Raw genomic sequence first — 51,660 nt, forward strand, 5'->3', positions numbered from 1 at the left:
ACACCGACCCTGCGATGGCAAAAGAAGGCATGAAAGGTTTCCAAGAGTTTATGGTTCACCCTGAACGAATCGATAAAATATTGAAAAAACTCGATAAAGTGAGCAAGCGTACCTTTAAGTAACATTTCAATAGCCGCAGCTGTTCTGGCTGCGGCTTTTTTTCTTCTCTTAAGGGATTATTGCAAGAGCTGTTTAGTTGGCGTTCGTAATGTTTGAACGCAATGAGGCGCTGAGCATCACTTGCAATGGTTCACGTTAAACGGCTTTTGGTAAGGAACACGTCATGAGAACTTTCTCTCAAATCATCTCTGCCCGTGAGTGGGAAAATCAACACATCACCCATCATAATGTTGTTGAGGCTCATGCTCCTTTAAATAGTTACACCTCGTTGGTTGAGGCTATGACGAAGAACTCGTCGAGCACTATGTCTCTCAATGGGACTTGGAAGTTTCAGCTGTTCGATTCACCAGAGTTGGTTTGCGAAGAGGTAGTATCGGAACATTTTGATGATTCTTCATGGAAGTCGATTTCAGTGCCAAGCAACTGGCAGATGCAAGGCTTTGATAAACCGATCTATACCAATGTGAAATATCCTTTCGCTGATAACCCTCCCTTCGTCCCTAGCGATAATCCGACAGGGCTCTACCGAACGCGTTTTAACTGCACGGAACCGGAGTTATTATATACCCATAGGCTGACCTTCGACGGCGTGAATTCTGCATTTCATTTGTGGTGCAACGGCAAGTGGGTTGGCTATTCGCAAGACAGTCGATTACCGGCTGAATTTGACGTGTCTGAATACTTGCAAGCGGGCGAGAACACGCTGGTAGTGATGGTGCTGCGTTGGTCTGATGGTTCTTATCTTGAAGACCAAGACATGTGGTGGCTCAGCGGCATATTCCGTGATGTGACTTTATTGAGAAAGCCCAAGGTCGCAATCGAGGATGTTGGTATTGATACTCAGCTAGATGCTTGCTATCGCGATGCGGTTTTAAATATTTCTACGCAAATAACCAAGCACAGCAATGATGTAGAAAGCTGCTATAAGCTGAAAGCTGAACTTTATGATGCTCAAGGACAGTTGGTTTTCGAACCTCAAATCGTGGGTTTTGGTGAGCGTTATGTCGATGAAAAAGGGCCGTGGTCTGAAGTCGCAGAACACCGCATTTCAGTGGTGAACCCGAACAAGTGGAGTGCCGAGTCACCCTACTTATATCGCTGTGTGGTGTCATTGCTCGATGAACATGACGAGCTAATCGATTGTGAGGCTTACGATGTCGGCTTTCGAAGTGTTGAAATTACCGATAGTTTGCTAAAAGTTAACGGAAAACCGTTGCTGATTCGTGGCGTCAATCGTCATGAACATCACCCTGAATTGGGGCACACCATGACTCGAGAGGGGATGATTCAAGACATCAAACTGCTCAAACAAAATAACTTCAATGCCGTTAGAACCGCTCATTATCCGAATCATCCATTGTGGTATGAACTATGTGATGAGTATGGTCTGTATCTGGTTGATGAAGCGAATGTGGAAACTCATGGTCAATTTCCGATGTGCCGTTTATCCGATGATACGTCATGGTTGAATGCGTACATGAGACGAATGACAAGGCTGGTGGAGCGCGATAAAAACCACGCCAGCGTGATCATTTGGTCGCTGGGTAATGAATCGGGTATTGGTCGCAATCACCATGCGATGTATCAATGGGTGAAACAAACTGATCCAACACGTCCCGTTCAGTATGAAGGTGGCGGGGCAGATACAGCAGCGACAGACATTTTATGTCCTATGTATGCGCGGGTTGATTGGGATTTACCTGTGGTTGAGAGTCAACCTGAGGTGACACCTCGCGTGGGTATTCGTAAAGCTATCGCTCTACCAAACGAGCATCGTCCTCTTATTCTCTGTGAGTACGCCCATGCAATGGGGAACAGTCTCGGTAGCTTTGATAAATACTGGCAGGCGTTTAGAGACAACCCAAGATTACAGGGCGGATTTATCTGGGATTGGGTCGATCAAGGGATCACCAAAACCGATTCGAGCGGCAAACAATATTGGGGCTATGGTGGTGATTTCGGCGACGAGATTAATGATCGCCAGTTCTGCATTAATGGTTTGGTATTCCCAGACAGGACGGTGCACCCAACGCTACATGAAGTGAAAAAAGCACAGCAGTTTTATCAATTCAAGCTGGTTTCTGCATCACCACTGGTGATTGAGATTGCTAGTGAGTATTTATTTGATTCAGAGTCTGTCGAAACGCTTAATTGGAATATAACTCAAGATGGAATTGTTCAATGTCATGGCAGTATTGAACTGTTTGTTGAAGCTCAATCCAGTGTGCAGATTGAGCTTGATGGTGTAACTATTCCGAAGACGGCCAACGTACTTAATTACCTTAATCTCGAAGTGGTATTAAACACCAATACTGCATGGGCGGATAAAGGTCATGTGACGGCGATTGAACAGCTTAGCTTACCGACTCAACCGCAATTGATGTTGGATGCTAACCTTTCACAATACCCACCGAAAGTGACTGAAACCGATATGCTGCTGACGGTGATTGGTGATGCTTATCAAGTAGAGTTCGACAGATTGTCTGGGACATTAGAAAGCTGGAAAATCAAAGGGGTGGAACAACTTGCTAGTGGCCTTCGAGATAACTTTTATCGTGCACCATTAGACAACGATATCGGTGTCAGTGAAGCAAACCGTGTAGACCCCAATTCATGGATCGCACGCTGGCAGGCGATGAGGTTAGATAGGCTCACTCCAGAGTGCATCGAATTTTCATCCATCACTCAGAAAAATAGGGTGTCGGTGACTGCAAGAATTGCCCACACGGTGGAAGATCAGGTTCGTTTGTTGTCGACTTGGCAATACCAATTATTTGCCGATGGTGAGGTCAAATTAGATGTGGATGTTCAAGCGGCGAAAGGTTTGCCGTCTCTGCCACGAGTCGGATTTGAGTTTGCTTTGAAGCATGTGCCTGATGGGGTGGAATGGTTTGGTCGTGGGCCACACGAAAACTACCCAGATCGAAAGATGTCCGCACATATGGGGCTATATCAGCAAAGTATTGAACAAATGCATACCCCGTATATTTTCCCTTCTGATTGCGGCTTACGTTGTGATGTTCGTGAGGCAAAAGTGGGTGCATTCGAATTGCAAGGAGACTTCCATTTCTCAGTCAGTCGTTTTGGGTTACAGCAGCTACAGAAGGCAAAACATACTTGTGACTTAACCGAACAAGAACAGCTGTTTGTTTATGTCGATGGCTTCCATATGGGGGTTGGCGGTGATGACTCGTGGACGCCAAGTGTCCATGATGAATTCAAATTATTGAAAGAGCATTACCATTATCAGGTGCGCTTCCATTGTGGTGATAAAGGCTAACGTGCAGCGAATTGAGTAAAAGGATCATAGTAGGCCAAATGATCTAAATGCTTGTTTTTTTTAGCTCATTTGGCTTCAAGTATAAAAAAGGCACTCAGCGAGATACTGAGTGCCAAAGCTGGAAATTTATGAGGTTATCTTTTCATTGAATTCCAGAAGACAGGTATAGGTTTGATTTACTCTGCGTCAGTAAAGAAATCGTTGTATAACATGTATAGGTGGGCAGCACTCCAAGAGAAGTTTGGAGCACCTTGTTGTTCACCGTTTAGCGGGTTGTAGTTCTCACGGATAGGACCGTCTTGTACCAAGCCATCGGCGTGGTCGAAGAATGCGCCTGCCATTTCAATCGCATCGTCACGGTAGCCGTAGCTGTCCATACCTTTTAGGCCGAAGTAGAACTGGTCTACCCATACACGTCCACGCCAGTAAATATCTGGGCCAAATGCTGGGCTAGAAAGCGCTGCTGTGCCCAGTGGAACGTAGGTGTTGAACTCTGAGGTATCTTTCATCACAGAGACCACGGCATCAGCGTGAGCTTGTGTTGCTGCACCGTTGAACAGTGGTGACCAACCCTCAGGGCCTTTACCACGCTCGACAATCGGTTTGCCTGCGCAGCCATTGGCTAAAGGCTTGTCTTCAATACGAATGTCATAGAAGAAGTTAGTGCCTTCGTCGAACATACAGGTGTTGATGTAGTTCGATAGGTGCTCTGCTTTTTCACGGAACTCTTTCGCTTCTGCGTCTTTACCTAGAATGTCAGCCATTTCTGCTAGGTACTTGTTATCGCTGTACATGTAGCTTGCTTGGTCAACGGACTCTTGCAGCAATGAATAGCCAAGCAAAGTGCCGTCTTCAGCGCGGTTTTGAGCGAATTCAACATCCCAATCACTGCGCTTGCCACCGTTAGCAACGTACGCGTCTAGCTGGTCTTTATCGATGAAACCGAAGGCTGCTGCATCATCACGACCTGATTCCCAAGACGCAGCGGTTTGAGCTGGGCTCTCGATGTAATCGTAGTTGCCTTCTGCTACCACTTTATCCAGTGCTGCTTGTCCTACGACTGTTTCGTGCTTATCGCCACGAACCACGGTGAAGTACATTTCACCTTCAGGTGTGTTGTGTGCTTTGTCACGAGCAGCGCCATACTCTGGAACGCCATTGCCGTTGTTGTCACGGTTGCGTAGCCACCAATCATGGTATGCCACTAGTTTTGGATACATCTCTTGTAGCCAAGCTTCGTCGCTGGTGGTTTTGTAGACTTCCATTACTGCCCATGCTGCTAGGCTTGGTTTGGTATTACGTTCATTCCAGTTACCGCCATCGCCGCCACGTTCTGGACTTAGGTTGTAAGCGAGTAGATCGGGCACGTAACCTTCATCCCAAGGACGAACGGCATCGTCAGCCTGAATTTGGTAAGCGAACATCGCGCGGATGTTATCTTTCGCTACATCTGGGTTGAAGTGAGCCATTGCGTAGGCTTGCTTCCATGTGTCCCAAGGCCAAGTTTGGTTGCCCGAGAACCAACGTGCCGTCACGGATGGTGTCACAGAGTCAAACTCCATCGCACCTGCAGCGCCACGCCAGTTACCGTTTAGGGTTTCCATCGCTTTAACCGCAACACGCTCTTGCTCTGGTGTCGCGTTCGGGTTGGTTAAACCCATCTCAAGATAGCCTTCCCAACGTTCTGCTGATGCGGCTAAGAAGTCGGTAGGGGTTGCCATGATCTTTTTGATTTCAGGCTGTTCCGCTTGCGCTTCTTCTGCCGTTAGAACATGCGAGTATGTGGTGTAGATAGTCGTCGATGCTTCAATGTTTGCCGTTGAAGTAAACGCTAAACCATCAACCGTGGTTTTCGTTGGAATCGACTTGTGAACTTGGTATTCAGACTCACCAGAAGTCAGTAGATCCCATGTCGAACGAACCTTACCGAAGGTCACCTTTAGGCCATCGTCGGTTGCGACGATTTGACGGTCATACTCAGGGTAAGTTTCAGCGATTGTTTTGTCGGTTTGTGCCACGCCTTCTTTGGCGTGCGTCTTTTCTAGCAGTTCACCATCCCACACTAATTCAACCGGTGAGTCGGTAGTGATTTTTGTTTCTAGCAGAGAGGTACGGTTTGAAGCAAAACGCATCGTCATTTCTACGGTCACATCGTCAGATTTTAGCGTCTGAACCAATGCGCCCGGTAGGCTATAAGCTTCCATAGTGAAAGCCACTTTTTTGCCGTCTTTGAACACGCTTAGGCGGTCGAAGTTATCAGCCATGAAGTTGATGTATTCTTCGGTAAGCAGTGCTGTACCTGGGAATCCGCCCATGCCTTCTGCACTGTCTGGCAGCAGATGACCGTGCCATGCACCTAGGTCGAAGAATGGGTTAAAGCGTTGGTGGTCATCGAAGTCGTAGTCACGCATGTATTCAGGTGAGCCAGTACGGTCGATAACGTTCTTAAATTCGTTGGCTTGCAGTTGCTCTGTGTCAGAGCCTGAGCCTGAGCCTGAGCCTGAGCCAGAGATTGAGTTTGAAGCACAACCAGTAACGACAAGGGCTGCACCGATAGCGAGAGCTGCGAATGATTTATTCAGTTTCATGATCAATTCCTGTTATTACCAGTAGAAGTATTGCATTGCGAACACCTGAGCGTCGCCGATTTCAGTGTCGCTGCCTACGCCAAAGCGGCTATCGAAAGCAGTCGCAAACGCGCCGTTGCCGTATTCATACCAAACGCCAGCATTGATGTAAGAGGTGATTTCTTTGTCGCCATTGTCACCGTCAAAGTTTGCGTAGTTGTAGGCTGCAGATAGGTAAACGCCTTGTGCCGCTTCGTACCATGCACTGGTTTGAATACCAGACTCGCTACCGAAAGACTCTTGGTTGCCTTTATCTGTATCGTGCCAAACACGAGTGGCGAAGTTTTTGTACTCAGCACCCAATAGCAATAGTTCACCACCATCGTTGTTACGAACTTCACCACCACCCATTAGGGTTAAGTCGTCGGTCAGATCGTATTGAAGGTAACCATTGACCATGGCGTTCTTATCTTTCCATTGGTCTGCGAAGCTGTCGTATTTACCGAAGTGAACAAGAGCATCGTCTTCCGAGAAGTCAGACTCTGGCGCGAAAGAAACGCTGTAGCGAAGCTTGCCTTCTAGGTTTTGAATCTTCACACCAAGGTGCACGTCTCGCGTGTTTGAGATCGCGTAGCCGTATTCAACCGTAGGGTCACCCCACCATTGAACGTCATCTAATGAAGAGTCCATACGACCAATCATGAATTCTGTTTTGTTATCTGTGCGGTAGCCAGCGTAAAAGCGGTTGAAACCACCTTCAAAACCGCCCCAGCCGTGGCCCGTTGCCCAAGCATTGCCTTCGTCATCGGCTTGTACTGTCCAGCCCTCCATATAAGCAAGACCAAACCAATTACCGTGCTCGATAGCCAAGCCAGCTTCAATGTAAGTACCGTCTGCGTAGCGGCCTTTATCATCACCTTCGAGTGCCACGTGACCACCAAGGCCAAGCTCACCATAAAAGTTAAATAGGGTTTCAGTTTCTGTCTGAGGAGGCTGAGTATCACTGTGGTTTGCTGCGGACTCTTCCGCGTGGGCAGTGGTACTTAAGGCAGCAAGAATACAGCTTGTAATAAGAGTGTTTTTAGTAAAACTACTTTTCATTTTAATCACTTCTGTGTCGGGGTTATAAATGAAGGTTCGCAAGCAGTTCTGACTTCTAATATGGGGTGCTCTTCAAGGCGTATTGGTCAGGTTACTTACGATCGCAAAACCAATATTAATGATAATTTTGATGTTTAAAATTAATTAAGTTTAAAAGTGTGATCTATTTTTAGTAAATATTTACCTTGTTTTTATTTTGACTTTCAGTTGAATTTGCAGAGGTATGGCTAGGGTTGTAAGTATTCGGGAGGTGAATTGTTTGATGGGTGGTTAGATTGTTGGTTCGAATGTTTTGATTCTTGAATGGCTTTGATTTAATCGAGATGGTTAGTGGAAATGTACCGACAAATAAAAAGGCACTCACCAAATGTGAGTGCCTGAAGTTTAAGTCAGAGTGCCCGAAGTTTAAATCAGAGTGCAGGGTAAACTAAGCGTTCGCCGGTTCAGGTTTTGCTTCTAGTTTTTTCTCTTCTGGAGATAAGCTTTTTTCATATTTTCCGTACTTCCACCACGCGTAGCCAAGGAAGATAACAATCCCGCCCACGTTGTAGAAGATGATGGTCATGATGTCAGCACCTGTTGGGAAGGTTGACGCAAAGAAGCCAACAGTGAAAATGCCGATCAGAATCGAGACCACGGTAATGCCTGTCATACGTGAGCCCATTCTGAAATCACGAGGTAAGTGATCCAACTTCAAACGTAAATTAAGGTACGCGATCATGATGAATAGCGGTGGCAACATCGATGCTGCAGCTGTCATGTTGATAATGGTACTCATCAGATCTTGAACCGTATCGGACGCCAGTGTCGGAATGAACATCAGTGGAATCACAATCAAGAACTGAATCCAAGCCGCACGCTCTGGAACGCCTTGTTTGTTTAGAGCGACCGTTTTCTCACCGAAGATACCTTTAGGGATTTCAGAGAAGAAAATCTTAACCGGTGTTGCTGTCCACATCAGCAGAGAGCCCAGCATCGCCGTGAATGAAACCACACCAACGAAACGGTTCATCAAGATTTCAGACAGGCCAAAGTGTCTTGCTAGCCCTTCAAATACCTGAACTGAGCCGCCTGTGAATTTAAGCTCTTCACGCGAAACAAACACGTTTGCTAACACAGATCCTACCGAGTAAAGCGCACCGATGAAGATACCGGCAATGATGATGACTTTAACGAAAGACTTGTGACCGCCTTTGATGTCGTTAACGTAAACCGCGACCGATTCTGCACCGCCTGCCGCCATGAAGATCCAAGTGATTACGCCAAGGAATGCCCAGTTGAAGCTTGGTGTCATGGCTTCAATGGTGATTGGGTCAGCTGGCTCGATACCGCCTACCAAAGCACCGCCAGATAGCAAGATGTAAGACATCGTTAGCAGCAGCATCAGTGATGATGTTAGTGAGGTGATAGGGCCCAGTAATTTCGCACCGTTATTCGAGATATGAGTCGCGACCGCAAACAAAATAGTACTTAGAATTGCGGTGGTCATTGGCGTGAATATGTACTCAAAACCTAAGAACGCATACGACGCGTAAGCGATGATTCTAGGGAGCAGAGAGGTGAAGAAGAACAGGTTAACAAACCAGTAGGTGTAAGCTGAAATAAACGCCCAGCGGCCGCCTAGAGAGCTTTTAACCCAAGAGTAAACACCCGCTTCAGAGTCTTTATTCAGTGACACAAACTCTGCAACGATCAAACAAAATGGCACAAAGTAAAAGATGGTTGCTAGAAAGAACATCGGAGCTGAGGAAAGGCCGATCTCGATGTTGTTATTAATGATGTTATTGAAGCTGTATACCGCCGCGAAGGTCATAGACAGTAGGGCAAATTTGCCTATCGTACTGCGTTTATTTTCGGACATGATGTTCTCCGGTGAATCACGTTGATGATCGTTATAACTTGGTCCTAGAGAGGGAAGCTCTAGGCCGCACTTTTATTGTTATGTTGGTTTGGCAAACACCCGCTTTGTTTTGTCAGGGTTGGCTCATTGTTGTTTTTATAGATTTACGATCGGACTTCTTTGGGATTTTTTTCTTTGGTATTTCAGTAAACTTATTACCAAAACAAAGAGTTAAAGATTAAGAAGTTCATTGAAGAGATTGCTTGTTTCATGAGCGACGATTTATAAGGCGTGTAGGGGCTTTTTGTCGCTTTCTCTATATGAATCAGTTTGTCTCTTCAGCAAGAAGATTAAAGATTAAGCGGCGGGAAGTTAATCGAAATTGATCAAATATGTGACCTTGAGTAAATAGATTTAGTTAATGTTTTACCTTGGTTTTTATTTGAGTTTTATTACCTATTAATTGGTGTTTTTCGTGAACTGAAACCTTGACGGAACGCCGTTTTTATTTTTGGGTTTTTTATTTTAATTATCTGATTTAAAACAAAAAAAGCGCCAATTAAGGCGCTTTTAACTAGATGTATAGATTCTGGATTACGACTGCTTAGCCGTTTCTAGCTTTGCTTCTTTACCTGCTTGCTTCTTTTCAAAGCGAGAGATCCACCACCATGCGATACCAGAGAATACCGCTGTCATGAAGACGTTGATGAAGAAGGCTTGAACAAGGTCAACACCTGTCGGGAATGCCGATGCTGTCATGCTCACAATGAAGATACCAATCAGTACCGATACTACTGCCATACCTTGAACTCGAGTACCCATGCGGAAATCACGCGGTGTGTCGTCGTGTTTCAAGCGGAATACAAAGTAGGCCACCATGATGAAGATTGGCGGTAGCATTGCGGTACCTGCTGTTAGATTGATTGCTGTATTCATCATGTCTTGTACAGATTCAGAGCCGAAGCCGTTCACCACAAGCATCACGAATACAAACGCGAACTGCCACCAAGCTGCACGTACTGGCACGCCGTGTTCGTTAAGCTCTGTTGTCTTCTCGCCGTAAACACCTTTAGGGATTTCAGAGAAGTGAATTTTTACTGGAGCTGCTGTCCACATCATCATCGAACCGAACATAGCAACGAATAGGATAATACCGACGAAGCGACCCGTTAGAGATTGTGAAATGTCGAAGTAGTTCGCCATACCTGTGAAGATTTCAACCATGCCGCCAGCGTAGGTCAGTTCATCACGAGCAACGAATACGTTTACTAGAAGAGAGCCCACTGCGTACATTGCGCCGATTGCGATACCTGCACCAATGATAACCTTGATGAAAGACTTGTGACCGCCCTTAACATCGTTTAGGTAAGCGGCTGCGGTTTCTGCACCACCGGCTGCTTGGAAGATCCAACACATGATACCTAGCGTTGCCCAGTTGATGGTCGGTGTCATTGCTTCAAGCGTGATTGGTTCTACTGGCTCATGGTTGCCGCCCAGTGCCATTAGTGCACCGATAACGTAGATTGCAAACAGAGCGAATACACCGTAGGCCACGATCTCGGCAATCTTACCTAGCCAGCTCGCGCCTTTGGTTGAGATGTGAGTTGCTGCAGCAAACAGAGCAATCGAGATAGCCGATGTGACGACTGGCGAGAAGGCGTATTCATAGCCCAACATCGCGTAAGACGCATAGGCGATTACGTTTGGTAGCAGGGATACAAACCAGAAAAGGTTTACGAACCAGTATAGGAAGGAACCTAGGTAGGCTGCTTTTGAGCCTAGTGGTTTTTTTAGCCAGTCATACATGCCTGACTCAGAATTTTTATTTGCTGATACGAATTCAGCAATGATGAACACGAACGGAATGAAGTAAATAAGGGTCGCGAGCAAAAAGATAGGGGCTGAACTCAATCCCAATTCGATGTTGTTGTTTACAATGTTGCGAACGTTAAATACCGCTGCAAATGTCATGGAGAGTAGGGCAAATTTGCCTAACTTACCGCGTACAGATTCAGACATAGTGTCCTCCGAGGAATCACGTAATTATAGTCGTTATTTCTCAATGCTTCCTTGTAGGGAGGAAGCATTGAGGCTTTGTTCAGCATGTTGGAGCCTTGAACGGCAAGGCTCGATACATACTGTGAATAGATAGCGTTATTGTTTATTTATTGAGGAAGTAACCGTCTTCAATGGTCACTTTCAGTACCACTTTTCGAACTCGGTTATCACCGTGGAAACGGTAAGCCTGATTGTTGTCAAAGATCGCCACTTGGCCTTCAGCTAGCTCACGAGTTTCACCGTTCCCCATTAGGTGTTCGCGGTCGGTTTCATCGCTATAAGCTTGGATCTGCTCTAGCTCTGATTTCGCTGCGAATTCAACCGTTTCACGGCCTTCTAGGTAGTAGTGCACGTCGAAGTAACGACGATTACCGGTGAAGTTTTCTGTGTTACGAGCCACACCGTCTTCAATCATGTAAGCCAGTGAATCACCAATTGAATACATCACGCCATCTTTGATGTTTCCGATGTTTTCAATCGCTTCTACACAGCGTTGCCATTTACGACCATCGCGGTAGACGACTTTAAATTGTTCTAAGTTTTCTAAAACGATCATCGCTTATGCCTCGTTCAGTTGTGGTTGAGCTTTTGGTGCATTCACCGTAAAAAACTCATCGCCAAAGTTGTGATTGATTAGGTGCTGCGCATCGCAATCGCCTGCTTGGAATGGAATCAGAGTTAGACCGTAGCGGAACTCGTCCATGTAAACGCGGTAAGAATCGAGCACTTCGCTGCCCCAAGAGTTAGAGCCTAAGCCCATCACTTGGTGATCTAGGTTTAACGTGATGTAACCGCTTTTCTCTAGCTCAATGGTGTGTTGTGCTTGGTGCAGGTTTTGGTTGGTGTAGAACCATGCGCTGAAGTTGATTTCTTGCTGTGGTTTTACTGCAATACCATTACCCGCGCGGCTTGAAAGCGCAGCCCAACGAACGTGTTGGCGGTTGCCGTTGTTCTGTGGGAACGGGTAGTTCTCGAACATGTCTGCAACGGTTGATTGGTAAACATCAATCATGTTGGCTTGCTTGCTGTCTTGGTAGTTCTCTTCAGGGCCGCGTCCGTAATATTGGACTTGGTCGAAGTCGCCGTTGATGCCCATATCAAAACCAATCACAGGAATTACATGAGGGTACTCACCGTAACGTTCGCCGCTTAGCTCAACGTTCAATTGGCCTTCAGCATTAACTTGGTAGCGATATTCACAACGCATGCCGAAATCGAATACTGGTGGAGCAATGATGCTGGTGGTGGTGATCTCGACCTTGCCATTTACCTGTTCAACGTTAACGCATTCAAGGTCAATGCTACGGAAGTGCTCCTGCATAATTTGCAAGTGTGCAGGCTCCCAGTAACCATCGTGCTCTTGTTTATGGTTATCGATCATTGGCTTGAAGAAGTTGATTCGTGGTTCTGACTTAATCATCTCTTCGCCATTGACCAACCATGACGTCAGCTTGCCGTTCACTTTCGAGAAGTTCAGTGCGAAGTTGTGGCCTTTGATTAGGTAAGCTAAACGAGACTCTTCCACATTCAGTGCTGTCGCATTGTTGTTAGTGAAGGCTTCTAGCTGTGCTGTGTTCTCTTTCACTTGGAATTGATACACCGCGATGTCGTGGTTCGCTTCGCTGTAAGGCGTACGAGAATCCTTGCGCACGGTAAAGTTCACAAACACTTCGCGCTCATCAAGTTGTGGCAAGTTAAGTGTCAGTTCACGGCTCGAGTTTTCTGCCAGTTCTTCAATCTTGATGTGTTGCACAGCAATGGTTTCACCTTCAGCACGGATTTCCGCAGTGATGGTGTAGTCATCGATGTTTGAGAACCAAAGTTTGTTGTCTACTGTGAAGGTGCCGTCTTCAGCATTGAAGTCACGGATCTTCACTGGTGCGATAACCTGCTTGTACTCTTTTAAGCCTGGCCCCGGTGTTTGGTCTGGGTAGATCAAACCGTCCATGCAGAAGTTGTAGTTGTTCGGGTAGTCACCGTAGTCACCGCCGTACTTATAGAACTCAGTACCCGCTTCATCACGCGCTAGAATGCCGTGGTCACACCATTCCCAAACGTAGTGACCTTGAATTGCATCGTGCTTGTAGAACACGTTTTGGTATTCGGTTAAGCCACCTGGGCCATTACCCATTGCGTGTGCGTATTCACAGATAATGCGTGGTTTTTCGTGTGGGAATTCACCGAAGGCATTCATCAGTTGAGCACGTGAGTACATGGTTGAAATGATGTCGACCACTTCAGCATCGCGGTCTTCTTCATAGTGAACCAAGCGGGTGTCATCAATCGCTTTTGCCGCATCGTACATAGAGCGGATATTGCAGCCGTAGCCTGATTCGTTACCTAAAGACCACATGATGATAGAAGGGTGGTTCTTTTGAGCGTGGATATGACGTTCGATACGTTCAACAAACACCGCTTCCCATGCTGCATCGTTAGTGATGCGGCTTAGGTCGCCAACGTTAGCAAAGCCGTGAGTTTCGACATCGGTTTCACCCATCACGAACAGGCCGTAGATGTCACACAGTTCGTAGAAACGTGGGTCATTCGGGTAGTGCGCAGTACGTACTGAGTTGATGTTGTGTTGCTTCATCAACACCAAGTCTTTCTCAACGCGATCCATGCCCACAGCACGACCTTTCAGGTGGTCGTTGTCGTGACGGTTTACACCATGCAGCATCACGTATTTGTTGTTGATGTAGAACAGACCATCGCGAACTTTAATGTCTCGGAAACCAACGCGCTGTGGAATCACTTCTAGCACTTCGCCGTCTGTGTCTTTTAGCGTCAGCAACAGTTGGTAAAGGTATGGGTTTTCAGCATTCCATTGAACAGGGTTCACGACATCGATAGAGAATTGAGTGTTCGCATTGCCGCCAGTCTGTTGGTTAGGAACAGTTAAGTTATCTACTGAGCCTTGGGAGATAACTTGGCTGCCATCAAGCAATGCGTACTCAAGAGTTGCGTTAGTCGCTGCTGCTAGGTTTTCTAGAGCAACGTTGCACGAAAGGGTCGCGCTTTGGTAAGCGTCGTCAAAATCAGTACGAACCATTAGGTCTTGAACGTGAAGTTGTTCTTTACCAACAAGGTAAACATCACGGAAGATGCCGCCTGTCCACCACATGTCTTGGTCTTCAATGTAGGTGGAGTCTGCCCACTGCATCACGCGAATAGAAAGTAGGTTGTTGCCCGCTTTTACGTGGCTAGAGATATCGAATTCAGCGGTTAGGCGGCTGCCCTTGCTGAAACCAACGTACTCACCATTTACGTAAACTTCGAAGTAAGTTTCAACGCCATCAAATTTGATGATGGTTTGTTTTTCGTCCCAGCTTTCGCCAAGGAAGAAAGAGCGTTGGTATGCGCCGGTTGGGTTGTCTGATGGTACGAAAGGCACGTCAATTGGGAATGGGAAACCTTCATCTGTGTATTGAAGATCGCCGTGGCCTTCCATTTGCCACATGTTTGGAACCGTGATGTTGCCCCAGTCGCTCATTTCCTGAGAATAAAACTCTTCAGGAACCAATAGCGGATTGGTGAAGTAGCTGAAATTCCATTGGCCACTCAATAGTTGGAAGTGGCTGCTCAGTTCACGCTGAAACGTTTTTGCATTTTTTTCTGATGCGTATGAGAAGAAGTATGCACGCGGTGCCATACGGTTCTCATGTAAGTTCAGGAAGTTTTCCCAGTTGTTCACGTTGCCTCTCTCTCGGTCTAAATGCAGTTTGCTGACCGACGTTCTTATGCGTAATTGGGTCGTAGTGAATACGAGTATTTTTGGACTGAGGTAATTATTAGTAAAAGTTTTACTAAATGAAATTAGTGAAAACGTTTTACTTTAACTTCATCACGTTTTTTATGGTCTTTTTACGGTGCTGTGTGATCCACTTAAAAGAATGCTATTGGCTGTTTTATGCAGCAGGTTAAAGAGGGGGACATGTGTCGATTGATGTATGTGACGGGCACAAAAAAGGCCACCTTCAACAAAGGTAGCCTTAATTTATCTATTTGATATATTTAATTATTTTGTTGTATCGCGTAGCTTGAGTTTGCTTGGTACATAGACGCGTAATGGGATGGTTCGGCCGTCGCGTACTTTCTCAATCAGCAGGTTAACGCCTTGAATTCCCATCAGTTCAGAGTGAATACGAACAGTCGATAAAGATGGGAAGGTAAATTTAGCTGTTGGGATGTCGTTTACACTGATCAGCGCAATATCTTCAGGAATGTTTAATCCGTGCTCATGAACTGCTCGTAAAACGCCAATTGCGATGGAATCTGACGCAATAAACATGGCTTTAGGGTAGTCACCCGTCGCGAGCATCTGTTTTGCAAGCTTGTAACCTGATGAGCTAGAGAAGTCACCACGGTAGATGTCTTGTTCACTGACAACGTTCTTGAGGCCACCATATTCAGCAAAAGCGACTTCACGAATATCAGGGGTGTTGACGTCGTCTTGGCCACCAATAAAGCCGATACGCTCATAGCCTTGGTTGATAAAGAAGTTGGTGATCTCTTTGCTGATCAAAGCCAGGTCGATATCGACAGAGTCATATGGTTCTGAGTGATCGGTAAAATCGACATAACAGATATTATCGCTCAGCTTTTTAGCTTGCTCTATAACCTCTGGTGTCATTCTTCCCACCAACAAAACACCTGTGATCGGTGCTGAATTGATCTGTATTTTACTTTCATAACAGTTGGTTAGCTTAACTTCCATCTTTTCACATTGGGTTTCAATCCCGTGGCGAATCGATAGATAGTAAGGGTCGTTAACCTCAGCTTCTTGCTTGTAGTTATACAGTGCTAGAAAGTGATGGTTTTGTTTTTTACTGCTAACGGTTTTTCGTGAGCTGCTGGTTTTGTATTCCAACTTCTCTGCAATTTCAAAGATACGCCTTTTGGTCTCTTCCTTGACGCTTAATGTTGGATCTTCATTGAGAACCCTTGAAACTGTAGCCAATGATACATTCGCTTCAGTCGCGATATCTTTTAACGTTGCCATACTCACTTCCTGTTATTGGAACATTGCGCTGCTTTGAAATTGGTATTTAGTAAAAAAGCAATGCACCTCTTTATTCTACTGACCTATTGTAATCAAACTGGACGTCATTGCATTAACTTTTAGTAAAATAAATGTCCAACTCATCTGTGATGTCTCAAATCTAACTATCTATAATTATCTTATTAAAATTCAATGAATTAGAGGTTAATAGCTATACATTTCCTCTATGTCATGAACAGTACCAATGATGAAAGTTAGTGTAAACGTTTACACTTCGTGGTTTTGATCACAGAATTATAGTCAAAATGGCTGCTACTATTTCTGACATACGGTGCTACTGAGCTGAATGTCAGTTCGAGTTAGCCCACGAATGACGACAAAGAGAGGTTGATTGTGAAAGTACTGGTTACGGGCGGCATGGGTTACATCGGAAGTCATACATGCATTCAAATGATACAGGCAGGTATGGAGCCGATCATTGTTGATAACCTTTGCAACAGCAAAGAGCTAGTGCTGGAACGAATCGAGTCGTTAACTGGCAAGCGACCAACGTTTTATCTTGGCGACATTCGTGACCAATCTTTTCTAGATAGCGTGTTTTCAGAAAATGATATCCAAGCCGTGATTCACTTTGCTGGCCTGAAAGCGGTAGGGGAGTCGGTGGCTAAGCCTTTGGAGTACTACGATAACAACGTCAATGGTTCATTGGTGTTAGCTCGCAGTATGAAAAAAGCGGGCGTGAAAAGCATCGTATTTAGTTCTTCGGCTACCGTTTACGGCGACCCGGAAGTAGTGCCGATTACTGAAACTTCACCAACTGGCGCGACAACCAACCCTTATGGTCGCAGCAAATATATGGTGGAAGAGTGCTTGAGCGATCTGTTCAACGCGGAGAACGATTGGAGCGTCACTTTACTGCGTTACTTCAATCCAGTCGGTGCACATCCATCGGGCACTATGGGTGAAGACCCACAAGGTATCCCAAATAATTTAATGCCGTTTATTGCTCAAGTAGCCGTAGGGCGCCGTGAAAAACTGGCTGTTTTTGGAAACGATTACCCAACAGTCGATGGCACAGGCGTTCGTGACTATATTCATGTAATGGATTTAGCGGACGGTCACGTCGCAGCACTAAAAGTGGTTGGTGAGAAAGCGGGCTTACACATTTACAACCTAGGTACGGGCAAAGGCTCAAGTGTACTCGAGATGGTTGAAGCCTTCGCACAAGCATCGGGCAAACCGGTTCCTTATGAACTTTGCCCACGCCGCGCAGGTGACATTGCCGAATGTTGGGCAAGTACTGAAAAAGCAGAGCGCGAGCTTGGCTGGAAGGCGACGCGTAGCGTGATGGAGATGACGGCGGATACATGGAATTGGCAGTCGAATAACCCACAAGGTTACTAAAGAACTTTTAAGCTATTGAAAAAATAGAGATTCCAGATATCTCGTGCCTTTATTCTGGAATGACGGATGAGCATAAGGCTATGAAGTGGTGGCCTTTGCACAAATAGCACAACGAGATTACACGTCATTCCCTACAGCGAGGCACGAGCGTGATAGGGAATCTCCTTGTAGAAGAATTATTCATCTTGGTGAATTGACCAAGACACAAAATTTGAGAGCAATCTAAACATGTCAAAAGTTGAATTTAACCCAGTAGACCACCCGCATCGTCGTTATAACCCATTAACGGGTCAGTGGATCTTAGTATCACCGCACCGAGCAAAACGTCCTTGGAGTGGCCAAGATGAAAAACCATCGACTGCGCAGCTTCCTGCGTATGAGAAAGAGTGTTTCTTGTGTCCAACTAACACACGTATCTCGGGTGACGAAAACCCAGATTACGACGGTACTTACGTATTCAGTAACGATTTCGCGGCGTTGATGCCTGATTCACCTGACGCTCCAGAGTCTGAAAACCCTCTATTCAAGACTCAAGGTGTTCGCGGGTTGAGCCGCGTGATCTGTTTTTCTCCGGACCACAGCAAAACGCTGCCAGAGTTACCAGTAAACAAGATTCGCGGTGTTATCGACACATGGAATGAACAGATTGAAGAGCTAGGTAAAGACTACCTATGGGTTCAAGCGTTTGAAAACAAAGGCGAGACCATGGGCTGTTCTCAGCCACACCCACACGGTCAAATCTGGGCAAACAGCTTTTTACCCAACGAGATTGAACGCAAAGAAAAACTGCTAAAAGAGTACTTTGAACAGCAGGGCACAAACCTATTAGTGGATTACGTTGAAGCTGAAATGAAAGACGGCTCTCGCACTGTGGTTGAAACTGAACATTGGATTGCTGTGGTTCCTTACTGGGCAGCGTGGCCATTTGAAACCATGTTGCTACCAAAAACACACATCCGCCGTATGAGCGAACTGACTGACGAACAACGTGATGATCTAGCGCTTGCGATTAAGAAGCTGACCAGTCGTTACGACAACTTGTTCCAATGCTCATTCCCGTACTCAATGGGTTGGCACTATGCGCCGTTCTTTGAAGAAGGCACGGACATCGATCACTGGCAACTGCATGCGTTGTTCTACCCGCCATTGCTACGTAGTGCTTCGGTTCGCAAGTTCATGGTCGGCTACGAAATGTTGGCTGAGTCTCAGCGTGATTTAACCGCAGAACAAGCAGCGCAGCGTCTGCGTGATTTGAGTGACGTTCACTATAAAGAGCAGTAATACGTTGCTTCGTAGATAACAAGCGAGATTCCTGATATCTCGTCCCTCGATTCTGGAATGACGGCAGATGAAAAGCCCATAAGTTTAAGAGCTTAGAAGCTTAAAAGTTTAGTCGCTGATGTTGTCATTCCCTACCGTGAGAGACGAACGATATAGGGAATCTAAAAGAATTAAAGTGGTGCCGTGAAGGGCCATAACCAATTGAACAAAGAGTTTAACCAGAGAGTTTACTTATGTCTGACCTAATCCAAAACGTGAAAGCATCTTTTGAGCAAGTCCTTGGTTACCAAGCGACCCATATTATCCAAGCGCCAGGTCGTGTGAACCTGATCGGCGAGCACACCGACTACAACGATGGTTTTGTTCTACCGTGTGCCATTAACTATCAAACGGTAGTCGCAGCGGCTAAACGTGACGACAACATTGTACGCGTAGTATCAGTGGACTACGGTAATGCAGTCGATGAGTTCGATTTAACTCAAGAGATCACATTCCAACAAGACAAGATGTGGGCTAACTACATTCGTGGTGTGGTGAAGTGCTTAAAAGGTCGCGGCTTTGAATTTACAGGTGCAGACATCTCTGTAACGGGTAACGTGCCTCAAGGTGCAGGTTTAAGTTCTTCTGCGGCACTGGAAGTGGTGATTGGTCAAACATTCAAGGTGCTTTATAACCTAGAGATCAGCCAAGCCGAAGTGGCGCTAAATGGTCAGCAGGCCGAAAACGAATTTGTGGGCTGTAACTGCGGCATCATGGACCAAATGATCTCTGCAGAAGGTCGTGCAAACCACGCGATGCTTTTGGATTGTCGTAGCTTAGAAACTCAAGCGGTTTCAATGCCAGAAGATATGGCTGTGGTTATCATCAACTCAAACAAGAAACGCGGCTTAGTCGACAGCGAATACAACACACGTCGTGAACAGTGTGAAGAAGCGGCGCGCATCTTTGGTGTTCCGGCACTTCGTGATGTGACCATTGAGCAGTTCAAAGCGAAAGAGTCTGAGTTAGATGAAATGGTCGCGAAACGTGCTCGTCACGTGATTACTGAAAATGACCGTACTGTTGAAGCGGCTCAAGCTCTGCGCACTCATGATATGAAACGCATGGGTGAGTTGATGGCTGAATCGCATGCATCAATGCGTGATGATTTTGAAATCACGGTGAAAGAAATCGATACGCTGGTTGATATGGTCAAAGAAGTGATCGGTGAGCAAGGTGGCGTGCGTATGACTGGCGGTGGTTTCGGTGGTTGTATTGTGGCATTGGTTCCACCTGCATTGGTTGATGAAATCAAAACAACCGTTGAACAGAAATATCAAGCGGCGACGGGGCTAAAAGAATCTATTTATGTGTGCCAAGCGAAAGACGGAGCAGGCTTAGTTGAAGTAATCTAACGGCTTCGAGACTTAATATAGAGCTTACCAAGTAAAAAGATCATGGTAGGCCAAATGCTAAAGCCTTTATTTCAGGTAGAGGCTTTTTACTGGCACTAGAAGGAATTTAGAATGACACAAGAGCAAAACCTGCATCAATCCATGGCGCAGACTCCAGCCTATGATGGCCAACCCGCTCAGTTAGTGACGCTATCAAATACGCATGGCATTCAAGTGACATTCATGGATATTGGTGCAACATGGTTGAGCTGTATCCTGCCAGTAAAGGGAAACAAAAGAGAAGTTTTGTTGGGTGTTAACTCAATGGAGAACTTCGATAAACAAGCCAGCTATATGGGCACAACCGTTGGCCGTTATGCTAACCGCATTGCTAATGGTCGTTTCAAAATTGATGGTCAGAATTACAAGCTGGAAACCAACCAAGCGGGCAATACCTTACATGGTGGCCCGAACGGATTTGATAAACGCCGTTGGAATATTGCCGAGCAAAGCGAAACGTCAGTGGTGTATACTCTCGAGTCTGCTGATGGCGACCAAGGATTCCCGGGGAATTTGAATGTGTCGGTGCGTTATGACATCACCGAAGGCAATCGAATTTCCATTAATTACTCTGCAACCACAGACAAGCCGACTTTGGTTAACCTAACGAATCATGCTTACTTCAATCTACTTGGCGCAGAAGCTGGACACGATTGTTTGTCACACATTGTCAGCATCAACGCCAATCAATTCTTGCCGACCAACTCGGTGGGAATTCCATTAGGTAACCTTAAATCGGTGAAATCGACCAGCTTCGATTTCAATCAGCCTATGATGATCTCAGAGCGTTTGTTGGGCGATGAACAGCAGAAAGCAGCAAAGGGTTACGACCATTCTTTCTTATTGGCTGATGGCTGCAAACGCACTCAATGTGCCGCGACCGTAACCTCACCAGATGCGCTCGTCACACTAAAAGTATTTTCAACCAAACCTGCAATGCAGCTATACACCGGAAACTGGCTTGGTGGTACACCAAACCGAAGTGGTGGCAGCTATGAAGACTACGCTGGTTTGGCACTAGAAACCCAGTTCTTACCTGACTCTCCTAACCACCCAGAGTGGAAGCAGGATAGTTGTATTCTCAAGCCTGAACAAGAATATAACTACAGTACCTGTTACCAGTTTGAATTTTCGGGGGATTCTTCAAACTAGTACGCTCTAGCTCAAAGCGGTTACGCCAATATCTTTTGCTTGTGAATAGGACGATGTGAATTATTGCGTTGTTCTTGGGGGATGAGCAAAAGTGGCGCTCAACAAGAGTGCGGTTTATTAAGTGCGATTGTTGAGTATCTGAGTAAGGTAGGAAAGCCCTAACAGAAGCGATTCTGTTAGGGCTTTTTTTTGATTATTGCTTGATGAGTCGACCAGAACTTAGACTTTCTCTACCGAATTACGGCGTACCAGAGTTGGAGAGAACATCATTGGTTCAGTAGAGGTGTTTTCACCTTTGGCTAAGTGCAGCGCGAGTCGTGTCGCTTTCTCTGCCATCATCTGAATCGGGTAGCGGATAGTGGTGAGCTTTGGATGAACATAGCGGGCAATCAAGCCATCATCGAAGCCGATGATCGACATTTTGTCTGGCGCTTGAATACCGTTTTCATCAAGGACAGACAAAGCACCTGCTGCCATGTAATCGTTGTACGCCACAATGCCTGTGATTGGCAGTGATTTAGTCAGAAGGTTAGTCATGGCGTATTCGCCACCGTCACTGGTGGGCGCTGAGTATTCAATATAGCTGTCAGAGAGCGCTATTTTGTAATCTGAGAGTGCCGCTAAGTAACCTTGGATACGCTCATCGGCATCTTCAATGCTATGCGATGAGGCGATACAGGCAATGTTTTTATGGCCATGGCGGATCAGATATTCCGTCGCAAGATACGCACCTTTTTTGTTGTCTAAGAAAATACAGTGGTTGGCAATCTCAGCAATATAACGGTTGATCAGTACTAAGCCTTTGACCTCTTTTGCATAGGCAATCAGTTCTTCGTCGGTGAGGCCTTTAGAGTGGATCACCAGGGCGTCACAACGGCTGTTAACCAGCAATTCAATCGCTTGTCTCTCTTCTTCACGATCGTGCGAGCCATTACCGACAAGGATATGTTTTCCGTTCTCACGAGCGACATTGTCGACAGCCTTAACCAGCGTGCCAAAAAAGGGATCGGAGATGTCACCGACCAATACACCAACAGTGTTCGTGCTTTGGCTTACCAGCGCTCGAGCATTGGCATTCGGTCGATAGCCAAGTTTAGACATCGCTTTAGTTACAGACTCTACCGAGCTCGCACTCGCCTTGGGAGACTTGTTGATCACTCGAGATACGGTTGCAACAGAAACACCAGCTTCCTTTGCTACATCTTTAATTGTTGCCATTTTTAACCTCTATACATTGCTTCATCTATTTAACACCGACAATGATAGTAAGGCAACGAAACTCTCATTTTACTTCCAGTAATGAGATCTTTACCGCTTGTAATTATTAGGCTTAATGCTAGTGTAAACATTTACATTTTACTTAATTTTAGTAAATGATTTAATGAGTGAAAATAAACCAATATAGGAAGTGAGAAATGGATACTGTCTCTTATGGTGACTTTGCTAAGTTAGAAATGCGTGTGGGTAAGATCATTGAGGTTGTGCGTCATGAAAACGCCGACAAGCTTTACATAGTGCAAGTGGATGTTGGTGACAAGACACTGCAAACGGTGACCAGCCTAGTCCCTTACTACACAGAAGAAGAGTTGATGGGTAAGCAGGTTGTTGTTTTGTGCAATCTAGCGAAGGCGAAGATGAGAGGCCACACTTCTGAGTGCATGTTGCTTTGTGCAGAAACGGAAGATGAATCTGAAAGTGTATTGCTAACACCTGAACGTGCGATGCCAGCAGGTATTCGTGTCGTTTAAGCTCACTTTAGGTTGGTGAGTCAATGTGTTCACCAACCTAAATCAACTAGCTGCGTACAGTTAGTATCAAGCCATCAATCACACTGTGATGGTGATCGGAAACCCCAGCAAGGTTGCCGTATTTAGGCTGGTGGCGATCATTTTCTAATGGGTGATGCCAACCTTGTGTGTGTTTAACGAAGTGCGCCGCAAAGCTTTCAGACACCTCTAAACATCCTGCCAATACCGTATCGACATAGGTTTGGACGATAGGGCTGTTTTCGCAAGGTGCTTCAATCTCGTCTTTGATGTAAACCCAGATAGATTGATCCTGTTTGAACTCATCTTGGCTTTCTATCTGAGAGGCCTTTAACTCGATTCGGTGATAACCACGCTCACGGCGATCAAACTCAGCCAGTGCAATATCATCCACCTCAAGCAACACACCATTCACTTGTCCCTCGCCGAGATTGACGATCAAAGGTGATAACACATAGCTGTCATCGATCTTGCTCCAATGGCGAATTAAGCCATGAACAATCGCAGGGATCGCTTGCCCTGTCTGACCGGTAAGCTGACGTGAAGATGAGTTGATTAAACTGCCATAACCAAAAATATACATCGCATTCCTTGTCTGAGTTGTTCCATTTAAGTCTAGTCTTACTATATGTGGCGAGATACCAAAAGTCAGTAAGTTTCTATTTATACATGTATGTGTCTTTATGACTCTTTTGGTTGTGTTTTTTTGACTTATTTATTGGCTATTGAATCTCGTGAGTCGCTGTTTTTACTGGTTTTATCTAATTGGCGCGTTTCATGCAACGTGATCTGCATATTGCATCGGATTTGATGCACACAAAATTTGGTTTAGGTAATACCTTGGCCGCTTATCTGAGAATTAGGAGCGAGTTTGTTAAATATCACAGATAAAAGTGTAGAAGACGCGATTCCAGCCTACCTGCGTTTAGGCTTTCGACCTTTCTTCTTTTTAGGCAGTCTCTATGCAGTGATCGCGATTGTCGCTTGGGTCATCATGTTCCAAAACGGTCAGCCTGAGATTTTAAAAGTTCCCGCACTGTGGTGGCACGTGCATGAGATGCTGTTTGGTTTCTCAATGGCGATAGTGGTTGGTTTTGTGTTAACGGCAGTACAAACGTGGACGGGTGTCAATGGCACCAAGCATTATCGATTAGCTGCGCTAGTCGGTTTGTGGCTCGCACCTCGTATTCTGTTTTGGACCCCCGCGCCGTTATGGCTGATTTCGTCGGTTGAGGCGCTGTTCTTAATCTTCGCCGCCTACGAAATTGGTTTCCGAGTCGTGAAGTCGAAAGGCTGGAAGAATCTATTCTTTGTGCCGCTGTTTATATTGGCTATCGTGGCGAACTTTGCTAGTTACGCGACCATTAAGGGGATGCCTCCATTCCCATCGTCTGCAGTTTGGCAGGCTATGTTGTGGTGGTTTACCTTGCTGTTATCAGTGATGGGTGGGCGAGTTATCCCATTCTTCACGGCGCGTCGTTTTGATTTTGAAAAAGCTCAGCCCTTGGTTTGGTTGGAATGGCTAGCCAACCTACCTTTGGTTGGCTTATTTGTATTGAGCTTCTTCCCATTGACCTTTGCTCAAGTCGGCAATGAGTTGATGGTATTTGCAGGTGTGACTCAGTTGGTGCGCTTTATCCGCTGGAAACCTTGGACAACGCTGTCTGAACCTTTGGTGTGGTCACTGCATAGGGCTTATCTATGTATCCCTCTCAGCCTACTGCTACGCGGCTTATTAGACAACCCGTTCGCGAGCCACAACATGCTGCACTTGTTTGCGATTGGTGGCTTGAGTGGGTTAATTCTGGCGATGATTACGCGCGTGACAATGGGACATACTGGCCGTGCTATCTATAAAGGGCCAAGTATGGCTTTGGCGTTCTCGGCTATATTTATCGCGGCACTCGTTCGTAGTTTAGGTGTGACATTCTTCCCGGCGTATTTATTTGAGATGGTCAATATCAGCGCGGGTTTATGGACGTTAGCGTTCGGTCTATTTATCTGGAAATTTGGGATAATGCTGTTAACGCCAAGAGTGGATGGTCACCCGGGCTAAGCCAATTAGTTATCTATTGATATAGATAGGGAAGCTCAGAGCTTCCCTTTTTGATCTTGATAACTCATTAAGTACTCGCAGCAAGGTATTGGCGTACCTGTGTGATGAGATCTTCCTTGGCGTGAGGCGAGATAAAACTGGCTTCGATGGCATTAATACTGAACTGCGCCAATTCGTTTTTGGTCACTGGGTGAGCATTGGCGACGGCGAGGAAGTTATCATTCATATAGCCGCCGAAGTAAGCCGGATCATCGGAATTGATGGTGACGCACAGCCCTTTTCTCAGCAACTCGACGATGTTGTGCTCTTGCATGGTCTCAAACACCTTGAGCTTGGTATTCGACAGCGGGCAGACGGTCAGTGGTGTACGTTTTGCTATTAGCTGTTCCATCAACTCTTCATCTTCTACACAGCGAACGCCATGATCAATTCGGGTAATGCCTAGCAAGCTCAGTGCGTCGCTAATATTTTGTGCAGGGCCTTCTTCTCCGGCGTGCGCGACAGTCAGAAAGCCTTGGTTGATCGCTTCTTGGAATACATGTTTAAACTTCTCTGGTGGATTGCCCTGTTCTGATGAATCTAACCCAACGGCAATGATCTTATCTTTATAAGGAAGGGCTTGTTTGAGTGTTTCAAAAGCGCTGTCTTCATCGAGATGACGCAGAAAGCACATGATCAGTTGGCTGCTGATACCAAGCTCTTGCTCCACTTGATTCAAAGCTCGAGTAATCCCGCCAACGATGACTTCAAAGTCAATGCCGCGTTCAGTGTGAGTCTGAGGGTCGAAGAAGATCTCAGTATGAACCACATTATCTTGCTGACACTTCAACAGATAAGCCCACGTCAGGTCGTAGAAATCTTGTTCATGAATCAGTACGTTTGCACCTTGGTAATAGATATCGAGAAAGGATTGAAGATTGTGGAACTGGTACGCGTCTCGAACTTGGTCTGGGGTCTCAAAGGGAATCGACAGGTTATTACGCTTGGCGAGTTGGAACATCAGCTCTGGCTCTAATGTGCCTTCTATATGTAAGTGCAGCTCAACTTTGGGTAAATTTTTGATGAAGCTATCCATAGCAACTCCTTAGCTATTTTAATTATGAGCGGAGTAGGTGAGACAGTAGAGTCTATAAACCTGAGCAAGCAGGTATCTCTTTCATTTATCTCTGTTTGAGCATAGTTCATTTCATTGTTATCGATAAAACAGGACAGAAGTTGATGGTGAATTGGAAGTTACGAACCAATTGAAATCGGCGCAAACGATTTGCAGCATTGGAGTGTGATCCGCTGCAAATATTTGCAGCAATATTCATTGATTTGTGCTCTAATACCGCGCTTACCAAGGGATGGTGTTAAAAGATGCTCACTTAGATGGAGTTATCAAAGTTGACCGATCCCTTAATGATCTCCCTTAGGAAAAAATAGAACATGTCTAAGAACAAAAAATTTGATATCCGCCTTACAGAAAAACGCAACGGTTGGTGTGCAGAGATTACTCGTCAAGTAACGTCTCGCAGCACTACAGTATCTAAGCGTGAGTCTGGTTTCGAAACTGAAGCTCTAGCACAAGGGTGGGCAGAGAAAGAGCTAGCATCTTTCATCGCTAACCAAGCTGAACGTAACGAGCGTAAATCAGAGCAGCGTAAAGAGCGTGACGAACTACGTCACACTAAAGAGCTTAAAGCTGAGCAAGCACGTGAAGCGCGCGCTAAAGCTCGTGCAGAAGAGCAACAAGACGCTGAGTAATTCAGTGCATAACTAATTTATAGATCCCTTAATTTTAAGATAAGGGATTTGTGAAAAAAAAAAGCCCCGATACAACTTTTTTCTTTCTAGTTAAAAGTGTATTGGGGCTTTTTAGTTTGTGGAGTTCTGTTTTATTGTGTTTAAGAGCACTGCTTTGGTTTCTCGCTTTTAACGTCGAGCTCTTAAACTGTTAAGCATTGTTTGATCAGTTATTCAGTGCAGTTAGCCAATCATCTTCTGCCACTTCTTCAATGTAGCTTTCTACTGATTGCCCGACTTCTTCATCGTCTTGCTTGAAGTAAGCGATGTGGAACACAGCATCACCTTCGTTGACCAAAGGCAGAGTCTGCTGACCAATCACGATACCGCCTTTGGTTGTGATCACTTGGCCTTCTTGGTGACCCAATGGAGAGCTGATGTAAGCAAGGGTTTGTCCCGCTTCAACTTGTTCACCCAGTCTTACCATGTTACGCAAAATACCGTCCGACTCAGCGCGGATCCAGCTGGTGGATTTACTCAATACTGGCTCTGGCAACTTCTTACGGTTAGGACGCAGCATGCCGATTTCTTTCATCACTTGATGCACGCCAAGGTAACCCGCACGAATCGCTAGGTGATCAAAACGCAGTGCTTCACCACCTTCGTAAGTTAATACAGGAATACCCAGCTTTTCCGCTTCGCTACGCAGTGAACCGTCACGCAGTGGAGAATCAATAATCACGGGTGTTGCGAACGCTTTTGCGATGCGCAGTGTTTCAGGGTTCGATAGGTTTGCACGAATCTGTGGCAGATTGGTACGGTGAATCGCGCCCGTGTGTAGATCTAGAATGTAATCACAGTGCTTTGCCACGTTCTCAAAGAAGGTGTAAGCGATGCGTGATGTTAGCGATCCTTTCTCACTGCCAGGGAAGCAACGGTTTAGGTCACGACGGTCTGGTAGGTAACGAGATTTATGGATAAAGCCAAATACGTTAACGATAGGCACAACAATTAATGTCCCTTTCAGTTTCTTTGGATCAATCGCATTGGTCAGCTGTCGTGCAATTTCAACACCGTTTAGCTCATCGCCGTGGATAGCCGCATTTACCATCAGTGTTGGGCCTGCTTGGCGACCGTGAATAATTTCAATCGGGATCGAAAGTGGAGAATGCGTGTAAAGCTGAGCCGCTTGCAGTTCAATCTCCATTCGCTGTCCTGGCTGAACAGTATAACCAAGTAATTCGAATGGTTGATTAGGTTTTAGTCTTGCCATTTAGGTTGTTCTCAACATGGTGATAATTCGTTAACACGGAATGTAGCAATCGTTGATTTTTAGTACGAATCAATCGCTTTACGGTGACGACAAAAGTTTTTTATGAAGGGGCTTCTGAATTGGTTTCAGTTTTTTATCTGGCTAATTGAAGGGTGTTTAAAATTTTGAATTTTATGACAATACATTAACTTAGAGCTGATATTTGTCATTCAGTTCGTTGGTATTATCCACCGCCATTTTTTGGCGGCCAAATTCAAATATTGAGATCAAAATGAAAAAAACAATTTCAAAAGTTGTAGCACTAGCGGTGGTATCTGTTGCTTTATCTGGCTGTGTTGGTAGCAACGCAGTAACGGGTTACCTAATGAAGTTCAACATCAAGGCTGTTGATAACCGTTACGCTCGTGGTGGTTTGAACATTCTACTTGCACCTGCATACGGTCTAACAGTTGCTGCCGATTACATAGTATTCAACTCACTAGAGTTCTGGACTGGTAGCAACCCACTAACAGGTGCTCCGCACATCTTTGATACTAAGACTGATACTTACCTAGACATCAACCACCAACTTGATCCGTCTCTAACGGAAGCGCCAGTGGGTCCTATCACGAGTGCAGATGTGATCGAAAAAGGTCAAATGCAGCAGATTGATGAAAACACGATCCAAATGGACATTACTTACCAGTCTGGTGAGCGTGCGACGTTAATCGGTGTTCGTGATGGCGAGATGGTGACGTACTTCATCGATGGCGAAGTTGTGGCACAAACTTCAATTGATGAGCTAGAAAGCTACGCGGCTTCACGCGCTTAATTGTTTATTTAGTCACAAGTAGTAGCTACAAAGATTAGATACAAAAACAGGTACTCATTGAGTACCTGTTTTATTTTGTCTCAGATAAACGGTGTTTACTGTAAAACACCGTTTACTGAACAAACATAGCTTATCGAATTAAGCTTTTTCTGGGATCGCTTCAAGCAATGCAACCATTTGGTTCCAGAATAGCTCAACGGTGTCGATCTTCACTTTCTCATCAGGAGAGTGCGGAAACTTGATGGTTGGGCCGAAAGAAACCATATCCATGTTCGGGTAAGGTTCTTTGAATAGACCACACTCAAGACCAGCATGGATAACCATGATGTTTGGCTTGTGACCGTAGATACCTTCGTACATGTCACGGAAGATATGCATGATTTCTGAATCTGCGTCTGGTTTCCAACCTGGGTAAGCACCAGAGAACGCGATGTTAGCGCCTGCTAGTTCAGCAACAGAGTGAAGCATGCTTTCTACTTGGCTACGACCTGAATCGATAAGAGAGCGGATCAGGCAAAGTACTGTGATTGAGTTCTCTTCTGTTGTGATAACACCTACGTTTAGAGACGTTTCCACAACACCTTCAATCTCGTCACTCATACGAATCACGCCGTTTGGACATGCGTTAAGTGCCGCGATAAAGCGAGCTTGGTCTGCTGACGCAAGTGCGCCCATTTCTACAGAAGCTTCTTCATTGAAAGTCACGATGCTGTCTTCTACTTTACCTAGCTCTGTTGAAAGCAGCTCAGTGTAGTAGTTGTATAGTGAAGCCAGTTTTTCTTGGTTTGCCGCAGGAACAGCAACCGTTACGAAACCTTCACGAGGGATCGCGTTACGAAGGCTACCACCTTTGAATTCGACGATGCGAAGGTCTAGCTCTTTTGCGTGACCCGCTAGGAAGCGAGCAAGCAGTTTGTTTGCGTTTGCACGACCTGTGTGGATGTCACAACCAGAGTGACCGCCTTTTAGGCCTTTTAGCGTTAGCTTACGTGTTACGAAGTCAGCTGGAATCGCATTACGAGCAATTTCAAATGTCATTGCGCCGTCGATACCGCCAGCACAACCCATGTACACTTCGCCTTCTTGCTCTGAATCGGTGTTAAGAAGGATATCGCCTTCTAACCAACCCGCTTCAAGACCGAAAGCACCAGTCATGCCTGCTTCTTCATCTACTGTTAGTAGAACTTCGATAGGGCCGTGCTGGATTTCGTTTGAAGCAAGAACCGCTAGGCAAGAAGCCATGCCCATGCCGTTATCAGCGCCAAGCGTTGTGCCTTTAGCTGTAACCCACTCACCATCAATGTATGGTTGAATTGGATCTTTAGCAAAGTCATGAACTGTGTCTTCGTTCTTTTGTGGAACCATATCGATGTGAGCTTGTAGCACTACACCTTTTTTGTTTTCCATACCCGCCGTTGCTGGCTTTTTGATGAATACGTTACCCGTTGGGTCACGACGTACATCTAGGCCTTGCTCTGTTGCCCAAGCAATAATGTATTGAGCAAGCTCTTCTTCATGCTTAGAAGGGTGTGGGATTGAGCAAATCTTATCGAAGAACTGCCAGATAGGGGCAGGGGATAATTTACTGATCTCAGAATGGAATTCAGACACGGATGACTCCTTTTTTATTTAATAACCATATATTTAGGTTTTGTATGGGGAAAAACCTAGAACAAAAATCTAAAATATGGGTCTGTTTTGATGGCAACAGCATACCACTTGAGCGTTTTGACGAGTAGCGGTTCTAAACCTCAAATAGCTCAAATTTTGAAAGCGATCTTGTCCATCTGATCACAGCTAAGCGCCTTGATGCTTATAAATGGAGCAGGCAAACGTTTGTTTAATTCTATTTTGTAGTTTTATTACAAAATAAGTTTGTAAAATAACCGTAAATGGCCAAAAATGTGACGTATAGCAAAAAATACTTGTAATCTTTTTTCTTTAGGGTATATTAATAACCAACTTCTGAGATGAAGAGTAAATGCTCAAAGGATGAGTCCGTTTTATCGCCTCCAAGGAACCGAGAAATCAAATTCGTTTTTTATTGATTTATTAAGGTGATAGTTATGAAAGGTTTACCATCTGCAATGTTCTGGATTAACAGCTCTGTTTACACTAGCAACTTTGCATACCCTACAAGCTTTGGTTACTAATACCGTAAGCATGTAACTCGAACAGTTTTGTTCACCCCTATATATTGGAATTCTTTTACAGCCCTTTTGGTTGACAGATTCTACCGCCACTCAGTTTTGAGTGGCGTTTTTTTTGCCTGCTACTTTTCCAAACCGCTTTCGCTTGTCACTTTCCTTGCTGTTCTGCGTGGTTGTTTTTTAAACGCCGAAATATCAATTTGCGCCTTATTACTGATCCTGTTGAAAAATACATAACTATTGTGAGTTTGAATTCAGAATTTACTGGCTAGATTATCAATGAAAATAACCGATGGTAGAAAAAACAACCAACTAGTTTTAGTGAGTCTATTGTTGTTAATTGTTTGTTTTTAATGGTTATTTATCGATGATATCTTCATTTTTAATCGCTTTGTTTCATACGGCATTCTGATAAATATCGATTAGAGCCTTAATTCTATCTGGAATTTGTTATTTGATAACTTTATAATCCACAGCCAATCGATTACGCAACCGTTTACTTTTTACCCTTATAGGATTCGATAATGTTCGAAAAGCTATTCAAACTCAGTGAAAATGGCACCAATGTGCGCACTGAAATCATCGCAGGTCTAACAACCTTCCTAACAATGGCTTACATCATTTTTGTAAACCCAATGATTCTAGCTGATGCTGGTATGGACCATGGCGCTGTATTTGTAGCAACCTGTTTAGCGGCTGCTATTGGCTGTTTCATCATGGGCTTTGTTGCTAACTACCCAATTGCTCAAGCTCCAGGCATGGGTTTGAACGCATTCTTTACCTACGCTGTTGTAATGGGTATGGGTTATACGTGGCAAGTTGCTCTGGCAGCGGTTTTCGTATCAGGCGTAATCTTCATCTTCTTAAGCATCTTTAAGATCCGTGAATGGATTATCAACTCGATCCCTATGTCTCTGCGTGTTGGTATCTCTGCAGGTATCGGTCTTTTCCTAGCGTTTATTGCGCTTAGCAATGCAGGCATCGTTGTTTCTAACCCAGCAACTAAAGTTTCACTGGGCGACATTACCGCGATTGCTCCTATCCTAGGCTCACTTGGTTTCTTCCTAACGATTGCTCTTGTTCACCGTGGCGTGAAAGGGGCAGTAATGATTGCGATTCTAGCTATCACAGCTCTTGGCATTGTTATTGGTGACGTTCAATACGGCGGCATCATGTCTACACCACCAAGCCTTGCTCCTACATTCATGCAGCTTGATTTCTCTGCTGTATTTGAAATCGGTATGATTTCAGTGGTATTCGCGTTCTTGTTCGTCGATTTGTTCGATACAGCGGGTACTCTGGTTGGTGTTGCAACGAAAGCAAACCTAATCAAAGAAGACGGCAAACTACCTCGCTTGAACAAAGCACTGCTTGCTGACTCTACAGCAACATCTATTGGTGCACTGCTAGGTACATCAAATACTACTTCTTATGTTGAGAGTGTTGCGGGTGTTGCTGAAGGCGGCCGTACCGGTCTAACGGCTGTTGTTGTTGGTATCTTATTCCTACTGGCTCTTTTCTTCTCGCCACTTGCAGGTATGATTCCGGCTTACGCAACATCAGGTGCACTTTTCTATGTAGCAATTCTGATGATGTCTGGCCTAGTTGGCATTGATTGGCGTGATCTTACGGAAGCAGCACCAGTCGTGGTAACATGTCTGCTTATGCCGCTGACGTACTCTATCGCTGAGGGTATCTCACTAGGTTTCATCGCTTACGCTGCAATTAAGCTGCTAAGTGGTAAAGGTCGCGACGTTTCACCTGCTGTGTGGGTAATGTCGGCTATCTTTATTCTTAAATACATTTTCGCTTAATCGTCTAGATTTCTGCTTAATCGCTGAAGAGGCTATGTTTGAAATAGCCTCTAATAACATGACAAAATTATTAGGTTTTATACTATGAGCAACAAATTCGTTATCACTTGGGACAACATGCAGACTTACTGCCGTCAACTTGCTGAAAAGCAAATGCCAGCAGAGCAGTGGAAAGGCATCTGGGCAGTAAGCCGTGGTGGTTTGGTTCCTGGTGCAATCTTGGCTCGTGAGCTAGGTATTCGTCACGTAGATACGATTTGTATTTCTAGCTACGACCACGATCACCAACGTGATATGACAGTAGTTAAAGCACCTGAAGGTGACGGCGAAGGCTTCCTAATCGTTGAAGACTTGGTTGATAGTGGTGACACTGCACGTAAGCTTCGCGAAATGTACCCTAAAGCGAAACTGATCGCTGTATGTGCAAAACCATCTGGCGCTGATTTGCTAGACGAGTACATTGTTGATATCGCTCAAGACACATGGATTGAGCAACCTTGGGATACTAGCCTAAGCTACGTAGAGCCAGTAAATCGCAAGTCAAAATAAGCGTAAACTTAGTTTTTTGAGAAATGACCCTTTATAGGGTCATTTTTTTTTATATTATTAGTGACAACCATTTCTTATTAAGTATCCCAATGTCTGAACCAGAAGAAACGAGCTCGAACCTTTCGGAAACTTTGTTTGTAAAGCACAAGCAAGCGAAAGAGACCTCAATGTTGACACAATACATGCCAAGCTCTGAAGCGCTATTGGATGAGAAACGTGAACAGCAAAACTCATCATGGTATCGAAACCTAAGACGTCTTCAGTGGGTATGGCAAGGCGTTAATCCAATAGAGCAGGAAGCGGTATTGGCTCGCATCGCGTCATCAGATAACTCTCGTACAACCGATGAGTGGCTTGATACGGTCATGGGTTACCGAAGTGGTAACTGGGCATACGAATGGACCAAGCTGGGTATGCAGCATCAAAATCGTTCTAATGAGAAGAATGGTGAAGAGATGGCTGAAGAGCTATTTTCCGCATCGTTGTGCTTCAGTATTGCGGGTTACCCACACCTCAAGAACGACAACTTGGCAGCTCAGGCTCAAGTGTTGGCCAACGCAGCGTATTCTGAAGCGATCAAGCACACTAAGTTGATCGTCAAGCAGATTGATATTCCATACCAAAACAAGAAGATCAAAGCGAACTTGCATCTAACCAAGACAGATAAACCACAACCGGTTGTGATTGTCAGCGCGGGTCTAGATAGCTTGCAAACCGATATGTGGCGCCTGTTTAGGGATTATTTAGCACCTAAGAACATTGCTATGTTAACGGTAGACATGCCATCAATAGGGCACAGTGCACATTGGCCGTTAACAGAAGACTCATCTTGTCTTCACCAAGCAGTGCTGAATGAATTGCCTAACATCCCATGGGTCGATCACCACAAAGTCGGCTTGTTTGGTTTCCGCTTCGGTGGCAATGCGATGGTGAGATTATCTTTCCTCGAGCAACATAAGATTAAAGCGTGTATTTCTTTAGGCGCGCCAATTCACGATATCTTTGTTCATGCAGACAAACTTAAGCAGATGCCTAAAATGCATCTAGATGTGTTGGCTTCGCGCCTTGGTAAAGGGGCGGTCGATATCAATAGCCTTTCTGGGCAGTTGATGGCGTGGTCACTCAAGGTACAAGGTTTGCTGTCAAACAGTAAAACCAGTGTTCCTATCTTGGCATTGGCTCTGGAAGGCGACCCGGTTTCACCGCCAATGGATAATCAACTGGTTGCTATTTACAGTGATTACGGAAAAGCGAAGAAAATCAAAGCTAAGTCAATTACACAAGGTTATGAGCAATCCCTCGAATTGGCGATAAAGTGGCTTGAGGATGAATTATTTAGATGACATTTCTCCTAAATTAGTTAAGCATGAAAAATGTACAAACTAAGTACCTGATACTCAGAGGTCATTTATAAAATCCAAATGCGTAGTTTCTACGTATAACAGTCTGAGTAACGTCATTCTTAACATTGAAAATGGAGATTCAATATGTCAGAAGTGACACAACAACCTACGCATTACCGCTTGTTGAATGTTTTAAAGGCGATCGGGCCTTACTTAAGGGAACCGCAATCAGAAGAAGGCCACTATATCTTTGATTGCTTGTCTGTATGTGTGAACGATAAAAAATCACCAGAAGAACGCGAGTTCTGGGGCTGGTGGCTGGAATTGGATAAGTCGGAAGAGGGATATTCGGCGAAGTACAATATCGGCAAGTACAACATCGATGGTAACTGGGATTCTTTGCCGTTACCTAAAAAGGCGGTCGCTGAGGTCTCTCGAACTCAAGAAGCCTTCCACAAGAAACTGGTTGATGAACTTCAAAGTAAGTTTGAAATCAGTATCCAATTAGACGAAGAGTCTGTCGAATTCGTCTAATTTTAAAGGTTACTCTTCTATATAAAGCAAAAAGGTGCGATTTCGCACCTTTTCTGCTTGTGAATTCCCCTTTTGATTGCTAAAACATCACCTCTTATTTGTTTTATCCATAAAAGACTTCATGACAACAAATCATCAAAGCGGGACAACAACACAGCGTAAAACTGTCGTTGTTAAACTGGGTACCAGTGTCTTAACTGGTGGAACATTGGCATTAGACCGCGCTCATATGGTTGAGCTGGTTCGTCAATGTGCTGAATTAAAAAAACAAGGCCACTCTGTGGTTATGGTTTCGTCTGGTGCAATTGCAGCAGGACGTGAGCACCTTGGTTACCCCGCACTTCCCAACTCAATGGCGAGCAAACAGTTGCTTGCGGCAGTTGGGCAAAGTCAGTTGATTCAAGTTTGGGAGTCTTTGTTTGCTATCTATGGCCTTAAGATTGGCCAGATGCTACTGACTCGTGCTGATCTCGATGATCGCGAGCGTTTTCTTAATGCACGTGACACGATCAACGCACTGGTTGAGCACGATATTATTCCGGTAGTAAACGAAAACGACGCAGTAGCAACCAACGAAATTAAAGTGGGCGACAATGATAACTTGTCGGCCTTAGTGGGTATTTTGTGCGGTGCTGATAAGCTTTTGCTACTAACAGACCAAAAAGGCCTGTTTACGGCTGACCCTCGTAAAGACCCAAATGCTGAGCTCATCAAAGAAGTGAAAACCATTGATGACACACTGCGTAAGATTGCAGGCGGCAGCGGTACGACGTTAGGTACTGGCGGCATGGCGACAAAACTGCAGGCTGCGGATATTGCTCGTCGCGCTGGCATCGAAGTGATTATTGCTGCGGGCAGTGCTGAAAATGTGGTGTTTGACTCACTGAGTGACAACCCACAAGGCACACGTTTCTTGCCGTTAGCCGAAGCGCTTGAAAACCGTAAACGCTGGATTTTAGCGGGTCCTGCTTCAGCTGGTGACATTGTGGTCGACGACGGTGCAGTAAACGCAGTCAACACCAAAGGCAGTAGCTTGTTGGCTAAAGGGGTTGTTCGAGTTAAAGGCGAGTTCTCTCGTGGTGAAGTTACCCAAGTCACAGACAGCAAAGGCAAAGTAGTAGCGCGTGGTATCGCTAGCTACTCAAGCCAAGACCTAGCAAAAATAGCAGGCAAGCACAGTAAAGATATTGGCGACATCCTTGGTTACGATTACGGGTCAGAAGTCATTCACCGTGACGACCTAGTCGTGATTCAAGAGTAGCTCGTGATGATAAGGCGATGAGCCGCGAGTTTAGACATCGCGAATCGCCTTTTTACATCCAAAGACAGACAGAATTTAGGGAGAGTTAAACGTGGATTTAACTAACATGGGTATCGCAGCAAAAGACGCTGCTTTCCACCTAGCGACCGCATCTACGGCGCAAAAGAATAAAGCATTGGCGATCATCGCTGATGAGCTAGAAGCAAACGCAGCAACGATTTTAGAAGCGAATGCGAAAGATATCGAACTAGGTCGCGAAGCCGGTTTAACTGATGCACTGCTTGATCGTCTACTTCTTAACGAAGAGCGCTTAACAGGCATTGCTAACGATGTTCGTAACGTGATTAGCCTGAATGACCCAGTAGGCAGCGAAATTGACAGCAAGGTACTGGAAAACGGCATGTCATTGTCTCGCCGTCGCGTACCGCTTGGTGTGGTTGGCGTTATCTATGAAGCGCGTCCGAACGTAACGATTGATATTGCGGCATTGTGTCTGAAGACTGGTAACGCAAGTATCCTACGTGGCGGTAAAGAGACGTTTTTCTCGAACATGGAACTGGTTAAAGTTATCCAGTCTGCATTAGAGAAAGCGGAACTTCCTGCGGCTTCTGTTCAGTACATCGAAAAACCGGATCGTGAACTCGTATCTCAACTGCTTAAGTTAGATGACTATGTTGACATGATCATTCCTCGTGGTGGCGCTGGCTTGCACAAGATGTGTAAAGAGAACAGCACCATTCCAGTGATCATCGGTGGTTTCGGTATCAGCCATATCTTTGTTGATGAAAGCGCTGATCTTGAGAAGTCTGTCGATGTGGTTGAAAACTCGAAAGTTCAACGTCCATCTGCATGTAACTCATTGGATACACTGCTAGTGCATGAAGCCGTTGCTGAAGCTTTCCTTACTAAGCTGAAACAGCGTTTAGCGGGCAAGGTAACCTTGGTTGCTGATGCGAGTGCAAAATCACTGCTAACTGGCTTTGAAGACCAACGTGATGCGGTTGAAGGTGACTTTGACACTGAATGGCTAAGCTACACGTTAGGCGTAAAAGTGGTTGCTGACGTTGCAGAAGCGATTGACCACATGCGCGTACACAACGCGAGTCACTCTGATGCGATCATGACTAACAGCCTAGAAAGCTCAGAGCGTTTTATTAACTCGGTAGGTTCTGCGGCGGTATATGTAAATGCATCAACTCGCTTCACTGATGGTGCGCAGTTTGGTTTGGGCGCTGAAGTAGCAGTCTCTACCCAGAAATTACATGCTCGCGGCCCTATGGGCTTAGAAGAGCTAACAAGTTACAAATGGGTAGGTAAAGCGAACTATTTAGTTCGCGGTTAACGCTGGTCGTTAATTTTACTCCTCAGCTCATTTTTGAAATGGCGATCGAGTAGCAATAATCAATGAATCACCACACAAAAGGGCCTTAATTGGCCCTTTTTCTTTCCTAACGTTTGGCAATTCCGTTACACTGATATTCAATTATTTGGAGGTGATATGCATTGTCCTTTTTGTTCAGAGAACGACACTAAAGTAATCGATTCAAGACTGGTTGCCGATGGACATCAGGTTCGTCGTCGCCGTCAATGCCTTGCATGTAGCGAGCGTTTTACTACGTTCGAATCGGCAGAACTTGTGATGCCTAAAGTAATTAAGTCGAATGGAAACCGCGAACCATTTAACGAAGATAAAATGGTCGGTGGTGTTCAGCGCGCCCTCGAAAAACGCCCAGTGAGTGCTGATGCAATTGAACTTGCGATCAGTACGATTAAGTCACAACTCCGTGCAACTGGTGAGCGTGAAGTACCAAGCGAGATGATTGGTAACCTTGTGATGGGCCAATTGAAAGAATTGGACAAAGTGGCGTACATCCGTTTTGCCTCTGTTTACCGTAGTTTTGAAGACATCCGAGAGTTTGGCGAAGAAATCGCTAAATTAGAGGATTAACTCCTCAATCATGTCAAACTTTACTCCCCTAGATTTTCAAATGATGTCGCGTGCTATTCAGTTAGCAAAACGCGGCATTTACACTACTGCACCAAACCCGAATGTGGGCTGTGTCATCGTACAAACCGATGGTCAGATCGTCGGTGAAGGTTTTCATGCTAAAGCGGGCGAACCTCATGCCGAAGTGCATGCCATGAGAATGGCAGGCGATAAGGCCAAAGGCGCGACAGCTTATGTCACACTTGAACCTTGTTCGCATTATGGTCGAACGCCGCCTTGTGCCGAAGGTTTGATTAAGGCTCAAGTTGCAAAAGTAATTTGCGCTATGCAGGACCCAAACCCAAAAGTCGCAGGTCGTGGTATCAAAATGCTACGCGACGCGGGTATTGAGGTTGAAATTGGTTTGTTAGAGCAAGATGCTCTTGATTTGAACCCTGCATTTATCAAGCGTATGCAAACTGGCATGCCATTTGTTCAGTTGAAGATGGCGGCTAGCCTTGATGGTCAAACTGCATTGGAAAATGGCCAAAGCCAGTGGATCACATCGCCAGAAGCGCGTCGTGATGTTCAGAATTACCGAGCAAAAGCGGGCGCAGTGTTATCCACAAGCCAAACGGTGATTGAAGATAACGCCTCGTTGAATGTTCGCTGGGCAGAGTTGCCAAGCAGTATTAAAGCTCATTACGCTGAAGATGAACTTCGTCAGCCAATTCGCGTGATTCTTGATCGTCAAAATCAACTGCGTCCTGAGCTCAAGTTATATCAGTCGCCAACACCAGTGTTAAGAGTGGCTGAAGCGTCTGCGGATATTGAAGTAGGAACCACAGATGCAGGTCAGCTCGATTTGCACGATCTGATGCGTCAATTACCTGCCAATCATATCGACCATATTTGGGTCGAAGCGGGCGCAACATTGGCAAAAAGCTTGATTGAAGAACAGCTGGTGGATGAGCTAATCCTCTATTTAGCACCTAAACTTATGGGCAGTGACGGACGAGGTTTGATGGGCGCATTAGGGCTCACTTCAATGTCTGACGTTATTGACCTAGAAATTAAAGATGTTCGACAGGTTGGTGTGGATATTCGCATTGTGGCGAAACCAATTGTGGCTAAACCAATAGCAGCGAAACCACTCTCGAAATAGTTACTCCAACTGCATACGTGTCGTTGACAACAAAAAGAGTTTTAAAATGTTTACAGGAATTGTAGAAGCCGTAGGTACATTGAGTGCAATCACTCCCCGCGGAGAAGACATCACCGTAACGGTCAACGTTGGCAAGCTTGATATGGCTGACGTTCAGTTAGGCGACAGTATCGCAACCAATGGTGTGTGTTTGACAGTCGTTGAATTCAACGACCACAGCTACAGTGCAGATCTTTCGCTTGAGACCCTGAAAAAAACGGGTTTTGTCGATTACCAAGCGGGCGATAAAGTTAACCTTGAGAAAGCAATGTTACCAACCACGCGTTTCGGTGGACACATTGTGTCTGGTCACGTTGATGGCGTGGGTGAGATTGTTGAACGCAACCAAGTTGGCCGTGCAATTGAGTTTTGGGTAGAAATGCCAGCAGAGATCTCAAAATACGTCGCTCAAAAAGGCTCAATAACGGTCGATGGCATCAGTCTGACTGTGAACGATTTACGCAAGAACGCATTCAAGCTGACTATCGTTCCTCACACCTCTTCAGAAACCACCATCGACCAATTCAATGTAGGTCGTAAAGTGAATTTAGAAGTCGATGTATTAGCGCGTTACATGGAGCGTTTACTGCAAGGTCAGCAACAAGAATCTGAGCCTGAATCTCGATTAACGATGGAATTCTTACAGCAGAATGGTTTTGCCTAACCGTTAATACAAAGTAATTAAGCGAGACTTTGTAAAGCGAAGCAATATCATCAGGTTTAAATAGTGTCGGTTCTAGGAAGCAGAACCATTTCAAAGGATATAGAACAATGCCAATTAGTACTCCTCAAGAAATTATTGAAGACATTCGCCTAGGAAAAATGGTTATCCTGATGGATGATGAAGATCGCGAGAATGAAGGCGATCTGATCATGGCAGCAGAACATGTTACGCCAGAAGCGATTAACTTCATGGCAATGTACGGCCGCGGTTTGATCTGTCTAACGCTGACTAAAGAGCGTTCAAACCGTATGGGTTTAGCACCTATGGTTCAAGACAATAATGCACAGTACACCACTAACTTTACGGTTTCGATTGAAGCGGCAGAGGGTGTAACAACCGGTATTTCAGCATCCGATCGTGCAGTGACGGTTCAAGCTGCAGTAGCGAAAGACGCAAAAGCGGCTGACTTAGTTCAACCAGGTCATATCTTCCCACTGACAGCTCAAGAAGGTGGCGTATTAACGCGTGCTGGCCACACTGAAGCGGGGTGTGATTTAGCTCGATTAGCGGGCTGTGAACCAGCATCGGTTATCGTAGAAATCCTAAACGACGACGGTACTATGGCGCGTCGCCCTGACCTTGAAGTGTTCGCAGAAAAGCACGACATCAAGCTTGGCACTATTGCTGACTTGATTGAGTACCGTAACAACACTGAAACGACAATTGAGCGCGTTGCACAATGTCATTTACCAACAGAGTTTGGTGATTTCGAGCTTGTGACTTACCGCGATACAATTGATAACCAGATCCACTACGCAATGCAAAAGGGCGACTTGTCTGTAGGCGCTCCTTTAGTGCGTGTTCACCTGCATGATACATTTACCGATCTGCTTCATTCAGACCGCGGTACCGAGCGCAGCTGGTCGTTAGATAAAGCGATGAAGCGCATTGGTGATGAAGGCGGCGTGTTGGTTATTCTTGGCAACGAAGAGTCGTCTGATTCTTTGATCCACAAAGTGAAGACATTCGAAGCGCAAGATAAGAACGAGCAGCCAACCATGGCTAAGAAGCAAGGTACTTCTCGTCGTGTTGGTGTCGGTTCTCAGATTCTTCAAGACCTAGGCGTACACGATATGCGTCTGCTTTCTTCGAGCACTAAGCGTTACCACGCATTGGGTGGTTTTGGTCTTAACGTTGTTGAGTACGTTTGCGAATAAATCCTATGTCAACAAGCAGACGTTTCTCCGTTTGTAGCGACATAATTTACCGATGATTTCAGTGGCTCTTTTGGTGATAAATCTTGCCAAAAGAGCAAAGTAGCCAAGTTCGACTCAAAACGTGTTCAATACACAAACTTGGCTACTCGCTGTTCCTATATGCTTGGGATTGGCGCTGCATTATCATCTTTACATTGCCGGTGTCTGTTCTTCTAAATTACCATTAGATATTGCTCACAGTTTTGTGCTAGAATCCGGCGATTCTCACTTGATGAAAATAGTTAAAGGAAGGCTTATGAAAGTGATCGAGGGTGGCTTCCCAGCGCCAAATGCAAAAATTGCTATCGTTATTGCTCGTTTCAACAGTTTTATTAACGAAAGTTTACTTTCTGGTGCAATCGATACTTTAAAGCGTCATGGACAAGTAAGCGAAGACAACATCACTGTTGTTCGTTGCCCTGGTGCAGTTGAACTTCCACTTGTAGCGCAGCGCGTTGCAAAAACAGGCAAGTTCGATGCGATTGTATCTCTTGGTACAGTAATTCGTGGCGGTACACCTCACTTTGACTATGTTTGTAGTGAATGTAATAAAGGTTTGGCACAAGTGTCTCTGGAATACTCTCTTCCAGTAGCGTTTGGTGTTCTTACTGTTGATACGATCGATCAAGCTATTGAACGCGCAGGAACCAAGGCTGGTAATAAGGGTGCAGAAGCAGCACTTAGCGCACTTGAGATGATCAACGTTCTTTCTGAAATCGATTCCTAATGGGGGCCAGTGTGAAACCAGCCGCACGTCGTAACGCACGTCAATTTGCTCTACAAGCAATTTATTCTTGGCAAATTACTAAAGAAAATATTGCTACCGTTGAAGAACAGTTCTTATCTGGTGGTAAGTATGATGAAGAAGAGCATCATGCTGCAGAACCTGCACTTGCTATGCCAGAAACAGACGTTGCATACTTCCGCGACCTGCTAACTGGTGTTGCTCTTAGCCACATGGAACTTGATAGCAAGCTTCGTCCATTCGTATCTCGCCCTATGCAAGATCTGGATCTGATGGAACTAGCGCTTCTACGTTTAGCTATGTACGAGATGACTCGTCGCGAAGATGTACCATACAAAGTGGTTATCAACGAAGCTATCGAGCTTGCGAAAGTATTCGCAGCAGAAGACAGCCATAAGTTTGTTAACGGTGTGCTTGATAAAGCTGCACCGCACGTTCGTAAGAAATAAGACGTTCGTATATTGAATCTAAAGGTCAGCTATCATGCTGGCCTTTTTTGTAACTAAATTTCTGTAATATCAATAATTACGGTGATTTGTATGAAGACTAAAGATAGGGCATGTGATGTCTGGCGAATTTAACCTGATTGAAAAATATTTTGTAAATCGACAACCACAACGTAAAGATGTACATCTGGCTGCGGGTGATGATTGTGCTTTGGTCAAAGCGCCAAGCAATGTTGAGATAGCGATCAGCACGGACACCTTAGTTGCGGGTACTCACTTCTTAGCGGAAGCGAACCCAGCTTGGGTGGCACACAAGGCGTTGGCTTCCAATATCAGTGACCTTGCTGCAATGGGCGCGACGCCTGCTTGGGTCTCTTTTGCTTTAACCATGCCTGAAGTGGATGAAGCATGGCTTGCTCCCTTCTGTGACTCCTTTTTTAAACTCGCAGACTACTTTGGTATTCAGTTAATTGGTGGTGACACCACCAAAGGCCCACTAAGCCTGACATTGACTGTACAGGGCTTTGTTCCTGAAGGACGAGCACTGCGTAGAGATGGCGCTAAAGTGGGGGACTGGATTTACGTAACGGGTAGCCTAGGTGACAGTAAAGCTGGCCTCGAAGTGTTACTTAACCCCGAACAGAACAAAGCTAAGCCTTATGCACTTGAGCTTGAAGAGAGACACTACATCAGCTCTCCACGAGTGCTCGCGGGCCAGGCGCTCGTTAATCTTGCTTCGTCTGCTATTGATATCTCTGACGGCGTGATTGCTGACCTAAAGCATATCCTGAAGCGTTCAGAGGTTGGTGCAAGCATTGATGTGAGTTGCCTTCCTATCTCTCCAGAGCTACGCCAGTTTGCTTCTGATGTCGCTTCGGCTCAACAGTATGCGCTCACCAGTGGTGAAGAGTACGAACTGTGCTTTACTGTGCCGGAAGAGAATAAAGGGTCATTGGAAAGTGCTTTGTCACACACTGGCACAAAAGTCACCTGCATTGGCCAGATAAGACCTGTAGAATATTTTGAATTACACAATAATGGTGAACCACTGAGTTGGAACTTAACTGGTTACGATCACTTTAAGGTTAATTGATGACAAACCCACTTTCTCTTATTTCTCTTAAAAACCCTTGGCATTTCTTAGCAACAGGTTTTGGTAGTGGCTTATCGCCTATTATTCCCGGCACCATGGGTACGCTCGCGTCTATTCCATTGTACTTATTGTTGGTTCAGCTACCGTTCCCTGCTTACGTTGCAGTGGTGGTTGTAAGCTGCATTATTGGTATTAAGATCTGCCAAGTAACGTCTGATGATATGGGCGTGCATGATCACGGTTCTATCGTTTGGGATGAGTTTGCGGGCTTTTGGATCACCATGAGCTTGGTGCCGATGCTGAATATCCCTGCTGATGACTGGAAATGGCTTCTGACTGGTTTTGTGCTTTTCCGCTTCTTTGACATGGTAAAACCATGGCCGATTGGTTGGTTAGATGCGCGAGTTCATGGTGGTTTGGGTATCATGATTGACGATATTGTGGCGGGTATTATGGCGGCGATTTCGTTGTATGCCGTAGCGCATTTCGCGGGTTGGTTAGTGTGAGTTAGCTCAAGGCTTAGTTGGTGGTACACCAAACTAATTAACGGATACTAAAAAGGTTGACCCTAGGGCCAACCTTTTTTGTTTTGTCGTTTATGCCGCTTGCTTGTGAAAGTTATTTAGCAAGGTAGTCAGAAATAGACTTCTCAATACCTTTCGCGTCTAAGCCTAGCTCTTCATGTAGCTCGCCTTGAGTGCCTTGAGCAATGAACTTGTCAGGTAGGCCAAGGTTCAATACTGGCATCAGTAGTTTCTCTTGCATCAAGAATTCAATCACACCCGCACCCGCACCACCTGCGATTGCGTTTTCCTCGATAGTAACCAGTACATCGTGGTCAGCAGCAAGTTGCTTGATCAGAGCTTCGTCTAGCGGTTTCACAAAACGCATGTCTGCAACGGTCGCATCGATAGCGTCAGCGGTTTGAAGCGCACTTTCTAAGAAGGTACCGAAGCTTAGGATAGCGACTTTCGAGCCATCTTTTGCTTTCGCACTTTCACGAACGATACGACCCTTACCAATCTCAAGCGCAGTAAACTCACTTTGGATCTCAGTGCCCATGCCATTACCTCGAGGGTAACGAACGGCACTTGGACCTGTGTGTTGGTGGCCAGTGTATAGCATTTGGCGACATTCGTTTTCGTCACTTGGTGCCATGATCACCATGTTTGGAATACAACGCATAAAGCTTAAGTCGAACGCACCTTGGTGTGTTTGACCATCGGCACCGACAAGACCTGCACGGTCAATCGCGAACATGACCGGTAGATCCATGATAGCTACATCGTGGATCAACTGATCGTAGCCACGTTGTAGGAAAGTCGAGTAGATAGCCACAATCGGTTTATCACCCGCAATCGCCATACCGGTTGCTAGCGTCACAGCGTGCTGCTCAGCAATAGCAACGTCGAAGTATTGTTCTGGATATTCTTTAGAGAAACGTACCATGCCAGAGCCTTCACGCATTGCAGGCGTGATCGCCATCAGCTTAGGATCTTGCGCGGCCATATCACACAGGAAGTCGCCAAAAATCTTAGAGAAAGTTGGTTTAGAGCTGGTGCTCTTAGGCAGACTTGAGTGTGCTGGATCGAATTTCGGTACGCCGTGGTAACCGATTGGATCTTTCTCTGCTGGCTCGTAACCTTTGCCTTTCTTAGTCATGATATGCAGGAACTGAGGGCCTTTAAGGTCTCTCATGTTCTTAAGCGTTTTAATCAGCTCATTCACATCGTGCCCATCAATTGGACCAATGTAATTAAAGCCTAACTCTTCAAACATGGTGCCAGGAACAACCATGCCTTTTAGGTGTTCTTCTGTACGACGAACCAGCTCTTTAATCGGCGGAACGCCAGATAGTACTTTCTTGCCGCCCTCACGAATAGACGTGTAAAGACTGCCAGAAAGAACTTGAGCTAGGTGGTTGTTCAGAGCACCTACGTTTTCAGAGATCGACATCTCGTTATCGTTAAGGATAACCAGCATGTCATTGTGAATATCGCCCGCGTGGTTCATAGCTTCGAATGCCATACCCGCAGTAATCGCGCCGTCACCAATCACACTCACGACTTTACGATTCTTGCCTTCTTTCTTTGCACTGATAGCCATACCAAGTGCAGCACTGATCGAAGTTGAAGAGTGACCAACCGAAAGGGTGTCGTATTCGCTCTCTTGACGCCATGGGAATGGGTGTAGCCCATCTTTTTGACGGATAGTCGACAAGCGGTCGCGACGACCAGTAAGAATTTTATGCGGGTATGCTTGGTGGCCAACATCCCAAACCAACTGGTCAAAAGGTGTGTTGTACACGTAGTGCAGAGCAACGGTTAGCTCTACTGTACCTAAGCCTGACGCTAAGTGACCACTTGATTGGCTCACCGAGTTAAGAAGATAGGTACGTAATTCATCACAAAGCTGTGTAAGCGTCTCTTTCGGGAGGAGACGCAAATCCTCTGGCTTATCAGCTAAAGCAAGAGTTGGGTACTTTGATATATCAAGAGTCATAGGTAATGCGCGCTTATTGTCTTAGTTCTTGCGCTCGATGACGTATCGGGCGAACTCTTCGAGTAACTGGGTATTGTATGGGATTGCAGCCAAAGCTTGAAGCGCTTCCTGTAGCAGAGTTTGCGCTTTTTCTTGAGCGCCCTCTAAACCTAGCAAAGAAGGGTAGGTGCTTTTGTTTAATTCTTGGTCAGAACCCTGTGGTTTACCCAAAGTTTCAGTATCGCTGGTGATATCTAAAATATCATCTTGAACCTGGAATGCTAATCCAATGGCATCGGCGTACTTGTCTAATTGAGGCATCACTTCAAACGCTTTTTCGCCAGCAGCGAGTGCACCTAAACGAATCGCACATTTCATTAGAGCGCCCGTTTTATTGCGGTGAACTTCTTCTAACTCTTCTAGCGTGACAGAGCGGTTTTCAGCTTCAATATCAAGTGCTTGTCCAATACACATACCTTGTGCACCAGAGGCTTCAGCTAGGCGTTGAATCATTCGAACGCGATTGCTTTCCCCGTCAGCACTTAATGTGCCTTCCGCAAGTATAGTAAACGCGAGAGTTTGTAGTGCATCGCCCGTTAAAATTGCCGTTGCTTCATCGTATTTGATGTGGCAAGTCTGATGGCCACGACGCAGTTCATCGTCATCCATAGCTGGAAGGTCGTCGTGAATCAGAGAATAGGCATGAATACATTCGATTGCAGAGGCTGGAGTATCGAGTTCTTCAGCGGAGCAGCCGAGCATTTCCCCTGTAATGTAGACAAGAAATGGACGTGCGCGTTTACCGCCTAAAAGTAACCCATAACGCATCGCGTTGATCAGGTTCTGATTTTGGTGTGGCAGGCGATCAAGCCAAAGGTTCAGTTGCTCGTTATTACGTGCTTGATAAGACAATAAAGTCTCGATCATAGGGGATCTCATACAATTCGTTATTCTGGTTGTGGGTTAAAGTCACTAAGTTCTGCGTTTTCATCATTTTGCAGTAGGATGCTAACACGCTGTTCAGCATCGTTTAGTTTGCTTTGACCGGCACGAGCGAGGGAGATACCTCGTTCGAACTTCTTCAGCGCATCATCTAAAGCTAGATCACCATTTTCTAGTTGATCAACCAAGCCATCAAGCTCTTCGATTGCTGCTTCAAAGCTCATATTTTCAGGTTTCTTAGTAGCCATAATAAATCTGCGTTTGGAAAGATGAACGAACGTTACCCTAGGCCGCTAAGATGGTCAAATGTAACCAAGAAATTTTGCTAGAAAGTTCGTTTTTAATGGGCTTGAACTCACTTTGCTTGAATAACCTTAGCTTTATCGAGTTTATGCGCTACCTATAAGAGCAAAGTAAGCCAATAGTTGGGATTCAAAAACGAAAAGTGTGATACTTAGGCCAAGAATTTACTAAAAGATCTTATAGTCTTGCCGATACAAAGATTATCGTCGACATAGAGCTACAAAAAAGCATGAGGAGTGCTCAGTGGATTTAGCAACCCTAATAGGTTTGATTGGTGGATTTGCCTTTGTAATCATGGCAATGATCCTAGGTGGAAGCCTCGGGATGTTCTATGACACGACATCCATTTTGATCGTAGTTGGTGGCTCAACCTTTGTTGTTCTGATGAAGTTCACCATGGGGCAGTTCTTTGGTGCGACTAAAATTGCAGGCAAAGCCTTCATGTTTAAAGCCGATGAACCTGAAGATCTTATCGCTAAAGTGGTAGAGATGGCGGATGCAGCGCGTAAAGGTGGCTTCTTAGCACTCGAAGAGATGGAAATCAGTAACAGCTTCATGCAAAAGGGCATCGACCTGTTGGTGGATGGCCATGATGGAGATGTAGTACGTGCAGCATTGCAAAAAGACATCGCATTAACGACTGAACGTCACGAGCAGGGCGCGAAAGTGTTCTCTGCATTTGGTGATGTTGCTCCTGCTATGGGTATGATTGGTACCTTGGTTGGTCTGGTTGCCATGCTTTCGAACATGGATGATCCAAAAGCGATCGGTCCTGCGATGGCGGTAGCACTTTTGACCACTCTGTACGGTGCGATTCTTTCGAACATGGTGTTCTTCCCAATTGCTGACAAGCTTGCGCTACGTCGTGACCAAGAGACACTTAACCGTCGTCTAGTTATGGACGGTGTACTGGCTATTCAAGATGGTCAGAACCCACGAGTTATTGATGGTTACCTCAAGAGCTACCTCAACGAAGGTAAGCGCACGATTGATGGTGAACCTGCGTAAGAGGAGTTGAAGATGGATGAAGAGAATCCATGTAAATGTCCTCCTCCGGGGTTACCTCAATGGATGGGGACATTTGCTGACTTGATGTCACTGCTGATGTGTTTCTTCGTACTGCTGCTCTCATTTTCTGAGATGGACGTACTGAAGTTCAAACAGATCGCTGGCTCGATGAAATTCGCGTTTGGTGTACAAAACCGCTTGGAAGTGAAAGACATTCCTAAAGGCACCAGCATTATTGCACAAGAGTTCCGCCCTGGTCGCCCAGAGCCAACACCTATTGATGTGATCATGCAGCAGACTATTGATATTACGCAGCAAACGCTTGAGTTTCATGAAGGTGAATCTGAGCGTGCTGGCGGCACCATGCGTGACCAAGGCAAGATGACCGGAGGCAAGTCGCCAGAGGTTTCGACTCACGACAATCAAAATTCTGAGTCAGACCAACAGCAACAACAAGCTGAAGCTCAATCGCAAGAGATGGAAACCTTGATGGAAAGCATCAAGAAAGCGTTGGAACGAGAAATCGACCAAGGCGCGATTGAGGTGGAAAATCTTGGCCAGCAGATTGTGATTCGAATTCGTGAGAAAGGCGCATTCCCATCGGGTTCTGCTTTCTTACAACCTAAATTTCGCCCATTGGTGAGACAGGTCGCTGAATTAGTAAAAGATGTACCGGGCATTGTCCGAATCTCAGGGCACACCGATAACCAACGTCTTGATTCAGAGCTTTATCGCTCAAATTGGGACTTGTCATCACAGCGAGCAGTGTCTGTCGCTCAAGAGATGGAAAAGGTACGCGGTTTCTCTCATCAACGCTTGAGAGTGCGTGGTATGGCCGATACTGAGCCTGTGGAGCCGAATGATACTGAATGGCAACGTAGCCTTAACCGCCGCGTTGAAATCAGCATCATGCAGGGTGAACCGCTTTACAGTGATGAAGTGCCTGTTATTAATGAGTAGCCGATATGTGCACGCGGTGGTGAGCAGATAGCATCGAAAGCCCAACCTTATGATGAGGTTGGGCTTTTTGTTTGCTGGTCTTCAATCATCTCTCTGCTGTATTTATGTCGTTTCGAAACCTGCTACTTTTAATAACAGGCAGTTTAATGATGGTGTTGCAGCAAGCACTCTTTTCCTTGCTTCACTTTCTCATGTATAATTCGCGCCCTTAGATTTAGATATGATCTATTCTTGCTTCAAGTGCTGGGTAAATTCTCTAATTTGTTTGGCGATGAGCGTTTTCAAAATTTTGAACATTAATGTTGTGAAAGTACTATGAAATTTATTGTTAAGCCCCATCCGGAAATTTTTGTAAAAAGTGAATCGGTGCGTAAGCGCTTCACAAGGATTCTAGAGTGCAACATTCGTAACGTTATTCAACGTCGCTGTGAAAGTGTTGCGGTATTCAACCGTCGCGATCATATAGAAGTGACGTCTGAGAGTGACCAGTACTACACAGAAGTGTTAGAGGCTCTGACTCACACTCCAGGTATTCACCACTCTCTTGAAGTACAACAGTCTGAATTCAAAGACTTGCACGATATTTACGAGCAAGTACTAGAACGCAGCCGTGCTGACATTGAAGGCAAGACTTTCTCTGTTCGTGCTAAGCGTCGTGGTAAGCATGACTTTACATCTATTGAACTTGAACGCTACGTAGGTGGTGGTCTAAACCAAGCCGTTGAGTCAGCGAAAGTTCGACTTAAGAACCCTGATGTAACCGTTAAGGTTGAAGTGGCTAACGATAAGCTAAACCAAGTTCTAGCTCGCCATAAAGGCCTAGGTGGTTTCCCTCTTGGTACTCAAGAAGACCTACTGAGCTTGATCTCTGGTGGTTTCGACTCTGGTGTTTCAAGCTACCTGCACATCAAGCGTGGCTCTAAGGTTCACTACTGTTTCTTCAACCTTGGTGGCCCAGCGCACGAGATTGGCGTTAAGCAAGTAGCTCACTACCTATGGAACAAATACGGCTCATCTGCAAAGGTGAAGTTCATTTCTGTAGATTTTGAACCCGTGGTTGCTGAAATCCTAGAGAACGTTGAAGACGGCCAAATGGGCGTTGTTCTTAAGCGTATGTTCATGCGTGCTGGTGGTATGGTTGCAGAGCGTTTCGGTATTGAAGCGCTAGTAACGGGTGAAGCACTTGGTCAGGTTTCTAGCCAAACGCTAACTAACCTTCGCCACATCGACAACGTGACTGATACTTTGATTCTTCGTCCGCTTATCAACTGGGACAAAGAAGACATCATTGACCTTTCTCGTATCATCGGTACTGAAGACTTCGCTAAAGTAATGCCTGAGTACTGTGGTGTTATCTCTAAGAAGCCAACAGTGAAAGCGAAGAAAGGCAAACTGGAAGCAGAAGAAGCTAAGTTTAACTTTGAAGTGCTGGATCAAGTGATCGAGAACGCTCGTGTTATGGATATCCGTGACATCGAGAAAGAGAGCCAAGAGCAAGCGCCTGAAGTTGAACAAGTTCAAGCTGTTGCTGAGCACGCTATCGTTCTTGATATCCGTAGCCCAGAAGAAGAAGACGAAAGCCCACTAGAGATCGATGGTGTTGAAATTAAACACATTCCGTTCTTCAAGCTTTCGACTCAGTTCGGTGACCTAGACCAAGATAAAGAGTACTTGCTGTACTGTGACCGTGGTGTAATGAGCCGTCTACAGGCGCTCTACCTACAAGAGCAAGGCTTCCATAACGTTAAGGTTTACCGCCCATAGTGGAGTGTTGACCAACCGTTAATCATTTGCAAAGCCGCTTACTGAAAAGTAAGCGGCTTTTTTATTTTCTATTGTGAATGATTTACAGTAGTCAGACAGAGTCGTGAGTTTGGGCGTCCTATCGTCATGCTCAGATTCAAAATTTTTGATTGATAGAGAGAGTGAGCTCTAAACAGGTTTATAAGTACCGAAGAAGTGTGAGTATCTTGAAGTATTCTGTTACTTTTTAGTGCAACTCAATGGTGCTGTTTGTATGTGTTCAGTTGATTATTTGAGTGGGTATCTGATTCTGTGATTAGTGATGAAAAATAATAAAGATTAATTAGCACAGCGGCTCTTCTCCGCTTAGA

The 51,660-nt window shown here is 45.4% G+C and carries 43 protein-coding genes (1 of these 43 cut by a window edge); 28 read left to right on the top strand and 15 right to left on the bottom strand.

The window, feature by feature from the left end:
- Positions 1 to 122, top strand: partial view of an ABC transporter substrate-binding protein gene (locus AB4307_RS02415; protein WP_050619979.1) — the 3' portion only. Its footprint begins 1,105 nt before the window's first position; 122 of the gene's 1,227 nt are visible here — the last part of the coding sequence; the start codon falls outside the window, past its left edge; the stop codon is at positions 120 to 122.
- Positions 123 to 283: 161 nt separating this feature from the next.
- Positions 284 to 3,400: a beta-galactosidase gene (locus AB4307_RS02420; RefSeq protein ID WP_372130983.1), complete on the top strand. Its 3,117-nt coding sequence runs from the start codon at positions 284 to 286 to the stop codon at positions 3,398 to 3,400.
- A gap of 176 nt (positions 3,401 to 3,576) precedes the next feature.
- Here the strand turns inward: AB4307_RS02420 and ygjK are convergent, their stop codons facing one another.
- The 7 genes from ygjK to ebgR all read right to left on the bottom strand — a co-directional run bounded on the left by ygjK (position 3,577) and on the right by ebgR (position 15,965).
- Positions 3,577 to 5,988, bottom strand: a complete 2,412-nt coding sequence (ygjK, locus tag AB4307_RS02425; protein ID WP_372130985.1) for an alpha-glucosidase — start codon at positions 5,986 to 5,988, stop codon at positions 3,577 to 3,579.
- 15 nt (positions 5,989 to 6,003) lie between these two features.
- Entirely contained in the window at positions 6,004 to 7,068 is a 1,065-nt protein-coding gene (gene ygjJ / locus AB4307_RS02430; protein ID WP_004734431.1) for a protein YgjJ, read from the bottom strand.
- Positions 7,069 to 7,495: 427 nt separating this feature from the next.
- Positions 7,496 to 8,929 carry an amino acid permease gene (locus AB4307_RS02435; RefSeq protein ID WP_017069519.1) on the bottom strand — a complete coding sequence of 478 codons (1,434 nt, stop codon included), beginning with the start codon at positions 8,927 to 8,929 and terminating at the stop codon, positions 7,496 to 7,498.
- A gap of 573 nt (positions 8,930 to 9,502) precedes the next feature.
- Positions 9,503 to 10,927: an amino acid permease gene (locus AB4307_RS02440; RefSeq protein ID WP_017063320.1), complete on the bottom strand. Its 1,425-nt coding sequence runs from the start codon at positions 10,925 to 10,927 to the stop codon at positions 9,503 to 9,505.
- A gap of 142 nt (positions 10,928 to 11,069) precedes the next feature.
- On the bottom strand, positions 11,070 to 11,522 hold the full coding sequence (locus tag AB4307_RS02445) for a beta-galactosidase subunit beta (RefSeq protein ID WP_017066026.1): 453 nt from the start codon (positions 11,520 to 11,522) through the stop codon (positions 11,070 to 11,072).
- 3 nt (positions 11,523 to 11,525) lie between these two features.
- Positions 11,526 to 14,657: a beta-galactosidase subunit alpha gene (ebgA, locus tag AB4307_RS02450; protein ID WP_372130987.1), complete on the bottom strand. Its 3,132-nt coding sequence runs from the start codon at positions 14,655 to 14,657 to the stop codon at positions 11,526 to 11,528.
- Between the two features lie 324 nt (positions 14,658 to 14,981).
- Positions 14,982 to 15,965, bottom strand: a complete 984-nt coding sequence (ebgR, locus tag AB4307_RS02455; RefSeq protein WP_017069515.1) for a transcriptional regulator EbgR — start codon at positions 15,963 to 15,965, stop codon at positions 14,982 to 14,984.
- 393 nt (positions 15,966 to 16,358) lie between these two features.
- Between ebgR and galE the strand changes: the two genes are divergently transcribed.
- From galE to galM, 4 genes are all read left to right on the top strand, one after another.
- Positions 16,359 to 17,369 (top strand): UDP-glucose 4-epimerase GalE, encoded by a 1,011-nt coding sequence (galE, locus tag AB4307_RS02460; protein ID WP_017070355.1) that lies wholly within the window; start codon positions 16,359 to 16,361, stop codon positions 17,367 to 17,369.
- Positions 17,370 to 17,597: 228 nt separating this feature from the next.
- Positions 17,598 to 18,650, top strand: a complete 1,053-nt coding sequence (locus tag AB4307_RS02465; RefSeq protein WP_372130989.1) for a UDP-glucose--hexose-1-phosphate uridylyltransferase — start codon at positions 17,598 to 17,600, stop codon at positions 18,648 to 18,650.
- Between the two features lie 233 nt (positions 18,651 to 18,883).
- Positions 18,884 to 20,044: a galactokinase gene (gene galK / locus AB4307_RS02470; protein ID WP_048612261.1), complete on the top strand. Its 1,161-nt coding sequence runs from the start codon at positions 18,884 to 18,886 to the stop codon at positions 20,042 to 20,044.
- 111 nt (positions 20,045 to 20,155) lie between these two features.
- Positions 20,156 to 21,235: a galactose-1-epimerase gene (gene galM, locus AB4307_RS02475; RefSeq protein WP_372130991.1), complete on the top strand. Its 1,080-nt coding sequence runs from the start codon at positions 20,156 to 20,158 to the stop codon at positions 21,233 to 21,235.
- Positions 21,236 to 21,454: 219 nt separating this feature from the next.
- Here galM and AB4307_RS02480 read toward each other — a convergent pair whose 3' ends face one another.
- The gene (locus tag AB4307_RS02480) at positions 21,455 to 22,453 is read right to left on the bottom strand and encodes a substrate-binding domain-containing protein (protein WP_372130993.1); all 999 of its coding nucleotides are present in this window, start codon (positions 22,451 to 22,453) and stop codon (positions 21,455 to 21,457) included.
- Between the two features lie 197 nt (positions 22,454 to 22,650).
- Here AB4307_RS02480 and AB4307_RS02485 point away from each other — a divergent pair, with 197 nt between their 5' ends.
- On the top strand, positions 22,651 to 22,983 hold the full coding sequence (locus tag AB4307_RS02485; RefSeq protein ID WP_017060796.1) for a tRNA-binding protein: 333 nt from the start codon (positions 22,651 to 22,653) through the stop codon (positions 22,981 to 22,983).
- Positions 22,984 to 23,029: 46 nt separating this feature from the next.
- Here AB4307_RS02485 and AB4307_RS02490 read toward each other — a convergent pair whose 3' ends face one another.
- The gene (locus AB4307_RS02490) at positions 23,030 to 23,584 is read right to left on the bottom strand and encodes a gamma-glutamylcyclotransferase family protein (protein WP_017063327.1); all 555 of its coding nucleotides are present in this window, start codon (positions 23,582 to 23,584) and stop codon (positions 23,030 to 23,032) included.
- Positions 23,585 to 23,872: 288 nt separating this feature from the next.
- On the opposite strand from AB4307_RS02490, the gene AB4307_RS02495 reads away from it, so the two are divergent.
- The gene (locus AB4307_RS02495) at positions 23,873 to 25,057 is read left to right on the top strand and encodes an NnrS family protein (RefSeq protein WP_372130995.1); all 1,185 of its coding nucleotides are present in this window, start codon (positions 23,873 to 23,875) and stop codon (positions 25,055 to 25,057) included.
- 67 nt (positions 25,058 to 25,124) lie between these two features.
- Here the strand turns inward: AB4307_RS02495 and AB4307_RS02500 are convergent, their stop codons facing one another.
- Entirely contained in the window at positions 25,125 to 26,132 is a 1,008-nt protein-coding gene (locus tag AB4307_RS02500) for an adenosine deaminase (RefSeq protein WP_017069510.1), read from the bottom strand.
- Positions 26,133 to 26,485: 353 nt separating this feature from the next.
- Here AB4307_RS02500 and AB4307_RS02505 point away from each other — a divergent pair, with 353 nt between their 5' ends.
- Entirely contained in the window at positions 26,486 to 26,803 is a 318-nt protein-coding gene (locus AB4307_RS02505; protein ID WP_372130997.1) for a DUF3622 domain-containing protein, read from the top strand.
- A 205-nt stretch (positions 26,804 to 27,008) separates the two neighbouring features.
- Here the strand turns inward: AB4307_RS02505 and AB4307_RS02510 are convergent, their stop codons facing one another.
- Positions 27,009 to 28,055 (bottom strand): succinylglutamate desuccinylase/aspartoacylase family protein, encoded by a 1,047-nt coding sequence (locus tag AB4307_RS02510; protein WP_017060792.1) that lies wholly within the window; start codon positions 28,053 to 28,055, stop codon positions 27,009 to 27,011.
- 271 nt (positions 28,056 to 28,326) lie between these two features.
- Between AB4307_RS02510 and AB4307_RS02515 the strand changes: the two genes are divergently transcribed.
- Complete coding sequence (locus AB4307_RS02515) at positions 28,327 to 28,866, top strand: DUF3332 family protein (RefSeq protein WP_017069508.1); 540 nt, start codon at positions 28,327 to 28,329, stop codon at positions 28,864 to 28,866.
- 138 nt (positions 28,867 to 29,004) lie between these two features.
- On the opposite strand, the gene AB4307_RS02520 is transcribed toward AB4307_RS02515, so the two are convergent.
- Complete coding sequence (locus tag AB4307_RS02520) at positions 29,005 to 30,477, bottom strand: aminoacyl-histidine dipeptidase (protein ID WP_017060790.1); 1,473 nt, start codon at positions 30,475 to 30,477, stop codon at positions 29,005 to 29,007.
- Between the two features lie 455 nt (positions 30,478 to 30,932).
- Here AB4307_RS02520 and vcdP point away from each other — a divergent pair, with 455 nt between their 5' ends.
- The 15 genes from vcdP to pgpA all read left to right on the top strand — a co-directional run bounded on the left by vcdP (position 30,933) and on the right by pgpA (position 44,358).
- Positions 30,933 to 31,019 (top strand): small protein VcdP, encoded by an 87-nt coding sequence (gene vcdP / locus AB4307_RS22030; RefSeq protein ID WP_004734412.1) that lies wholly within the window; start codon positions 30,933 to 30,935, stop codon positions 31,017 to 31,019.
- A gap of 521 nt (positions 31,020 to 31,540) precedes the next feature.
- Positions 31,541 to 32,830: an NCS2 family permease gene (locus AB4307_RS02525; protein WP_017060789.1), complete on the top strand. Its 1,290-nt coding sequence runs from the start codon at positions 31,541 to 31,543 to the stop codon at positions 32,828 to 32,830.
- An 84-nt stretch (positions 32,831 to 32,914) separates the two neighbouring features.
- On the top strand, positions 32,915 to 33,379 hold the full coding sequence (gpt, locus tag AB4307_RS02530) for a xanthine phosphoribosyltransferase (protein ID WP_009847475.1): 465 nt from the start codon (positions 32,915 to 32,917) through the stop codon (positions 33,377 to 33,379).
- Between the two features lie 89 nt (positions 33,380 to 33,468).
- Positions 33,469 to 34,722: an esterase FrsA gene (gene frsA, locus AB4307_RS02535; protein ID WP_017060788.1), complete on the top strand. Its 1,254-nt coding sequence runs from the start codon at positions 33,469 to 33,471 to the stop codon at positions 34,720 to 34,722.
- Between the two features lie 144 nt (positions 34,723 to 34,866).
- Entirely contained in the window at positions 34,867 to 35,256 is a 390-nt protein-coding gene (crl, locus tag AB4307_RS02540) for a sigma factor-binding protein Crl (RefSeq protein WP_017060787.1), read from the top strand.
- A gap of 76 nt (positions 35,257 to 35,332) precedes the next feature.
- The gene (proB, locus tag AB4307_RS02545) at positions 35,333 to 36,517 is read left to right on the top strand and encodes a glutamate 5-kinase (protein ID WP_170960819.1); all 1,185 of its coding nucleotides are present in this window, start codon (positions 35,333 to 35,335) and stop codon (positions 36,515 to 36,517) included.
- A 91-nt stretch (positions 36,518 to 36,608) separates the two neighbouring features.
- Positions 36,609 to 37,859: a glutamate-5-semialdehyde dehydrogenase gene (locus tag AB4307_RS02550; RefSeq protein ID WP_048664553.1), complete on the top strand. Its 1,251-nt coding sequence runs from the start codon at positions 36,609 to 36,611 to the stop codon at positions 37,857 to 37,859.
- Between the two features lie 156 nt (positions 37,860 to 38,015).
- A complete protein-coding gene (gene nrdR, locus AB4307_RS02555) occupies positions 38,016 to 38,465 on the top strand; it encodes a transcriptional regulator NrdR (RefSeq protein WP_004734394.1) in 450 nt (149 codons plus the stop codon).
- Between the two features lie 40 nt (positions 38,466 to 38,505).
- The gene (ribD, locus tag AB4307_RS02560; protein ID WP_048664554.1) at positions 38,506 to 39,609 is read left to right on the top strand and encodes a bifunctional diaminohydroxyphosphoribosylaminopyrimidine deaminase/5-amino-6-(5-phosphoribosylamino)uracil reductase RibD; all 1,104 of its coding nucleotides are present in this window, start codon (positions 38,506 to 38,508) and stop codon (positions 39,607 to 39,609) included.
- Positions 39,610 to 39,655: 46 nt separating this feature from the next.
- Positions 39,656 to 40,312, top strand: a complete 657-nt coding sequence (locus tag AB4307_RS02565) for a riboflavin synthase (RefSeq protein WP_048658105.1) — start codon at positions 39,656 to 39,658, stop codon at positions 40,310 to 40,312.
- A 107-nt stretch (positions 40,313 to 40,419) separates the two neighbouring features.
- Complete coding sequence (ribBA, locus tag AB4307_RS02570) at positions 40,420 to 41,529, top strand: bifunctional 3,4-dihydroxy-2-butanone-4-phosphate synthase/GTP cyclohydrolase II (RefSeq protein ID WP_004734397.1); 1,110 nt, start codon at positions 40,420 to 40,422, stop codon at positions 41,527 to 41,529.
- A 295-nt stretch (positions 41,530 to 41,824) separates the two neighbouring features.
- Positions 41,825 to 42,295 (top strand): 6,7-dimethyl-8-ribityllumazine synthase, encoded by a 471-nt coding sequence (gene ribH, locus AB4307_RS02575; RefSeq protein WP_004741508.1) that lies wholly within the window; start codon positions 41,825 to 41,827, stop codon positions 42,293 to 42,295.
- Positions 42,295 to 42,762: a transcription antitermination factor NusB gene (gene nusB / locus AB4307_RS02580; protein WP_004734399.1), complete on the top strand. Its 468-nt coding sequence runs from the start codon at positions 42,295 to 42,297 to the stop codon at positions 42,760 to 42,762. The genes ribH and nusB overlap by 1 nt, the downstream gene beginning before the upstream one ends.
- A gap of 115 nt (positions 42,763 to 42,877) precedes the next feature.
- On the top strand, positions 42,878 to 43,852 hold the full coding sequence (gene thiL / locus AB4307_RS02585; protein WP_048658104.1) for a thiamine-phosphate kinase: 975 nt from the start codon (positions 42,878 to 42,880) through the stop codon (positions 43,850 to 43,852).
- A complete protein-coding gene (pgpA, locus tag AB4307_RS02590) occupies positions 43,852 to 44,358 on the top strand; it encodes a phosphatidylglycerophosphatase A (protein WP_048605519.1) in 507 nt (168 codons plus the stop codon). The genes thiL and pgpA overlap by 1 nt, the downstream gene beginning before the upstream one ends.
- A 112-nt stretch (positions 44,359 to 44,470) precedes the next feature.
- Here the strand turns inward: pgpA and dxs are convergent, their stop codons facing one another.
- The 3 genes from dxs to xseB are packed head-to-tail and all read right to left on the bottom strand — an operon-like array spanning position 44,471 to position 47,523.
- On the bottom strand, positions 44,471 to 46,354 hold the full coding sequence (gene dxs, locus AB4307_RS02595) for a 1-deoxy-D-xylulose-5-phosphate synthase (RefSeq protein WP_048605516.1): 1,884 nt from the start codon (positions 46,352 to 46,354) through the stop codon (positions 44,471 to 44,473).
- Between the two features lie 21 nt (positions 46,355 to 46,375).
- Positions 46,376 to 47,260, bottom strand: a complete 885-nt coding sequence (ispA, locus tag AB4307_RS02600; RefSeq protein ID WP_048664556.1) for a (2E,6E)-farnesyl diphosphate synthase — start codon at positions 47,258 to 47,260, stop codon at positions 46,376 to 46,378.
- A 20-nt stretch (positions 47,261 to 47,280) separates the two neighbouring features.
- Complete coding sequence (xseB, locus tag AB4307_RS02605) at positions 47,281 to 47,523, bottom strand: exodeoxyribonuclease VII small subunit (RefSeq protein ID WP_004734405.1); 243 nt, start codon at positions 47,521 to 47,523, stop codon at positions 47,281 to 47,283.
- Positions 47,524 to 47,821: 298 nt separating this feature from the next.
- On the opposite strand from xseB, the gene pomA reads away from it, so the two are divergent.
- The 3 genes from pomA to thiI all read left to right on the top strand — a co-directional run bounded on the left by pomA (position 47,822) and on the right by thiI (position 51,310).
- The gene (gene pomA, locus AB4307_RS02610) at positions 47,822 to 48,586 is read left to right on the top strand and encodes a flagellar motor protein PomA (RefSeq protein ID WP_004734406.1); all 765 of its coding nucleotides are present in this window, start codon (positions 47,822 to 47,824) and stop codon (positions 48,584 to 48,586) included.
- A 12-nt stretch (positions 48,587 to 48,598) separates the two neighbouring features.
- The gene (locus tag AB4307_RS02615; RefSeq protein WP_017060777.1) at positions 48,599 to 49,546 is read left to right on the top strand and encodes a flagellar motor protein MotB; all 948 of its coding nucleotides are present in this window, start codon (positions 48,599 to 48,601) and stop codon (positions 49,544 to 49,546) included.
- A gap of 315 nt (positions 49,547 to 49,861) precedes the next feature.
- The gene (gene thiI, locus AB4307_RS02620) at positions 49,862 to 51,310 is read left to right on the top strand and encodes a tRNA uracil 4-sulfurtransferase ThiI (protein WP_048658100.1); all 1,449 of its coding nucleotides are present in this window, start codon (positions 49,862 to 49,864) and stop codon (positions 51,308 to 51,310) included.
- Positions 51,311 to 51,660 lie beyond the last annotated feature (350 nt).

It is taken from the genome of Vibrio sp. 10N.261.52.C2 (assembly GCF_041471425.1).
Taxonomy (GTDB): domain Bacteria; phylum Pseudomonadota; class Gammaproteobacteria; order Enterobacterales; family Vibrionaceae; genus Vibrio; species Vibrio crassostreae_C.

What these genes read in the sequence shown, in the direction of transcription:
- ispA (WP_048664556.1), bottom strand. Translation starts at nt 47,260, where the DNA reads ATGATCGAGACTTTATTGTCTTATCAAGCACGTAATAACGAGCAACTG.
- dxs (WP_048605516.1), bottom strand. Translation starts at nt 46,354, where the DNA reads ATGACTCTTGATATATCAAAGTACCCAACTCTTGCTTTAGCTGATAAG.
- ygjJ (WP_004734431.1), bottom strand. Translation starts at nt 7,068, where the DNA reads ATGAAAAGTAGTTTTACTAAAAACACTCTTATTACAAGCTGTATTCTT.
- AB4307_RS02485 (WP_017060796.1), top strand. Translation starts at nt 22,651, where the DNA reads ATGGATACTGTCTCTTATGGTGACTTTGCTAAGTTAGAAATGCGTGTG.
- AB4307_RS02615 (WP_017060777.1), top strand. Translation starts at nt 48,599, where the DNA reads ATGGATGAAGAGAATCCATGTAAATGTCCTCCTCCGGGGTTACCTCAA.
- AB4307_RS02465 (WP_372130989.1), top strand. Translation starts at nt 17,598, where the DNA reads ATGTCAAAAGTTGAATTTAACCCAGTAGACCACCCGCATCGTCGTTAT.
- AB4307_RS02435 (WP_017069519.1), bottom strand. Translation starts at nt 8,929, where the DNA reads ATGTCCGAAAATAAACGCAGTACGATAGGCAAATTTGCCCTACTGTCT.
- nusB (WP_004734399.1), top strand. Translation starts at nt 42,295, where the DNA reads ATGGGGGCCAGTGTGAAACCAGCCGCACGTCGTAACGCACGTCAATTT.
- ribD (WP_048664554.1), top strand. Translation starts at nt 38,506, where the DNA reads ATGATGTCGCGTGCTATTCAGTTAGCAAAACGCGGCATTTACACTACT.
- xseB (WP_004734405.1), bottom strand. Translation starts at nt 47,523, where the DNA reads ATGGCTACTAAGAAACCTGAAAATATGAGCTTTGAAGCAGCAATCGAA.
- frsA (WP_017060788.1), top strand. Translation starts at nt 33,469, where the DNA reads ATGTCTGAACCAGAAGAAACGAGCTCGAACCTTTCGGAAACTTTGTTT.
- ebgR (WP_017069515.1), bottom strand. Translation starts at nt 15,965, where the DNA reads ATGGCAACGTTAAAAGATATCGCGACTGAAGCGAATGTATCATTGGCT.
- pgpA (WP_048605519.1), top strand. Translation starts at nt 43,852, where the DNA reads ATGACAAACCCACTTTCTCTTATTTCTCTTAAAAACCCTTGGCATTTC.
- ribH (WP_004741508.1), top strand. Translation starts at nt 41,825, where the DNA reads ATGAAAGTGATCGAGGGTGGCTTCCCAGCGCCAAATGCAAAAATTGCT.
- galK (WP_048612261.1), top strand. Translation starts at nt 18,884, where the DNA reads ATGTCTGACCTAATCCAAAACGTGAAAGCATCTTTTGAGCAAGTCCTT.
- AB4307_RS02440 (WP_017063320.1), bottom strand. Translation starts at nt 10,927, where the DNA reads ATGTCTGAATCTGTACGCGGTAAGTTAGGCAAATTTGCCCTACTCTCC.
- AB4307_RS02525 (WP_017060789.1), top strand. Translation starts at nt 31,541, where the DNA reads ATGTTCGAAAAGCTATTCAAACTCAGTGAAAATGGCACCAATGTGCGC.
- AB4307_RS02515 (WP_017069508.1), top strand. Translation starts at nt 28,327, where the DNA reads ATGAAAAAAACAATTTCAAAAGTTGTAGCACTAGCGGTGGTATCTGTT.
- crl (WP_017060787.1), top strand. Translation starts at nt 34,867, where the DNA reads ATGTCAGAAGTGACACAACAACCTACGCATTACCGCTTGTTGAATGTT.
- gpt (WP_009847475.1), top strand. Translation starts at nt 32,915, where the DNA reads ATGAGCAACAAATTCGTTATCACTTGGGACAACATGCAGACTTACTGC.
- AB4307_RS02480 (WP_372130993.1), bottom strand. Translation starts at nt 22,453, where the DNA reads ATGGCAACAATTAAAGATGTAGCAAAGGAAGCTGGTGTTTCTGTTGCA.
- AB4307_RS02500 (WP_017069510.1), bottom strand. Translation starts at nt 26,132, where the DNA reads ATGGATAGCTTCATCAAAAATTTACCCAAAGTTGAGCTGCACTTACAT.
- AB4307_RS02505 (WP_372130997.1), top strand. Translation starts at nt 26,486, where the DNA reads ATGTCTAAGAACAAAAAATTTGATATCCGCCTTACAGAAAAACGCAAC.
- thiI (WP_048658100.1), top strand. Translation starts at nt 49,862, where the DNA reads ATGAAATTTATTGTTAAGCCCCATCCGGAAATTTTTGTAAAAAGTGAA.
- AB4307_RS02510 (WP_017060792.1), bottom strand. Translation starts at nt 28,055, where the DNA reads ATGGCAAGACTAAAACCTAATCAACCATTCGAATTACTTGGTTATACT.
- thiL (WP_048658104.1), top strand. Translation starts at nt 42,878, where the DNA reads ATGTCTGGCGAATTTAACCTGATTGAAAAATATTTTGTAAATCGACAA.
- nrdR (WP_004734394.1), top strand. Translation starts at nt 38,016, where the DNA reads ATGCATTGTCCTTTTTGTTCAGAGAACGACACTAAAGTAATCGATTCA.
- ygjK (WP_372130985.1), bottom strand. Translation starts at nt 5,988, where the DNA reads ATGAAACTGAATAAATCATTCGCAGCTCTCGCTATCGGTGCAGCCCTT.
- galM (WP_372130991.1), top strand. Translation starts at nt 20,156, where the DNA reads ATGACACAAGAGCAAAACCTGCATCAATCCATGGCGCAGACTCCAGCC.
- AB4307_RS02445 (WP_017066026.1), bottom strand. Translation starts at nt 11,522, where the DNA reads ATGATCGTTTTAGAAAACTTAGAACAATTTAAAGTCGTCTACCGCGAT.
- ribBA (WP_004734397.1), top strand. Translation starts at nt 40,420, where the DNA reads ATGCCAATTAGTACTCCTCAAGAAATTATTGAAGACATTCGCCTAGGA.
- AB4307_RS02565 (WP_048658105.1), top strand. Translation starts at nt 39,656, where the DNA reads ATGTTTACAGGAATTGTAGAAGCCGTAGGTACATTGAGTGCAATCACT.
- vcdP (WP_004734412.1), top strand. Translation starts at nt 30,933, where the DNA reads ATGAAAGGTTTACCATCTGCAATGTTCTGGATTAACAGCTCTGTTTAC.
- AB4307_RS02420 (WP_372130983.1), top strand. Translation starts at nt 284, where the DNA reads ATGAGAACTTTCTCTCAAATCATCTCTGCCCGTGAGTGGGAAAATCAA.
- AB4307_RS02490 (WP_017063327.1), bottom strand. Translation starts at nt 23,584, where the DNA reads ATGTATATTTTTGGTTATGGCAGTTTAATCAACTCATCTTCACGTCAG.